Source organism: Pedobacter sp. 05T44 (assembly GCF_056395985.1).
On record NZ_JBFTKO010000001.1, the window covers coordinates 387,584 to 445,254 of the forward strand.

The following is a 57,671-nucleotide window of genomic DNA, read 5'->3' on the forward strand; positions in this document are numbered from 1 at the left end:
GCCCATCCAGCTTCCCCGTGATTCGTAAATACATAACTGGCAATTGCCGTTCCTGCCAAGATCAGAAAAGGACTCAGTAAGGTGATCAATGCTGCAATCTTAACCTCTCTGGCTTCTACCTTATGCCCAAGGAATTCCGGTGTTCTTCCCACCATCAATCCGGAAATAAATACAGCAATGATCAGGTAAATAAAATAATTCAATACACCAACACCGCAACCTCCATAAAAAGAGTTGATCATCATACCCAGTAATTGCCATGCGCCTGTTAGTGGCATGGTACTGTCATGCATCCCGTTAACGGAACCGGTAGAGATAATGGTGGTTACTGTGCTCCAATAGCCGGTTATGGCTGGGCCAAAACGAACTTCCTTGCCTTCCATAGCCCCGGTAGCCTGCGAAATGCCCATTTTTGCAATGGCAGGATTTCCTCCAAGCTCGGAACTTACAGTAGGGATCAGCAGGAGTAGCATACCAATCGTCATGACCCCAAAGATCATCCAGGCAAGTCTCCTACGTCTGATGAAAATGCCAAATGCGATGACCATTGCAATAGGAATAATTACCTGTGCAACCAATTCAACGGTATTGGTGATGTAATTCGGATTTTCCAAAGGGTGGGTAGAGTTTGCACCAAACCATCCACCACCATTAGTACCCAAGTGCTTAATGGCAATAAAAGCAGCTGCAGGGCCTCTTGAAACATTTACTGTATCTCCCTGAACAGAAATAAACTGATCTTTAGCTTCATAGCTTGTTGGAGAACCGTTAAAGGCAAGAATAATTGCCATTACCAATGATAACGGAAGTAATAACCTGGTAATAGATTTCACAAAGAATTCCCAGAAGTTACCAAGTTTAGTGCTTGTTTTATCCCTGAAAGCTTTAAAGAAAACTACAGCAGCAGCAAGGCCTGTAGCCGCACTAACAAACTGGAGAAACATCAGTACAAAATGCTGGGTAAGATAAGTTACACCCGATTCTCCTGAATAGTGCTGCAGGTTACAGTTTACCACGAAACTGATGATTGTATTAAAAGAAAGATCGGGTGTCATTCCTGGGTTTCCGTCAGGATTCAACGGAAGCTTGTCCTGATACATCAGAACAAAAAATCCATAAACAAGCCATACAAGATTGATGGTTAACAGCGCCTTCATGTGCTGCTTCCAATTCATCTCTTCTTTGGGGTTAATACCAGAAAGCTTATAGATTGCGGATTCAATAGGTTTTAAAAAGTCTGTCCAAACTTTTTCTCCGGCAAATACCTTTGCCAGGTACTTGCCTAGCGGAATAGCGATGACCAGTGTAAGCAGGTAGGTCGCAACAATTCCAAGTAATTCTGTGTTCATAATGTACAATTAAAATTTTTCAGGTTTAATCAACACGTAAATCATATAGATAAATACGGCGATTGCGATAATAAATAATGCAGTCATAATTTTAGATTTTTTCGAACCAGTCGATTGATTTGTAAACTACCCAGCAGAGGATCAGCAGGGCTAAAAAAAGCAGGATTGTAAGCATGATATTTTTATTTTGTGAGAAGCATAAGCCAATTCATATACCACACTTAGATATAAACACATAAAATCCTGATTTACAGATACATAAAACACAAAAATATTTTAACATCTTATTATTGAACAGAAAAACCCTTCCATTATGGAAGGGTTTTTATCAAAATGAAAAAGTCTGTTTTGTATCAATTAGAATGGCACTTTTCATCATGCGGAGGTGTATAATTGCTGATCCAGACTAGAATCATTAACAAGATATGGGAAAATAGATTCTAAAAGATTGATATAAATGGTGATCCCATCACTTATTTCTGCAAGATAAATGTATTCATCAGCTGAATGAGAGCGGGCAGAATCTCCAGGGCCTATTTTAACAGATGGCATTTCAAGCCAGCCCTGATCGGAGCTGGTTGGGGAGATGTATGTTTTTCTGCCAATGGCAATACCAGTTCTGACAAGGGGGTGCAAAAGATCAATTGCTGATGGTGTGAGTACGTTAGGACGAAGCGTGGTATCACAAAAGGTATGATTTTTAATTGTATTGAGTATTTCCTTTTCTGTATAACTATGATCAAATCTGATATCAATGGTAAAGCTGCATTCGCCCGGAACAATGTTATGCTGTATACCCGCATTGATCTGAGTAACAGTCATTTTTACTGGATTTGGAAGATTAGAGTCAATAGGAAAAACATAGCTTGAAAACCAATGAATGTCTTTCAGCGCTTTGTAAATGGCATTATCTCCTTCTTCTCTTGCCGCATGCCCGGGCCTACCAGTCGAAACGCAGTCCAATACCATAGAGCCTTTTTCGGCAACCGCCATATGCATATTCGTAGGTTCCCCAACAATCGCAAATGAAATAGGCATTAAATCATCCAGAATAGACTTAATCCCTTTTCTGCCAGAATTCTCTTCTTCTGCAGTTGCGGCCAGGCATAAATTAAAAGGAAGGTCTTTCCTTTCATAGAAAAAAAGAAACGCAGAAATCAGTGAAACCAAAGGTCCGCCTGCATCGTTACTACCCAAGCCATAAAGTTTTCCATCTTTAATCAGCGGCACAAAGGGATCGTTATTATATTGATCATTTGGTTTCACTGTATCATGATGGGAATTCAATAAAATGATGGGTTTTAAGGGATCAAAGTATTTATTGTAACACCAGATGTTATTGTATTTACGGATAGTAAATACTTCATGGTCATTTAAGAAGGATTCAATACAATCTGCAGTTAGCTTTTCCTCTGTACTAAATGAAGGGATTTTAATTAGTTTTTCCAGTAGTTCAACCGCCTGGTCATATAATTTGTTCATATTGATGATGTTTATGATTAAATGTTGAACACGGCAATTCAAAAGGAATGCCCCAGTCATAAATCATCAAAAAAATGCAGTTAATTAGCTTAAATAAGCGATAAAATATTTTTCAGGTCTTGAATGAATAAAATTTACCATATCAAAATGGTATGATTAATTTCATTTTGAAGAACTGGGAGTTTCTAAATTTTATATTCTTCAATTTTTCGATATAATGTAGTAAGTCCTATCCCCAATAAGCGGGCAGTCTCTGTCTTATTTCCTTTGGTATATGTTAGTACTTTAAGAATATGCTGTTTCTCAACCTGCTCCATTTTCATTGGATCTGTCTCCCCTACCTGTTGCTCTAAAGCGTGAAACTCATAAGGTAGCAGATTCGCTGTAACTGAGTTCCCGTCGGCAAGAATAACGACACGCTCAATTACGTTTTTTAGCTCTCTGATGTTCCCCTTCCAGTTGTGCTTAAGGAGTAGTTCAGCAAAATCATCCCCCATTAAAAGCTCCTGCTTGTTTACTTTATTCGCAAATTCTTTTAAATAATGTTTGGCGATTAGTAAAATATCTGATTTCCGTTGAGATAAAGGTGGAAGTTCAATAGAAAATACGGAAAGGCGGTAATAAAGATCTAATCTGAACTTCCCACTTTCTGCTTCCGTTTTTAAGTCTCTGTTGGTGGCAGCAATAATGCGGACATTCACTTTACTTGTTTGGGTATCTCCTACCTTTATAAAGGTTTGATTTTCCAATACGCGAAGCAATTTTGCTTGCAAATCCAGGTTCATCTCTCCAATCTCATCCAGAAACAAAGTTCCTTCATTTGCTTCTTCCAGCAAACCTTTTTTATCTCTTACTGCTCCAGTAAATGCACCTTCTTTATGCCCAAACAATTCACTTTCTAAAAGTTCATGATTAAATCCGCTACAGTTTACGGCAACGAAAGGCTTCATTTTCCTTAAACTTTCGTAATGTATCGCTTGTGCGAACACCTCTTTCCCCGTACCCGTCTCGCCAAGTAAAAGAACAGTAGTATCTGTACCGGCAACCTTTTCAGATAGCGCTATCGCTTCTTTAATAGCCTTAGACTGACCAAGTATGCCCGTAAAATCATATTTTCTGGCTACTTTATTTTCCAGTTCACTAATCCTAAACTGGAGTTTGGCTTTATCTAATGCTTTATAAACAAGGGGGATGATTTTGTCATTATCATCCCCCTTAGTAATATAATCAAAAGCGCCATTGCGCATTGCCATTACACCATCTTGTATTGTACCAAAAGCAGTCAGATTGATCACCTCGGTATAAGGTTTTATTTTCTTGATCTCTTTTACGAGTTCAACTCCATTAATATCCGGAAGTTTTACATCACTAATTACTACATATACATCCTGGGCAGCTAGAATTTTCAGGCCTTCTTTGCCTGTATTTGCCTGAAAAACCTTGAAGCCTTCCAATTCAATGATGCGCGCCAGCAGGCTGCAGATCTTTTTCTCGTCGTCTATTATTAAAACGGTGTTTTGCATCGCTGATAATTTCAACAATATTAGCAATTATTCAAGACAAGTTGCTGTTCGTAGACGGAATCGTCTATAATAGAAACATTAAAAACATCCTGCCTTACTGTAAATTTACATCTTGTATGATTTCTAATTGTATTTAAAATCTCCTTTTCAGTATAATTATGATCGTAAACAATTTCAACGGTGAACCGACACTCTTTTGAGCTGCAGTTTTGTCCACCGTCCATATTTACATTTGTAACGGTCATTTTAACTGGATCTGGAAGGTCTGATTCAATTGGATATATATATTCAGAAAACCATAAAATATCTGTTAAAGCGCTGCAAATAGCATTAGTGCCTTCTGCTCCTGCGGCAAGGCTTAATTTTGGACAGGCAATACAATCAAGAGTCATCTCACACTTTTCAGTGGCTTGTGTTAAAGCATAACTGCTAAAACTTTCTTTGTGAGGATCAAATAACATAGCTGTACATAAGCAATTGCATCTTTTTTTACCCTCAAGAACATTGTAATTAATACAGCTTTTACAGCCCTCCCAAAAATGTTCATCATGCGTAATTTGGTCAAATGTTACCGGTTCAAAACCCAGTTGATAATTCATTTTCATAATTGCCGCTCCAGATGTAATGCTAAATATCTTGGCCTCTGGATATATTCTTCTTGAAATTTTAAATATCCTTTCCTTAATTGCCTTAGCCACACCAGCATTTCTGAATTTGGGAGCTACAATTAAACCAGAGTTAGACACAAAGGAGCTGTTTTCCCAAACTTCAAAATAAGAGAACCCAACCCATTCACCACCCCCGGTTACTGCAATAACAGCTTTTCCTTCTTTTATCTTTTGGGCGATAGATTCGGGACTGCGCTTTGCGATCCCAGATCCTCTGGCAATTGCCGAAGATTCAGTTTCTTTAACGATTTCATCAACATGTTTTATATCAGCGACGGTAGCGATACGAACAAATATCATTTGATTTTCCATTTTTTTAAAAGATTAATGAACGGCTTTATCAAATGAGATGCCCATATAAAGCTTACAAGCAAGAAATGCCCTTTGTAATTAAATAAAGCCGTTTACCACCTATTTCTTGCCTTTTAGCCAATAAAAATAGTCTTCCAATATGGTATGGTTTATTCCGTTTTGGTTGGGCTCATGGATAAAAAAATAAAGTTTGAAAAAAAATATAAATAAAGTCTACAGTTTTAGTAGACTTTATTTATATTTGTCCCATAGTCATGTGGCCGAGTGGTTAGGTGAGGGTCTGCAAAACCTTTGACGGCGGTTCGAATCCGCCCTTGACGTCCAGTTCAATTTCTACATTGTCTGAATCATTAGATGTTTGGTTAGATCTAAGTTTTGTTTAAAAAGCAGCCAGGTTGGATGACCTGGCTTTGCTATTTAACAGCAGAAATGTATTTCCAGATCAGAAAGAAAAACTATTGCGAAAAGAAACGGGGATACAGCAATCCGCCGTATCCCCGCTATCTAAATTAACGCTCTCATATACATAGACGCCTAAATATTCTATTTATTGTATCAGAGGTAAAAAAAATATTATTTTTCATAAAATTCAATCGGGAGTTGGTCGGGATCAGAAATAAAAGTAAAACGTTTATCAGTAAACTCATCAACACGGATCGGTTCAGCTTCTACACCTTTACTATTAAGCACACTAATCACCTTATCAAGATCATCTACTTCAAAAGCAAGATGTCTTAATCCTGCAGCTTCTGGTCTTGAAKGACGTTTAACCGGATCAGGGAAAGAGAAAAGTTCTATAATGTAAATGCCATTTAATGCCAGATCTAGCTTGTACGATAACCTTTCGGCTCTATATACTTCTCTAATTATTGTAAGTCCTAAAACATCAGTATAAAATGCTTTCGAAACTTCATAGTCACTACATATTATCGCAATGTGATGGACTTTATTTATCATATTCTCAGTTCGTGTTACTTGGCTGCAATTGTAAGTTTATAAATCTCTCCCTTGTTTCCCGCTAAAAGAATAAGCTTACCCTTTTTTGCTTTTTGGACCACATTGAAGCTTGAGGTGGAAATATTATGCCAATTCAACCCTCCATCTTTAGATACATCAGTGCCGGATGTGCCGGTTGCCAGCAAAACCTTTGAATTAACATAAGCAACTCCCGAACGGAAACCGCTTACAGGCTTTAGAGGTTTTTTCCAGCTCTGTCCTCCGTCATTGGTCAACAATACATTATTGGTATTCTCTTTATCTTTTAAATAATTCCCACCAACAACAACCCCTTTGTTCTTGTCAAAAAATGCGATAGAGAACGGACCGGTGCTACTTTCTCCCTGTAAAATAGGACATTTAAAAACCTTCCAGGTGTATCCGTAATTGTTCGAAAAGTAAATATTAGATACCGCACCACCGGTTGCAATCCATACTTTACCCTTACCGATTGTTTTAATAGTAGATCCACTAGCAGCAAAGCTGGCTTCACCCGGGGCCATATTTGTTTTCAAATTATCCGAAACATCTGTCCATGAGGTTCCACCGTCTCTTGTTCTAAGAAGCTGCATCTTGTTCTTGATCGGATCACCAAAAGTCATTCCTGTTTGCCCATCCCAAAAGTCCATACCATCCAGAAAAATTGCAGAATCAACATTCTTATAATGCTCTGTCCATGTTTTACCACCATCTTTCGTGAGTAAAATAAACGCAGGAGCACCCGCATTTACAACTACCGCCCTATCCGCATCAAAGGCTTCAATATCTCTAAAATCAAGGGTTTCATACCCAGCAGGCATTATCCATTCCCAGGTTACACCTCCATCAATAGTTTTCCCAATACTGCCATTACTACCACTTACCCAGGCAACATGATCAGAAACAATAGACATACCCCTTAAGCTTGTATTTGTACCTCCTGTTAAGGGTATTAACTCATAGGTTTGTCCGAACCCTAATAAGGGCAAAAAAACCAGGCACCAGATTAGTTTTTTCATTATTTAACTCTTTTCCAAACTTCTGATCTGCCAATCAGAGAGATACCTACATATCCTCTCATGTTTAGCTGACCGTTATCTTTAAGTGTCATATTGCAGCTATAGGTCTTACCCGACTTAGGATCATATATCGTCCCATCAGTCCATTTACTACCTGCAAAAACAAAATCTTTAAGTATTTCTAATCCTAGTATGGGTCTTGATTTCAAGCTTKCATCAGGGTTTTTCAAATCCGTTTTAACAATTCCTTTGTCGTCTTTTGTTTCTTTGAGCCAAACTATTTTACCAAAGTATTTATCACCTTTTTTGGCTATTTCTACGTGAGCCTCACCGGTTGAATTGATCCATTTTCCAAGGATGGCATCCTTGTTTTGCGTAAAGCCAGAGAAAGATATTGCAGTGAAAAGCAACAGCAGTGAAAAATATTTCATAATCATAAGTTAGTGTTTTTTAAAGTTAACAAATCAGCCATAGAATAAGAAAAAAACTTACTCTGCCAGCTCCTTTAAAAGAACGGAAGAAATCGCTGAATAATCATCATTAAAATGATGAGTACCGGGAATACTGGTTACTTTGATGCCATTTCTCACAAATTTATCCTTAACATCAGCATCTTCTTCTGTCCCAAAAACACACAGGGGTTTTAATGATTTGATCTTTTTCATTTCTGCAATTACATCATATTTATCATTCGAGCTTCCAATGCTAAGCATGTCTGCAATGTGAATTTCAAAATCAGCGGTCACATCAGGAGAAAGTGAAAAAACTGCCTTTAAGTCGCCCTTCAACTCAGCTGACAACCTGCTTGCCAGAAACGGAACAACTGAAGCGCCAAAAGAGTATCCGGCAAGTACAAAGTTTTCTTTTCCAAACTCCTGTTTGTAATATGCGATGGCCTTGCTTAAATCTGCAGTTACACCCTCCGGAGTTTTAACATTCCAAAAATATTTTTGTGCATCAAGGCCAATTACTGAGAGTCCTTTTGATGCCATTGATTCGGCCAGAGATTGATCAAAACTAGTCCAGCCACCATCACCAGAGATCATAAAAACCAATGGCAGGTTATTCTTTTTACCAGATGGAACCAGTGTTAATGGCATCCCACCGGAATAAGCCTTAGGTTGCGAAGTTTTAAAGAAATCATAAGCAGATTTTTGCTCATTAAAGGATGGAGCAGCCAATACTTTTTTATATGCCGTATTAAAATCAGGAAGCCAATTATTAGCGATAGAAAATCCATGACCTACTTTTGTTAAGGTTACAAGTTCAGTCATTGGCATCCCCTTTAAAAAAGCTGCAGTAGCATCAAATGGGCAGGTCTGATCTTTCACCCCATTTAAAACAATAAATGGGGCAGTTAAGCTTTTTGTAGCCTCCAGATAGTAAGAAACCCCCGGCTTTAAAACATGCTGTGTGAGTCCGGCACCTTTACACATAGGTTTTTTAATATTAATATCTGGGCAAAAGCCTAAAGCTATAGCCCCCTTAAATGTATTTGCAGGTGCCTGCGCCAATATTCCGTATATCAGAACAGCCCCATATGAATACCCCAGAAGTACTGGCTTATGATAGTTGGTCAGTTTGTATTTCTTTTGGATAAAAAGACTCAGTTCTTCAAAATCCGCTGCTGGATATAAACATTGAGCAGATTCTTTTGATAAATAATTGCCATAACGTTTGCCATCAATACCTAACACCAATGCCCCCTGATTGGCAATATTCTTTGCCATATTAATAACTCCATTCTTCCAGCCGCCATCTCCTGAAACGAATAAGGCAACAGAAGTTGGAGTTCCGGTGGGATGATATACCGTTATTAAACCAAACTTCTTATACGTTACAGAATCAATTTCGCCGGCTACACTCTTTGTTATCCACAAGCAGATTAGCATAAAACATAAGGCAACGCATCTTTTCATATACTCTTATTAAGGTTTAATTACTTTAGTTAATACATTTGGAACCTGCAAAAGATCATAATCCTGATCATATATCAAATACTTATTGTGCCATACCGGCGAGAACTTCTCTTTTGATGCGCGCAGTCCCTTATAATGAGAAAATGACCGGATCTTTTCGTAGGCAAATCTCATAGATCGCTCGGTAAAATTGTGCGGTGTTGTAAGGCCCGACAAAGGGGCAAAACCCAGGTTAACTGCAGTATAATTTTGTTCCTTAAGGTGATTAAATAAGGCTACCATAATAAAATCAATAACACCGTTAGGCGCATCGGCAGTTTTTCTGATCAAATCGTAAGTTCCTTCGCCCTTTACATAATCAGGTATTACATTTAAAAAAGCAACAATCTTTTCTTCTGTGTTTTCTACCGTGATGATAGTTTGATTTTTCAATTCATCCCATATAAATATACCTTGCGAAAACACGATTTCTTCGCGCTCTGTTTCTTTAAGCCACTCGTCAGATACAGATTTAAGTTTTTGAAGCAAACCATCTTTAATGGGACCATTATAGATCTTTGTATGAAATCCCTGATCCGATACTTTTTTAAGCGCATTCCTGATAGATTTTCGGCTTCCCCCTTCCAAAGAAAAAGTAGTCAGATCAACCACGCCCTCTTGTCCTAGAAAAAGTCGCTTTTTTCCCAAAGAAACAAAATCGTCCAGGCTTTCTTCCGACACCCTGTAATAAAGGCTTTTCATCCCGCTTTCGATGCAATATCTGTCGAACGATTTGATAAAACCCTGTCTGTTTTCTGGCAGTGTAACCGGAAGCTCTAATACCACAGCAAAATTACCGGCTATTCGATAGGCAATAAATCCTTCCAGTTCGTCTGTGGTATAAATCAGCTTATCTCTATAAGTTTTGAAATAATCAATTGCTGAATTACCATATTTTTCCAGATCAGCTTTAGCCGCTTCAAATTCCTCTTCTGAAGTGTCCATTTTCAAAATATATGGCCTGATCAGTGTATAAATCAAGAAGGCTATAGATAAGAATCCGCTAATATTAATTGAAAAAAGGAAGCCTCTGGCAAACGCATCCTGAGGCACCAAATCAGAGCTACCCACCAATAAAAAATTTTGTAAAGTATACCTGATGGATTGCAACCAACTGAAGTCAATATCAAAATGTTTTTGATCAAGGAAATAGAATCCAATAACACCATAAAGCAAAACGGCCAGGATGCTTAATAACGTAGTTTGAATGCCAATAAACCTTAATCTTGAATTGTGTTTTATATAATACTCTTTTCTTGATCCTATTAAAATAACCAGCACAATTATCGAAAACCCGGCTTCTTCATAATCTATTGCTTTAGTTAAATGCCCTACCAGCGAAAGTATACACAAAGCAACTGCAAAGTACCATGCCATTCGCAGTCCTTTAAGCATAAATGCAGCTGTAACCAGCAGAAACAATCCCGMAAGCAATACAAAGTAATTGGACACTCTAATTGCTTCTATAGGAAGAAAATCTTTAAGAAATGCAAGCCTCGAGTGGATTGCAGGAGTAAGTACGGACACAATATTAATAATACCCAGCAGCAATAACAGCAAGGCAGGTACAATTCTCATTAATAATTTGTTAATTTTAAGAAGGAAGCTTAAGGCACCGAGAACCAGTGGAATCCAAAATTCCATAAAACGGTACAGCAATGTAATTGAAACTGCTGCTGCATTTGAGTAACCCAATCTAATTAAAATGAAAGCCATAGAGGCTTCTACCGCACCCAGTCCTCTTAAAAAAGGAGAAATAATTAAAAACACAACGGCAACTACGTAACTAATGGTAGCAAAAATTAAAGAGGGGTTCATGTCTAATGCAATCATCGCAATATAGATGTGAACTATGCCAACAACTTCTATCAGCATGCTGTAAACGAATGTTGAAAGAAAATGCTTACGTTCAATTTTATTGGCCCTAAACTCCGCTGCAAATACTTCAACAGAAGGAAGATATTTAACAACGAGCTTATAAACTACTCCTTTTTTTATAACCGACCTGTACAACAAATATATACCGGCAATTAACAGCAAGGCTGCCAACAAACCAAACCACTCTCCCTGACCTAAAGTTCCTTCTAAAACGCCATAAACAAATACAGGTATGGCAATTACCAATACCGATAAGATACCCACAAAACCATATATAGACGAGGCAAAATTAATTTGTGATCTGCTTACCCCCTTCTTTTCTATTGGCACACTAAAAAAAGCCAACGATGAGACCCCACCAGCCGGCAAGAAAACACTCACAAAGTTTCGCTTTAAAAAAAGAATGGTGCCATCTGCTATTGATATTTTGCTCGATACCGCAGCAAATGACGATCGGTACATCATTCCATGAATAAATACATAAACTACGCTCAATAACATCCCTGCACTTAACCACCACCATTTTGCTGTTATTAGCAACTGCTTTACATGATGTATTTCGCCCCGCTCCTGTTTAATAAACCAAATAGCAAGACCAATAAAAAAAAKAGTAAAAATATAACTGGAAATAATCTTTCCGTTCTCGCGGATAAAAGGCACAAAAAATTTGAAGCGCTTCATTAATTGGGATAATTAGAGTAGCAAAGAAAGTTTTTTTACTTTATAAATATAAGAAAAACATCTGTGTTATATTTCAATAACAAAAGGATGATCACTGGTTTTAAGTTTAACTGATTTTATATTCCTTAAAACCTGAACTGCTTCTGTGCCCTTTGTAGGATCATAAACTTTTACCAGAGGATATGCCTTGCTTAGTTTTATTTCTATTTCTTCAGTGCCCTTTGCTTTTTCTCCCCAAATTACCAATTCAAACCTGCCATTACTTTTTTGGAGCAATAGCGTATGCACAGTTTCAGGTTGACCAATAATTTGGAAAGCTAATTTCCCTAAGCTAAACTTTAATGGTTTGTCGGCCAGAATTGTAGTTAAGTTGTGTAAATATATGGCTGATTTTCTTGGGCTATAATCTGGCTTATAAAAACCAAAAGTTTGATTACCTGCCTCATCTACCCTGTCTCGCAATAAATAAACAGCAGTATACCTCCAGTTCCTCTTGAATTGCGACAGGTATAAGTTCAGGTAAAGTCGGGCTTGCTTCTCTTCAGTTATTTCATCAGTTAGCGTTCCCCCTGTTTCAGTTGTAACCCGCGGTAATGTTAAAAGTTCGTTTTCGGTATATCCCTTATGTTTTCCTCTCCAGGTTTTTCCATAATTGCCATAGAGCCCGTCAACCTTACACAGTGGCCCCGGATCGGCAGCATTCCATGTTTGGTTATCGTACAGTCCCGGATGGGAAGGATGTGAGAAATAATTATGACATGTTGCAAAATCAGCATATTTAGTTCCATCAGGCATTGATGTGCCAGCCCCTTTTGGTATTTTAAGAAATTGTAATCCTACATTATCAGTTTGTGCTCCATTTTCACAAAGATCCCATACCGGATACTTTTTCAATGTTTTGTCACTTTTAACTGCATCATATAAATCCTTTTGTAATTGAGCAACCGGCAACCAGGTTAAGTTCTTTCCGCCCTCTGCCCCTTTATATTTAAACCCCCAGTTGTTTGGTTCGTTAGAACCTTCAAAAGCCAGCAGGGCTCCTACTGCATCGAGCTTTCTGGCTCCCGCTAACAACCTTTTAATGTCAGTTCCGCCACTTAACAGACCGTAGCTAAATCTAACACCTGTCTCTTTATGGAGTTTAATGAAATCTGCCTCAGGAATATCTCCTTCATAACCTGCACGAATCCATCTGATGCCTGTATACTTCATTAGCTCGATAGTCTTGTCCAAAGATTCTCCCCGCTTCGAGATCGCTGAGTTTACGCCAATGCTATTGAGAAAATCAACTGATTTAACAGCCGTTTGAGCAATTATTGGATTTTGCGTTGAAGGCGTTTTTACACCTGTTAAAGACACAAATAATGCTATACCAACAAAACCAATTGTTAATTTTAATAAAAGCCCGGAATTCGTCTTTTGTTTGCTCATTAAAACAAATTTATAATATCTCAAATAAAGTAAAAGGTATGCTTAACAGCTTAATAAAGATGCAATAAAACCAGATACAATTCAAATTGTAGCATAATTCACTTTTAAAGGGTGGAAAAAAGACAAAGGTGCATTTGCTCTGCTTCTGGGCTAACCTTAAGCATTCCTGAGCCATAGGTAAAGCATAGCCCTACTAACTACATAAAAATACCGGTAATTAAATTATTTTTGTATATGGAGCGACGTCAGTTTATATCTCTTTCCTGTTTTGCAGGTTTTATCAGTTTATATCCGAGTTTTCTAGCGCTTGCAGCAGAATCATCTGGAGCTGAAAAAGGTTTTGTAATGACTGTGAATGGCAAAATTGAGACAAATTCAATGGGCCTTACCTTATCACATGAACACATTATTACCGATTTTAAAGGCGCAGAACCTGATACGCGTCCCGAATACGATAATGAAGTAACAGCAAACCTGTTGCTTCCCTATTTAAAAGCTGCTAAAAAATCTGGCGTCACCACCATTATTGAGTGTACTCCTGCACATATCGGCAGAAATGTAGAATTACTAAGATTACTTTCAAAAGCCAGTGGCATTAACATTATAACMAATACAGGCTATTACGCAGCAGTAGGACATAAATATCTACCCAACCACGCCTTTACAGAAACCAGTGAAGAGTTAGCTACCAGATGGCTAAAAGAATGGGAGAATGGAATCGATGGAACCGATATCCGCCCTGGTTTTATAAAACTTGGAGTAGATAGTGCACCACTGAAACCTATTGAAGAAAAATTAATTAAAGCCGCAGCAATTGCCCATCTAAAAAGTGGTTTAAAAATAGCCATACATACAGGAAATGGTGCCGCTGCGCGCCAGGAAGTCGAAATCCTTATTAAAGCAGGGGTAAGTCCGGAAGCTCTAATCTGGGTACATGCACAAAATGATCCAACAGGATTTTTCCACGTTGAACTGGCAAAAAAAGGTTGCTGGATTAGTTTAGATGGCATTAATGAAGACAGGGACTCGATTGTTCAATATCGAAATCATATTTACAGATTAAAAGGTGAAGGCCTGCTACATAAAGTATTGATTTCTCATGACGATGGTTTTGCCGTTACAGAAGAAGGCGGCAAAGCTGCTTTCAACGCTTTTAAAAATGGCAACTCAATACCTTATAACACCATTTTTGGAGTATTAAAACCTTCCTTATTTGAATTGGGGATTACACGGGATGAGTTTAAAATGATGACAGTAGGTAATCCGGCAAATGCTTTTCAGATAAAGGTTTGCCGTCAGGGTTAAACTTTAAGCGCCAATTATCATTATTAAGTTTCATAAATCGAAAATTTAATGTAAATTTTTAAAACTTTATTAGCCTGGAGAGAGTTGATAGATAAGATCAACTTTATTCAACACGTAAGCCATGTAAAGTTTAAAGTTATAGTACTCATTAACCTGGATCGATGAGAAACAAACCAACAAACCATCTTAAGTGGTACTTACTACTCATGATACTGGCAATTTTTGTTGTTACAGCAAACGGCCAAACGACCTCTCTTGAAACATGTTTTAATCTCGCCCGGGATCATAACATGACGCTCAGACAAGCAAAATCTGCACTGCTATCCAGTCAGTATAATTTGCAGGCCGAGAAGAAAAGCTACTTGCCCAAAGTAGACCTGCTATCTAGCTATACTTACCTTAGCAGCCCATTAACGGTAAATTTGCAGACAGTAAAAGATGGTATTGTAGAGGGTTCTTCAAAGCAAAGTGTTAATGCTGCAAATGAAGTATTTAAAGAGGTTACCGGCAATGATTTGTCGCAAGCCGCACAAGACCGGATATATAATGCTTCCAAAAATATTATCGGGAGCGTTTATCCCAACTATAATCCGAGTTTAAGTAAGCAATCTTATTTTGTAGCCGGCTTAGGTGTAAGGCAACCCATTTTTCTGGGAAACAAACTTGATGCTGCCAGTAACCTGGCTCAATCCCTTGTAAATTCTGCAGATATCAACGTTGATCTGGTAAATAAAGAAGTCGATTTTTTGATTGCAGCACAATACCTGCGCATTTTATATTTAAATACCCTGTTCAATAAGCAGCAGATAATGGTTGATGCGCTAACCAAAAACAACAATTATGCCCAGGAACTGGTGAAAAACCAAATCCTTGCGCCTTATCAGAAAAGCTGGACAAATGTAATACTAACACAGGCCGAAAGCCATTTCAATAACATCAAGCTGGAGCAGCAAAATGCCTATATTGAACTTAACAAGCTACTTGGCGTCCCGTTAGACTCTGCAATAATAATTACAGATACGCTGACATATGCAGTTATTGAGCCATTTAAACCTGAGGGCGATTTTTGGGAATCAAATCCTGTATATAAAATGGCCGGCAGTAAGATCTCGTATGCTAAAACAGCCGAAAAGATCAGCAGTTCATTTTCTTTACCCAACATTTTTGCCATTGGGAATTATAATTTATATCAAAGAGACCTGCCCCTACTTATGCCCGACTGGTTTGTTGGTGTAGAATTACAATGGACGCTTTTTAATGGACAAACAAGAAAAAGAACACTGGCAGCCAGACAATTGATTGAAGAAGCAAAACTTGCTGAGAAGAATGCAAGTCTGGGAATACAGGTCTTATCTACAGTTGCCAGAAACAAGATGAAATCTCTTCAAAATGAGGTGGCATCACTAGATAATGCAAGAAAGGATGCCCATACCACGAGCCGCCTGATCACAGAACGGATGAGAAACCAACTCTCCTCTCCAAAAGATGTAAATGATGCTTTATTAATAGAAACAGAAATTGAAAAAGGCTACCATACCGCAGTGTTTGGATACTATTTAGCCGCAGCAGAATATTTCAACAGTCTAGGTAAACCACAGCAAATAACTCAATACATTAAGTGATGAAAAACATTCTAAAAAACTATTGGGCACTGCTCATTCCTATAGTGGTAGTAATTATTGCTTTATTTTTCTTTCTGGCGGGAAACAAGGAAGATGAAAACAACTTTGTTGGGATGGTTGACGCATCTAGTGTTGACGTAGCAGCAGAATTTCCGGGCAGATTGGATTCACTGCTTGTTGAGCAGGGAGATACGGTAAAAAGCGGACAGTTAGTTGCCATATTACGTTCAAACGAAATAGATGCCATTAAGGCCCAAGCACTTTCAGCTATTGATGCAGCTAAAGGTCAACAAGAGTTATTAACCCACGGCGCCAGACCAGAGCTAATTGAAGCAACTTCTAAGCTGTATCAGATCAGTCAGGAACAGTACAACCTTTTTAACACCACTTATCAGCGTATGGAACGTTTATACAATGCTGATGTGATATCAGGGCAAGAGAAAGATGTATTCTATTTCAGATATCAGGCAGCTAAAAAAGAAATGGAAACTGCAGAGCTGAACTTAAAAATGCTGAAAGAAGGGACAAGGCCCGAGCTGCTTAAAACCGCTAATGCTATTGTAAAACAGGCAGAGCAGGCATACGAGCTTACAAAGGCTCTTGGAGATAACACCAAAGTTTATGCTCCTGCAGATGGAGTTATTTCGAGTTTGGTTACCCATCAGGGTGAGATCGTATCAATAGGCTATCCTATGATGACCATTGAAAAAAAGAATTCGACACTTTTACGGTTCAACATCAGGCAGGACAAAGCCAACTTATTGAAATTAGGAGCGGTTGCATCTGTAAAAGTACCGGGATGCGAACCTGAAATCTTCCCTGTAAAAGTAACCTCAATATCGCCAACACTGGAATTTGCCAATTGGGTACCATCAAAAGATAAGGGGCAGTTTGAACTTAGAACCTTTACCATAGAGCTTAAGCCCGAAAACCAATCACGGGTAAAAGGACTACGTTCCGGTATGACTGCATCATTAATTCTGCCTTAATGAATCGTTTTGGCCATATCATCATTAGGGAATGGAAGCGAATTCTCAGCTTAAAGGTATTTTACCTGGTTATGCTGGTTGTTCCCGTGCTTCTGTTTTCATTCTATGCGGTGATTTACCAAAAAGAAGAAGCTAAACATTTATCATTTGCCATATGGGATGACGACCAAAGTCCAGTTAGCCGACAGCTTACTTTTTTACTGGAACAAAGAGAAGCGTTAAACATTACAAGAAGAGTTAGCAGTGAGGCCGAGGTTGAAAGACTAATACAGCAGGGCAAAATACTTGGAGCCATACATTTCCCTGTAAACATGCAGAAAGACATTTACAGCAGACACCCGGTTAATGTAACGCTGTATACCAATGCAGCGTCTCTGGTACCAGCAAAAATGGTATATAAGGCCGTGGCCGAAGTTGTAATTACCGGGAGTTCGGGTGTAATTTTAAAGAAGCTGATAAAAACAGGAATGAAAGCCGATCAGGCGATGGCGCTCGCCAATCCAATTAAACTGAATTCTTATCAGCTCTATAATGCAAGTTACAATTACCAGGAGTATCTGGTGCCCGGATTAATAACCGTGGGCATACAAATGATACTAATCGTAAGCAGTATGCTTGCCCTGAATTATGAATGGAAAACTGAAACAATGCAGGAGCTGTATGAATTGTCAAAGGGTTCGGCCTTGACCGTAATTACAGCTAAAACCATTGCCCACCTTGTAATAAGCTGGGTTAATTTTATACTTATTGCTTTTGTTGTATTTCCCTTTTTCGATATTGGAATTTCAGCTGCCACTGGCAAATTCTTTGTTATTTATACACTACTCTCATTAGCATGCATTGGAATTGGTCTCTTTATTTCAGCTTTATTTAAAGATGTAATGCTCTCGGGTGATACCGCTTTATTTTATACTTCTCCGGCTTTTGTTTTTAGTGGATTTACATTTCCAAGATGGGCCATGCCATGGTACGATCAATACTATGCTACCATTATGCCTTACACACCATTTCTGGATGCCTTTTTTAAGGTTTATTATATGAATTTACCATTGCATTATGCACAGGCAGATTTAAATAAGCTTTTATTGTTTTGCGCAGTGATGTTCCCAACTGCAATTCTTTTATTTCAACGTCAGTTTAATACCAGTAAAGATGAAAAAGCAATCAGGGCAGTCCATAATTAAGCTCTTTTTAAGAGAGGCCGCCCTTGTGGCGAAGGACCATAGCTTGCTCCTGACCCTCTTGATTGCGCCGTTGCTTTATGCGTTTTTTTATGGAAGCATCTACATTAATAAAGAAGAGCAAAATGTAAAGCTTGCTGTTGTTGATGATGATCATTCAAGGCTATCAAGGTTGCTCCAACAAAATATTGATAACTCTCCTATTGTTGAATTAATTCATTTCCCTAATCTTGAAGAGGCCAAAGAGCAAATGTACCGTGGAAACTGTCAGGGGTATTTTTATATTCCAAAAGGTACAGAATCAAATTTACTAACCTTAAAGCAGAGCAATGTGGTACTTGCCGTAAATGCAGCCCGGTTCCTGCCCTCAAGCGATATCCTAATGAACGTGCAGCAAATATGCCTTACCATTGGTGCAGGTGTACGCTTACAGTATTTCCAAAAAAGCGAAGGCATGAGCTCCACCATAGCCATGCAAAACGTACTGCCCGTGAATTTAGATTACAGGCCAATGTTTAACGAAAGATCAAGCTATGGTGCATTCCTGCTCCCTGGACTACTGGCATTAATTTTACAACAAACCTTACTGATAGGTTTATCTGAAAGTGTGGCCGGAGAGCGACAACATTCACGTATTGGGGAGTGGCTAAGGGGAGGAATATCTACCGGTATCTGGGGGAAAGGATTATTTTATCTGTTTCTATTTTCAGCTTATGCTTTTTTCTTTTTGAATGTAAACTATAACCTGCTCAATTTACCGATGCGCGGCAATGGTTTCGAATTGAGTGTCTTATTGATACTGTTTATTCTTACGCTTATTCCTATGGCTCAATTTATTGGATCGCTGTTTAAATCGCAATTGCTCTGCCTGCAAATGATGGCTTTTTCTACTTATCCGATTTTTCTGATCACGGGATACTCATGGCCATTCGAATCCTTACCCTTAGCTGTTCAATGGCTATCAAAACTATTACCTACAACACCATTTATTCAAATCTATTCCTCAATAGTTCAGTCGGGAGCGAGTTTATCAGCAAATCCTTCAGCATTAATACATTTAATTTTGCTTTGGTGTTTTTATAGTGTTATTGCCTACATCAGGTTGAATATGTTAAAAAAGAATCTTTTATCAGCTTAACTTGCTTTTTGATTCATCAGCCGCAATTACAATAAAGCAAACGATCAATATTGCGCTGTATTCGATCCCCCCTGATCCATGTTCGCCAACAAACCAACCATTTTCTGCATGTATGATTATAATGCCAATTGCAAGCATTATGATAAATCCTATTGAAATCCATTTTCTGAAATACCCGGCAAGGAGCAATAGTCCTCCTATGATTTCAAATGCAGTAATTCCCCAAACAAAAGCGGTTCCGTATACAAAGCCTTTGCCGTTAAGAAAGCCACCGAACCGCTCAATAGTTCCACCGGTTATACGAACTACGGCATGTGCAAGGAACAACAAACAAGTAAATACCCGTAAGAGCCCCAGACTTTGATTTAAAGAGATGAAAGGAAATGATTTCATTTTGATGATTGGTTTCTATAAATATATAGAAACCAATCTCAATTATTGTATAGTTTCTTTCACTTCGCCACAGGCCAGCATGTTTTCGCCAAAATAAGGGTTTTTTATTTCTTTTTGGTTGCTTAACCACGATGCTCCTTTGTCATTTAAAGCCATTGGGCAATAATCTACATATACTTCTCCGGAACTTAAACCAGATGCTTTTACTCTTTCTATAAAGTTTGTACTCAATTCAGCATATGCAATTCTTTGCGCATCAATATCAGTTGCTGATCCTATTTTCGCTACTAATGAGGCTAAAGAAGTGCCATTAGCTAAATCTTTAGCGCCTAGTTCAATTGCATTAGCTGCCACTTTTGCCTCAGCCACATCGCCTTTAACAAGTGCATTGGTTAAATGAACATAATGTTGATAAACTGCATTTAATTTATCGTCTTTTAAATTTACGGCAGCAGCAGTACCCTTTTCTGTAGTTTCGGCATGCGTTTCTCCTGCCGCGTGACTGTGGCCTTCGTGTGCATCTGTTTCTGTTGTTTTTTGTGGGTTGCTACATGCAGCAAATAAGGTTACTGCTGCCAAAGTAATAATGAAATTAGTTACTGTTCTCATCTTCTTCTTTTTTATTAATTAATAATCTAAGTTTTATTCAATTTTAGTTTGTCACCTAGGGTTTTGTTCGTCATCACGGCACTCGTCCGTCGTCAGCTCAATGATGCCCAACAGGATTTTTACCTTTTTTAAGAATATACTCGCTATATAAAAGATAAGCTCCTGTTACTACGACCTGATCTCCATTTTTAAGTCCTTCAGAAATTTCAACTTCATTGTTATTCTCCTGTCCTGTTTTTACCGATCTGGGTTCAAAGCTGTCTTTACCCTTTTTAATCCATACATGCATACCTTTACCATCTCTAATTACCGCATCAACCGGCAAAGTCAATACATTACTCTTATTTGCTGATGGTAAAAAAACATTTGCCTGCAGGCCTGGTTGCCATTGATTTTGAGGATTAGCAATACTTCCCCTGATCTGTGTAAGCTGGGTTCCAGATTGAAGTGACGGGGTAATGAAGCTAATGGTCATTTCCTGTGGCTGATCTTCCCATCCGGCAATAACAACCTTAACTTTCTGACCCATCTTTATATTTTTTGCCTCGCTTGGATAAACATCGGCTTCAACCCATAACTGCCCATATCCTTCCAATCTTAAAATCGGACTCCCTTCTGTTACATACTGACCCTGAGTCACTGACAACTCAGCAACTACACCACCTTCGGGCGCGTAGAAAACCACATACGGATCTTTCTTTTGAGTTTTAACAAGCTGCTGTACCTGACTTTCGGATTGCCCGTACAACAGTAATTTCTGTTTTGCAGCGGCAACAATCTGCCGCTCTATTTTATCTCCCTTGAATTCTTTTTCCTGCGCCATCGCCATCAGATATTCTTGCTGGAGTGTGGCCAATTGTTCTGAATAAAGCTTGTATAAAGGCTGTCCTTTACCAACCTTAACACCAGTTTCTCGTATATATAATTGCTCTATTCTACCGGCAATTCTGCTGGAAACATAACTGCTTTGCTCTGGGTTAACAGTAAGCCTTCCATTAAGCTGTTTCGCTCCTGAAAGACTACCTTCACCTACCAATACCGTGGTAATATTTGCTAAAGCTTGTCGCTTTTCATCTATTTTCAGCGCCTTTTCATTACTGTTTTTTTCAAATGGAACCAGATCCATTCCACAGATGGGGCAAGTGCCCATCTCATTTTTTATCACCTGCGGGTGCATCGGACAAGTAAACGTTTGCTGTTTTGCGACAATCATTTTACCTTTTGATTTATCCTCACTACTGCAGGCAGCAATGAATATTGATGGAACCAACGCCAACAAGGCAATCTTTTTTATAAATAATTTCCGTTCCATAACTTAATTTCCTTTGTTCTCAGTCATTTTTATGAAGCTTTCGCTATCTACCAGATAAGCCGCTTTTTTACTTACCTCCCAGCTGCCGATGTCTTCTTTAATCTGTATCATTCCGGCAATGGTAATCCCCGACTTTACCACTTTAGGGATAACAACATTCCCTTCCTTTTTAAAAACCACTGTTTTATTACCCAGCGATATCGCAGTCGATTCTGGCAGCCACCATGAGGCATGAAGCAATACAGGAATTCTGGCAGTTAGCAGCTCACCTACCCTAAAGTTTGGTTTATTAAGGTAAGTGCGGGCAATAGTAAAGTTTACCCCATCTTTAAAAACAGGCTGTATCATACCTATGCTAGCATTCTGAATAGTACTTTTATCAGCCGTTTTATAGAATAAAAAATGATCGCCCTTTTTTATAAGCGATGCCAGAGCAGGCTTTAAGGAGAATTCAGCGATCAGCTGATTAGCATTATAGATGGTAAAAAGCGATTGTCCGGCACTCACATATTGTCCTGCACGTAATAACACAGGGGAATTTACAGGCGCGGCACTTACAGGAGTAGCCGCAGATGAGCTTCCTCCGCCTCCCATATTGTCCATTTCATCTCCACCAGATGATGGCACAGCTACACTTGGTGCTGCAACTGGCGCCGTAGATTTTTCAAGTATGTACCCATCAGCATTGCTATACACAGGAATGCGGTAGTTTACCTTTCCTGTTTTTATTAGCTGATTAATACTGGCAGCACTCATTCCCAACAACATCAATCGTTGTTTTGCCCCCTGGAGCATCGTCTGATCAGTCCCTGTACCTTTCAGGAATAGTAATTCCTGTTGTGCGGCTGCCAAATCCGGTGAATAGACCTCCATTATCAATTGTCCTTTTTTAACAGGTTGGTAATTGTATTTAATCAGCAAACGTTCTATTCTTCCACTCACTCTGCTGGCAATGCTGTTCTGATTTCTTGTATCGTAATTGATTATGCCCTGAACCTCTTCTGTAAATATTTTGGTTCCATATTCAGCCTTAATTACCGGGAGCGTAGATACCACCTGCTCATTTGAAGGTTTCAGCAAATGAGAAAGGTTACTGTCAATTTTTACAACACCAGGATCATCATGATTCATGTGCTTATTGTCTTTCCCCCTGTTGCAAGAGCTGATTACCAACGCGCCGATCAGGACCATTGCAAGCCATACGTAGGTATGCCGCTTAGCGATATAATTCTTTCTCATAATCGGCTATCATTAAATAAAGTTTCAATTTCTCATCCAAAACGCTGGTTTGCATCATAGTAAGGGCCTCCCATGAATCAATTACCTCAGGCAGTTCCATTTTATTTTCACGGTAATTCAAAAAGTTAACATCCAGTGATTTTTGCAGTGCGGGAATAATCTTGCTTTCCATAGCATCGATACGCTTTTGCATAGATTGGATTTCGAATTGCATACCATACAGCATCCCTTGGGTTTCCTGTAACATGGCAGCCTTTTCTTTATCCATCGCCTGCACTTCGTATTCCATTCCTTTTACTTCCGATTTATACATTTTTGAAGACCACGGGGCAATCGGGATGCTTACCATCCCCATTACACTAAAAGCCTTCGGCATCATCTTGGTTAAAGGCGACATATGATCGAACCGCAGCTTAAAATCGGGTCTGCTTTGTTTTTTCATTGCTTCAATATTCAGCTGCATAGATTGGATATTGTAATCCATCTTCTTAATATCATTTCTGGCCAACGCCAAACTCCCGGTATCAATAGCATCTGCCTGTACAAACTTTGGCTGATAATTGGTATCAATAGCTATATCTGCATTTCCCGGCTGGTTCATTAAACTATTTAACCAGGCTCTGGATTTAGCAATATCGCCTTCCTGCATGCGGATCATGTTTTTGTTTTCCTCCAGTTTTGCAGTGGTTTTATATACGCTACCTAATTTCGATTGATTAAAAGGATACCTGATCTCTTCAATCTTCTTCATGGTCTGCATAATTTTCTCATTCTGTTTCAGCACTTCTATTTTTTGTACTGCAACCAGCCAACCGAAATACAGCCTTTTTGCCTGCGTTTTATATTCATTTAAGGTAATGCCGCGGGTTTCATTCTCTGCCTTACCCTTAGATTCGATATAGCGTTTGTTGGCATTTAATTTAGATAGGTTTGGGATATCCTGTTCCAGCTGTATCATTACAGATCCTTTATCCCTGTCGTCCATAAGTTCCTGACCGGGATAAGGGGTCATAAATGTACCTACACCAATCATTGGTGCCATCCAGGCAGTTGCCGCTTTAGCGGTATGTTTATAGCTCTCGGCCTTTAAACCATACGACTGCAGCAACAGGTTGTTTTTATCTATACGGTGCAAAATCGTATCCAAGGAAAGCACCTGTTTTTGTTGTGCTGTTGTGTAAAATGGCAGCAGCAACAATATCCATGTTAATTTTTTAATGATGTACATCGTGAACCTCCAGTTTTCCATATTTCCTCAATTCATACTCTTTGGACATTAAAAAGATAAGCGGTGTAACCAACAGAATGTGTGTGGAAGAAGTTAGTACCCCACCTATCATTGGCAGCACTATTGGTTGCATTACATCTACCCCAACACCACTGGCCCATAACACGGGTACCAATCCGAATAGCGACACACAAACTGTCATAAGCTTGGGTCTCAACCTTTTTGCTGCACCATGAATTACATATTCTCTAAGGTCTTCCTTGGTAATGGTCTCGCTCGAATTCCCTTTTAATTTGATCAGCTGCTGCATGGCATCATTCAGGTAAATTACCATCACAATCCCTGTTTCCACAGCAATCCCGAACAGGGCTATAAAACCAACGGCTACACCAACAGACAAATTCACTCCCCAGAAATAGATCATGTAAGCCCCCCCAATTAAGGCAAAAGGAACCGTAATCAGACTTAAAAAAGCTTCTCTAATAGAGCGAAATGCAAAATACAGAGAGAAGAAAATGATCACCAAAACCACCGGAGCAATCCACATCAGTGTTTGCTTACCCCTTATCAGGTTTTCATACTGTCCACTCCATTCCAGAAAATACCCCTCGGGAAGAACCCCCTTCTCTTTATTCAGCTTCTCCATTGCATCCTTAACCGTGCTGCCCAAATCTCTATCGCGAACGTTAAACATTACAGCACCACGCAGAATAGCATTATCAGAGCTGATCATTGGCGGCCCATCTTCAAACTTCACATCGGCAACTGCCGATAAAGGAACTTCACCAAAGGAAGCTGATTGAATAGGGATTCTTTTAATGCGTTCTACACTGTTGCGGTATTCCTGAGCAAGGCGTACGCTTATAGAAAAGCGCTGTCTGCCTTCAATAGTATTGCCAATAGTTGCTCCACCAAGTGCACTTTCAACAACCTGATTAACGTCATCTACGTTTAAGCCATACCTGGCCAACTCTTCTCTTTTTACATCAATAGACAGGTATTTACCCCCTGTAATAGGTTCTACAAATAAATCGCTTACCCCAGGGGTACCTACTAATGCTGCTTTTACCTTTTCTGACACCGAAGCAATTGTATCCAGATTTTGTCCGAACACTTTTATTCCTACATCGGTACGGATACCGGTAGCCAGCATATTGATCCTGTTGATGATTGGCTGTGTCCACCCGTTTACCACACCCGGAATTTGAAGCTTGGCATCCAATTCTGTCACAATATCTTTTTTAGTGACGCCCTTTCTCCATTCGCTTTTCGGTTTCAAAGTAATGATTGTTTCGATCATACTAATCGGCGAATTATCTGTAGCGGTATTTGCCCTTCCTGCTTTTCCAAGAACCTTATCTACCTCCGGTACCGATTTAATAATCTTATCCTGCACCTGTAATATCCGCTTTGCTTCTGCATTTGAAACATCAGGCAGGGTTACCGGCATAAACAAAATACTTTGTTCATCTAATGGCGGTATAAACTCTGTGCCTAAATTTTTAAGCAAAKGAATTGTAATTAGCAAAGCGATGATATTAATGGCAATAGTTGTTTTTCTCCATTTCAATACCGTTCTGATAATTGGCTCATACACCTTTTCTAAAACTCTATTTACCGGGTTTGCATGATCAGGTCTGAATTTCCCTTTCATAAAGAAAGAGATCAGTACAGGAGCCAGCGTAATCACCAAAAAAGCATCAACAATCATGATAAATGTTTTGGTGTAAGCCAGCGGGTGAAACAACTTACCCTCCTGTCCGGTTAGCATAAATACCGGTAAAAAAGAGGTTATAATAATTACCGTAGCAAAGAATACACCTCTGGATACCTGCTTGCTGGATTTAGTGATCACCGCGAGGCGATCTTCTTCGCTAATCCAATCCGGAGATTTGCGAAACATATTTTTAAACCAGTTCATCATGATGCTGTCGTTTTATTTTGATCCTTTTCCCACTGTTCGTATCGTTCTGCCAAATGCTTATAAGCATTTTCACTCATGATAATTCCATTGTCTACAATTACCCCAATGGCCAGTGCAATACCGGTTAGCGACATAATGTTGGACGAAATATCAAAGGCATTGAGCAGGATAAAACTTGCGGCAATAGTAATAGGAATTTGTATAATGATACTTAGTGCACTGCGCCAATGAAACAGGAATACAAATACGATTAGGGATACTACGATCATCTCTTCGATCAGCGTATTTTTTATAGAGTCTACAGATTCTTTAATCAGTTCACCTCTATCATACACGATATCAAATTTTACACCTTTAGGCAAGCCTTTTGACACTTCCTTCATCTTTTCTTTCACCCGATCAATTACCTCTGCAGCGTTTTCGCCATAACGCATTACTACAATACCGCCTGCACGCTCGCCCTTGCCATCCTGATCAAATATGCCTAATCGGGTTTCTCCAGTCATCTGAACCGTAGCCAGATCAGACACCTTTATTGGCGTACCATTCTGATTCTTTACCGGGATATTCGAAATTTCTTCAATGGATTTGAGGTAGCCCGATGTTTTGATGATATAGCCCATGTCGCTCATTTCAAACTTTCGTCCGCCCGACTCGTTATTATTGCTCCTAACTGCGGCTATTACCTGAGGCACAGTAAGTTTATAATACAGCAATTTGTTTGGATCTATCGAGATTTGATATTGTTTCTGAAAGCCACCAAATGAGGCTATTTCACTTACTCCGGGAACGGTTTGCAAAGCGAACTTTACATACCAATCCTGTATTGCCCGTTGCTCGCCCAAGTCCATTTCAGGAGCATCTAAGGTATACCATAATACATGACCCACTCCTGTTCCATCAGGACCAAGTTGCGGAGATACGCCTTCTGGCAAGGTTCGGGATATGGTACTGATCCGTTCCAAAACCCGCTCTCTGGCCCAATAAACATCAACATCATCTTCAAAAATCACGTAGATAAAGCTCATCCCGAACATGGAGGAACCTCTTACATACTTAATTTTAGGAATCCCCTGCAAATTGGTTACCAGCGGGTAAGTCACCTGATCTTCAATTAACTGTGGCGATCTGCCCATCCACTCTGTAAATACGATTACCTGATTTTCTGAAAGATCAGGAATCGCATCTATTGGATTTTTTTGTACGGAGAAAACTCCCCATATAAACAACCCTGCGGAAAGTACCAGCACAATAAATCTATTGCGCATCGACCATTCTATAATTTTATGTACCATTTATAATAACCCTCTTTCTTTTAGTTATTTTTTGTCTGTACTTTTTCTATCGTATTGGCAGCATGAAGGTAGTTTGCTATAATTTTCTTGTTTGGCAGTAACCTTTTGCGTGTCGTGCCCAACTGCGGCAATTTTTTGTTGAATACCTTCAGTTGTAATCTTGGCACTATCGTAGCTTACCGTTAATATTTTAGATTTTACATCCCATACAGCTGTGTCAACACCTTCAGTTTTAAGGGCAGTTTCAATGCGTTTTTTACACATTCCACAGTTTCCAGATACATTGATTTTTTCGGTTTTAGATTGTGCAAATACAGCACTACCAAGGAAAGTCAAGCCGACTACCAAAAGAGATCTTAATGAGTTCATCTTAATAAGTTTTAAAGAAAATGGTATAAAAAAATTTGGGGTTACAGTAATGCTGCAACCAGGGCACGAATGTGCCAGGCATTAGAAAAGAAAGAGGGTATTATATTCTGTAGGTACAGTTTTTTAGGTAGACAGGAACTTGCTGTCTATTAGGTGGTGCATTGCTTAATGCTTCCCTTATAATTTTAACAGGCACCGGGGCCTGATAATTAACAAATAATTCGGGTAATATAATGGCTACAGATGGCTGATCGAATTTATAAACCGCTTGGTTTACTTTTTGAGAACTCTCAACCTTTACTTCGTGCTTAACATCTTTACAGCATGATTTCTTTTTAGATTCTGCCAAAGGCATTTTACAGAAATCACATAATTTGCCGGATTTTTTTGTCATGCTCCAGCTTACCAGCTTGTCCATGCAATAATGAAAGTGCACAGCTGCTCCACTGGAAACACCCAAATAGAAAATGGCAAGTATGGTAAGCAGTGTTCTTTTCATTACGGATCAAAGATTGGAAAAAGAACGGAAAAATATTTATATAATTCCGTTCTTTTTTTATATCATGGTTTATTTAGCACATGCTTAGGCTTTATCCAGTACAGATAATTGCTCAATACACTTAATCAAACTGTCTCTCCAATAAGGTACTTCGATTCCAAAAGTTGCTTTTATCTTCGTTTTGTCCATTACAGAGAACTTAGGTCGGCTAGCTCTTGTCGGATAAGCAGAAGTAGGAATCGGGCTAACTTTTACCTGTGTATTGCTGATATCAAAAATACCTTTAGCAAAATCAAACCACGAGATTGATCCTTCATTGCTATAATGATACACCCCATATTCCGTTTTGCCAGAAGCAATAACATCCAAAATTGCACCGGCCAAATCAATAGCATAAGTTGGCGAGCCAATCTGATCCGCAATGATATTTAACTCATCGCGGTCCGCTCCTAGTTTCAACATTGTTTTCACAAAATTATTTGCATACTCAGAATATAGCCAGCTGGTGCGAATAATGTAATGTTCTTTAAGATTATCTATAATATCTGTTTCGCCTTCAAGCTTAGTTAAGCCATATATGCTAATGGGTTCTGCTAAATCATCTTCCTTTAGTAATTCTGGAATGGCTCCTTCAAAAACAAAGTCTGTTGAAACGTGAACTAATTTAGCACCAAACTCTTTACAAAGCAAAGCGATATTTAATGCCCCCTGCTTGTTTATTAATCTGCACAGATCTACATCATCTTCAGCTTTATCAACAGCCGTATAAGCAGCACAATTGATTACGTATGCTGGTTTTTTCTCGGCAAACAAAGCCTTTAGTTTCTCAACATCAAGGATGTTTGCGACACTTTCGTCCGGGAAATCTAATGTGTCGATATTTCTATTTGAGGCAACTGCCTTAAGGCATTGCCCTAGTTGTCCTGAGGCTCCTAATACTAGTGTTTTCAATATAAAATTGAGTTATGTGGTTAGCTATTACTTTTTTCAAAAATAACATTATAATGGAAAACTCACGCTTAAATCATTTATTAGGCATCCATCTTCCATTCGTGATGGAGCATGGAATATAAAACCAGGTCTAAGAATTTACCATTCACCTTTTCGGATTGCCTTAAAACCCCTTCTTGCTGAAAACCCAGTTTGCGTGGAATTGCCTGACTTTTCAAATTCAAAGTAGCTGCTTTAATCTCAATACGATGTAATGCCAGTTCCTTAAAACCATAATCAATTAATGCTTTACAAGACCGGATCATAATACCTCGGCCTTGTGCACTTTCTGCCAGCCAGTAGCCAATTGCTCCACTTTGATTAAAAACATTCAAATAATGCAAACCAATTCTGCCTACTGGTTGATTATCAAGCATAATCACAAAGCTAACTTCAAGACCCTGTTCATAAAGCTGCTCACATTTCCTGATGTACGCTATAAGATCTCCTACAGACTGCATGTTGGGTACCCAAGGTAAAAACTCAGATAGTTGCGCCCGACTGCTGTTTATCGCTTCCAATAAACCTTCTGCATGCTTCACGGCTGTTTGTTCCAGTGTGATATTTTGATCAATCGTTATTATCATTTCTTCTAACCTTATTTATTTTTCATATGCGCCACTGATTGATCTATCATCTTGGTTAATACTTGTATATTAACATCTGCCAGTTTTTTAATATAAATACAGCCTTTCCCTGTTTTATGTTTACCCAATTGCAGCAGCAAGTTTTCTTTATCTTCAAAATCACAAGCAACATACAAAACAATAGCAGTACTTCTCGGAGAAAATCCGATTAGAGGGGCATCTCCCTCATGACCACTGGCATATTTATAATGATAGCTACCAAAGCCTACGATTGAGGTTCCCCACATCGAAGGTTCATATCCTGTCTGTTTTTCCATCAATGCGGCGATCAGATAACAATCTTTTCGCTTTAAAGGGTCTGCCACTTTTTCCAGGAAATCACGGACATCCAGATTTGTGGCAACAGTTTTATTCTTAGCCATAGATGAAATTAATAAATATTATGAAAACCAGGTGAACTTTAAATTTGTTTCCATACAAGATCATCATTGGAATTATTTTAAATCAACAAATATGAAAAAGATAAGACCCTGTTTGTGGTTAGACCATAATGTTAAAGAGGCAATTGACTTTTACACCTCAGTATTTAAAAACTCAAAAGTACTTAATGCCAGCTATTATCCAAAAGACGCACCTGGTTTTGGCGGTGAAATACTGGCTGTCGATATGGAAATAGAAGATCAACAGTTTATACTATTAAATGGAGGTCCACAGTTCAAATTTAACGAGTCAGTCTCTTTTTCTATTGAGGCCAATACACAGGAAGAAATTGACTACTACTGGAAAAGCCTTGTAGCTGGAGGTGGTGAAACATCGCAGTGTGGATGGTTAAAAGATAAATTTGGTTTGTCGTGGCAGGTATCGCCTGCTATACTAGGGGAATTATTACAAGATAAAGATGTAGAAAAGGCCCAACGCGTAATGCAAGTTATGATGAAGATGACCAAGATCATTATCAAAGATTTGGAAGACGCCGCAAAGGGGTAATTTATCTAATTATCTAACTATCCACATCTGGCATACTAAGGACCAGATGTGGGTAGTTCAAGATTAGATTTTGGCTTTTGCCTCCGATGCCGTAACAGTTTTTCCCAATGCACCGAATTCGTGAAGATCACCGAATACCTCGATACGAATTGACTGATTGATTGCCCCTACCCGAACCGGATCAAATCCATTGTCTTTAATTAATTCTTCTACATCAGCATCGATGTTTGTATCATCTGTTGCATAAAACAATACTGATTTTTCTGGAGATTGATAAGCGGCTCCGCTAAGCGAAGCAGCACCCAATGTTCCTAACGCTTTCGCCAATTTTGCATTTTTAGGTAGCGCTATTGCATTAATTTCGCCGGCAGATTGGTTCTGATCAATGATTTTATTAAACCCACCGTTTCCATCTGGCGCAATAGGATTGGATGGATCAACAATGATTTTGCCTTCCAGGTCACCTGAATATTCTGAGATAAATGGCTTAATCGCGCCAAATGGAATAGCCAAAACCACAATATTGGCGTCTTTTACAGCCGATGCAATATCACTTGGCACAGCAGACTTACCTAATTTAGCAGCTAATTCTTCTGCTTTCTCTACATTTCTGTCGGCTACAATGAAAGCTTTGTTTGCTTTTGAAAGGTTGGCAGCAACTGCCTGGCCAATGTTTCCTAAGCCGATTACGGCTACTTTTGATGTATTTGTCATTGTTATTTCTTTTAAAGTTTATATTAAATTGATAACACAAAATTGCATCAGAAAGAGCTCACATGCCAATGAACTGCATCAAGAAATAGTATTGATCTGGTTTAAGATTTTGGCTTTACAAGCTTGTTACGGAGTCTGCTTAAAAATTCAGGAGTAATCCCTATAAATGATGCGATTTGCACCTGAGGTAGGCGATTATTTAAGTGGGAATAATCTTGCATAAACGACAGATAACGTTCTTCGGCAGTAGAACTGATGTTTTGTAATAGTCGCTTTTGCAGTGAAACAAAGCTGTTTTCGATCAGCACTCTGAATATCAGATTGAATTTTGGCCCCTTTGTATATAAGTTGATGAGGTCATTATAACTTATATGAAGTACCATTGTATCCTCAATTGCGTCTATATTAAGTTCTGACGGTTCTTTTCCATGGAAACTACCAATATCCATTAGCCACCAATTTTCTGTCGCAAACTGTATAATGTGAGTATTTCCTTTATCGTCAATTTTATACATCCGCAAACACCCCCGTACTACAAAGTTAAAAATAGAGCAAACATCCCCCTCCTGTAAAACGTACTGTCTTTTTCTGTATAACCGAGGTTTAAATAGTTCAGCTACAAGTTGTTTTTCTTCTCTGCTTAAAGGGATTAACCGATTAAAGTATTCAAGTAATGGAGCTACGGAGGTGTACAAAATGTTTTCTTTCATCGGATTTTCCAGTCTAGTAAGCCTATGGTGTCAATCCACCTTCATCAATCGTGATCAGTCTGCGGAATTTTGCGGGCGTATTAACCGGCGCGTCGGCAGGGTAGCTAGTGTAATTCAGTTTAAGGATGTCGCCAGTAATACTAAAGGTGGCATTTTCGTAGAGTGTGTAATTCGTAGGGGTTCGTTGAACTGGTTTTCCTTGTTCCTGCTCCAGCTTTTCGGTAGTAGTTATCTTTAATCTGTCGCCTTGGATCTGGTAAGATCCGATGAACTGACTGCTACTTCCATCATTAAGGACAATATTAAGAAAAAAGCTATTGTCTTTGGTAAAATTGAGAGATCGCTTCAATCCGTTCAGGTCCATTTCCTCCCAGTTTCCCTTAATAAGATTTTCGGGATTTACATTCCTGTCTTTTTTACAAGAGAAAAAGCTAAGGGAAAATAAAAGTAATACTGAAATTGCGGATGTAGGGTTTTTCATAATCAAAAGTTTCTGGTTTGTATTAGAGTTTACGAATACATTAGCCGAAACGCTACAATATTAATTTAATCCTCATAAACCATCACGCTACTCATTAGCTTCAATATCATGATCAAGTAAGGCATTTTTATAACCAAGTGAATAATTAATGGCACCCCATGCGGTTAGCATGGTAATAATATCTTCTTCCTTTAATGGGCCTGTAATTTGGTTTTTACAAAACTCCAGGTATTCTGTTTCAGTCATAATCTCTACAGTTCTCTATACAAATTAAAATAGAAAAACTTCCCATATGGGAAGTTTTTCTTAGTACTCACAAATGTACTATTATCGAGGAAATTTAATGAGTTAGTATTCTAATATTTCGTTTATTCAGACCAAACTGCCAACTCATTACCATCCGGATCAATAAATTGAAAACGTCTACCGCCTGGGAAACTGAAAATATCTTGTGATATTATACCGCCGGCCTTAATAATTTTTTCTCTGGTCGTTTCAATATCCTTTGAATAAAGGATAACTAATATGCTTCCTTTTACAGGCCTGCCCGAAGTAAAGCCACCATCAATATAATCGCCTTCAAAAGCGGTGTAATTGGCACCAAAGTCGGTAAAAGTCCAATTGAAACATTCTGTATAAAACCTTTTAACAAGTTGAATATCTTTAGAGAGAAACTCTATGTATTGGATTTGTTCATGCTTAAGTTTGTTCTGTACTGATCTATTGCCCATAATGTCTGTAGATTTCTTTAGATTATAGATGCAAATGTAGTTGACAATACTGATCCATACTTTGGAAAAATGCGACAAATTTTATAGTTCGTTAGGTGTAACGCCCGTGTAACTCTTTATAGCATTGGCCAAATGTGCATGATCGTAATAACCGTGTTCAAAAGCAATCTCCGACATGCTTTTCTTTGATGATTTTTTCTGGATAGCTGCGTGCACAAACTGAAAGCGGGTTATATTAATAAATTCTTTTGGACTGATCCCCACATGCTGCTTGAAATGACGTTCCAGCTGTCTTACAGTAGTAAAATGCCGATTTGTCAATTCAACCACACTGATGATGCCTTTCTGTTTTTTAATGTCAGCTATAACAGGCATCAGTATAGGTGCTGGATGTGGTTTAAGCTTTTTAATAAAAAACTGATTAAGATATCCAATAGATTCCGTTATAACCCGATTGAAGTCGGGCGAAAGTTCTTTGTCAAGTGTTATAGTACTGTCGGTTGCCTCGTGCAGCGAGCCGAATTTATAGAAAGCAGAAAAGGCAGAAGGTTTGAAGCGTACTCCTAAAAGTTTTGTTTCCGTTTTCAGCTCAGTCATTTTGAAATGTCTCATAGTCCCCACCAAACAGATTTCTCCATTTTTAATATTGAATTGTCCATTGTCAGTCTTACAATCCTCGCCCAGATTTAAGATGATATCAACACACCCATCAGGTAAGATCTTTTCGAACACCGCGCTTCTTTCGTCGTTTGTTGTAGTCCAAAACGCATCAATATAATCAGCTATTGCCGGATGGGGCTTAGTTTCCTTATAGTTCATCACTTAATTGATTAATCAAATTTGGAGAAAATATCTTAAAAAAATTAGTATCCATAGGAACACTTGTCGCATTCTGCCCTTATTTAGTCGTATAGACACCACCAAAAATTAATTTTTCTAGCGAAATTTGTATTATAAAAAGAGATCGGCAGGCATATAAATTAACTCAAGACCTTAAAAACCAATTGAAAATGAATCTAAATATGAGTAAAGTAAAAGTTGCATGTTTTTCTATTTCCCTGGATGGATTTGGTGCAGGCGCCAAACAAGATCTAACTAATCCTTTGGGACTAAGAGGTGAGGAACTTCACAACTGGATTTTTCCAACAAAAGTGTTTCGGAAGATGGGAGGTAAAAATGACGGAACTGAAGGCACAGATAATGAATTCGTAGAGAAGTCATTCGAGAACATGGGAGCTTGGATACTGGGGCGGAATATGTTCGGACCCGTTCGTGGAGCATGGCCAGATGATGAATGGAAGGGTTGGTGGGGCGAGGAACCACCTTACCATGTTCCAGTATTTGTTTTAACGCATCATGCTAGAAAACCAGTGACCATGAAAGGAGGAACAACGTTTTATTTTATTACCGATGGCATCGAATCTGCGTTGAAAGAGGCAAAAAAAGTAGCGAACGGAAAAGACATTCGTATTGGTGGTGGGGTTTCAACGATAAGGCAATATCTGCAAGCGGGCCATATTGATGAACTTCATTTAGCAATTTCACCTGTCTTCTTAGGTTCAGGGGAACACTTATTCTCAGGAATGGATATGGCAGCGCTGGGCTATAATCAAGTGCAAAAAGTGGCTGGAGAGAACGCGACACACATTATTATAAAGAAAGGATAGCCAGACAGGTGCTCCATTATTAGATGGAACACCTGTACTGAATAATAGGACGATCAACGTTTTTTTATTCTCTTAGCTTCATCTGAAACTCTAGCAAAATATTTATCTCTTTTGCGTTTTTCATGTTCAGAAGTAGAAAAATACCAAGATTCTTTTCGCAATTTGAGGTAACTGTTGTACACTTCAAATTTTAAAAGACCGTTGTTTACAGCTTCAACAACTGCACAGCCAGGTTCATCGACGTGCGTACAGTTCTCAAAACGACAGGATTCCGCGAAATCAGAAATATCGAATATATCTGCGAGTGCCTCAGGATTATCTGACGCTAAACCAAATTCTCTTACGCCCGGCGTATCTATTAGAATACCACTATCATCCATCAGAACCATTTCTCTTCTAGTTGAGGTATGCCGACCTTTACCTGAAGATTTGCTTATTTCAGATGTGGGAAGTACTGTCCGTTCACATAATACATTGATTAAAGAACTTTTCCCAACCCCTGATGATCCTACAAATACAATCGATTCTCCTTGCCTGATAAATTTTCGCACAGGGAGTATTGTCTCGGGAGAAAGAATACTTGTGAAAAATATTGGTATTTGCCGGGCAATATGTTTCAGCGACTCATCTACTTGATGGCGACTAAACTCCAAGTCAGATTTAGTGAGTATCAATACTGGTTGAATATTTTCTTCTAATACCTGAACCATAAAACGCTCCGTTCGGCGAACACTGAAATTGGCATCAAGGCTTTGTACAATAAATGCCTTATCAACATGGGATGCGATAGCTTGCCTGTCGGATATTGTACCACTCTTTTTCCGAAACAGCGTATGTTTACGCGGTAAAACATCAACGATTATTCCTTTATTATCGTCAAAAGGTTGAAAAATAATCCAATCGCCTGTACACGGAAGTTCAAATAATGACCTTCCATAAAGCAAATTGCCGGTTAGTTCGCACAACAGCAGACCACCTTCGGTAATAACCTCATAATTTGTTTTGTTTACTGCAGAAACACGACCATGAAAAAGATGTTTGTATTGTGATGTTTGTTTGAGTTGGAACAGACTGTCGTTCCAACCATATAATGATAAGTTATTCACTACTTATAATTTAAAATGATGAAATAAAATTGCTTAATTATCTATCATCCGAATGCTTTGCCCCATACAAAACACCTTTGGTAATACAGAAACTACCAAACATGCAATTTTAGAAACAAGACACCCGGAATCAGGCAGTCATTCCAATCGCTAAACTATAATATGTGAATAGTTGTCTTTGCATAAGACACGAAGGTACAAAAAACTAATTCAATGCCTTAATTCTAATTGTAAAACTAAAAATTTTATGATTTCAAGCCCCCTCTGTTGTGACTAGTGTAAAAAACACGTTGTATTCAAACATTAAGCTCATAAGGTTGTAACTTACCTGACATTAATCCAAATTGCATTATGTTTTCGAAAATTTATAAACCATTAACCCTGGGCGTTGCCCTTCTATCGTTAAATGCATCCAGCATGGCACAAACCGGTAAGCCGGTTGAAAAAAACAAGGCTAATAGCGAGTATAAACCTGCTTTCGCAGGGCAAACCCGTATCGGCAGCGTTAAAACCAAAACTCCGTATACCGCAAAAGTCATAAGCACTGAGCTAAAGGGCCCCTGGGGCATGCATGCTTTACCCGACGGCCGTTTACTGATAAGCAGTAAGCCGGGGACTATGCAAATATTGACAACTGCCGGTAAAATTGATAAAACCATTACCGGTTTCCCGGAAGTGCAATTTCAGGGACAAGGTGGTTTGCTTGATGTGAACATTGATCCTGATTTTACTAAAAACCGCATGATTTACTGGACCTATGCGCAACCGGGCGAGGGGGCTACCTTAGCCGTAGCTAAAGGAAAATTATCGGCCGATGAAACAAAGCTGGAAAACGTGAGCGTGATATTTGAAGCCAGTCCGCGTTTTAAAGGTGCCGGTCAGTTTGGTTCACGTTTGGTGTTTGATAAACAAGGCAATATTTTCATCAGCTCTGGTGACCGTCAATCTAATGATATTCGCGCTAAGGCGCAGGACCTAAGCGCAACCACCGGTAAAATTATCCATATTACTAAAGACGGCAAACCTGTTGCCAGTAACCCGTTTATAGGCCAGGCGAATGCCAAGCCAGAGATATATGCCTATGGCTTTCGTAACCCAGATGGTTTGTCCATTAACCCCGTTAATGGTGACCTATGGGAGACAGAATTTGGACCACGTGGTGGCGACGAGATTAACTTAATTAAACCAGGCGGCAACTACGGCTGGCCTTACGTAACTTACGGCATTGAATACAGTGGTGAAAAGGTCTATGATGGTATACAACAAAAAGAAGGTACGGTACAGCCAGTTTACTATTGGGATCCCGTTATCTCGCCAGGCTGCATGATGTTTTACACTGGTAACATCGCTGAGTGGAAAAATAACCTATTTGTAGGGGCACTCAGTGGACAACACATCATTCGTTTGGTGATAAAAAACAACAAAGTTGTGGGTGAAGAACGTTTGCTTTCCGATAAAAATGAACGCTGGCGCTGCATAGCCACCGGTAAAGATGGTGCTATTTATGCAGCAACGGACAGTGGTAAATTATACAAGCTAGCTAAGCAATAATTGTATCAACATCAGTCATACGAAAATTTCACCAGGGGTACCTGAGGTTAACCTGGGTGACATTTAACTAAAATGCCTGTAAATATTGATTTACAGGCGTTTTATTATTATCCCAGCACTTTTACTCCAATATTTATTTATTTTTTTCCGAGACTCTGGATTTTCTTGTATGGATAAGACTTTATAAGTTCATACCCCCGTGCCGTTTATCATATTTTCAGATGGGGAAACCTTATAACCAAACCGTTTTGAAACTTCCTAATAACCTTCTAATGACGTTTATCGAATTTATTTACTAAATCTATCGTAGGATCTGTAAAGTCTCTAAAAGAAATTTAAAAAACTATAGCCGGAGCAGATTTAGAGAAACTTCCTGAAGCATCAGCCACTGCATCAATTGGTACTCCTACCTGACTGCCTCCTCTCTTGACTACAATTGTTACTTTTTGACCGGCTACTCCTCCATTTCCTGATATTGCGACAATGGCTGCAGCTACATTTGTAGCGTAAGTAATTTCTTTTGTCCATGGAAGCGATGCGACCGGATCATTTGCCGTACCACCTGTAGCAGTCGTATATGACACCATCAGTGTTGGTCCCGAAAAAGCTCCTGTGATCTCATAACGCACTGTGCGCGAGTTATTATCAGGCTTTTTATCTGAATTCTTCTTGCAGGCAACAAAAACTGCCACTACCATTAGTAGTGTAAAAATTGACTTTTTCATAAAGTATGTTTTTAATTAAAATTTAAGTGCTATTCCAATTCTGGCATTGGTACTGCCTATAGCGCCAAGCTCAGTGAATGCGCCAAGGTTATTGCTGAAGAAGTATTTGCCTCCTACGTATGCGCCCAGAAACAGTCCGCTTCCGTAACTATCGCCCAGGTCTTCACCATTGTCTTTCCAGGAAAAACTTCTGTAGCCAAGGGTTGGCCCTCCGTATAAATCTATCTTGTTACTGTTAATTTTTAATAATTGATTAACATGATAAGACGCTCTTAAGCCAAAGTAAATGGCCGTAAATTTGAGGGACAGGTATTCATTTGAGAGGTAGTCTGCATTTGCACCAATGCTGATACTACCTGTAATTCCCTGCTCATAAGAAAGACCGACAGGTATGCCTCCGTCATAAGAGGAGTTTACGCCAATACCGATATTGAGTAATTTATTTCCTTTTTTAAAGGCACCATTCTCTTGGGCGAACAATGTTGTGGTCGTAAAAAATACCAGGATAAGGATGTTAGCAATTTTCATTTTTATCATTTTTAATAGTTCTATGCAAACATAAAAATGATAAAAGCCTAAACTCGTTACCTTAAGTTAAGAAACGATTTGGTGTCGTAAATTTAAGAGGCTTTTCTAACCAGTCTCTTTCTCATTCTACTTAAAGATTGCGGAGTGATACCCAAATAACTCGCTAAATGGTACTGAGGAATTCTTTGAGCCAAATCCGGCCTTATTTCTAGCAAATTCAAATAGCGTTGTTCTGGTGTAGAAATCTTAAAATTATCAAACGCTATTTGACTTTTTGAGTGTAAATCTTCGGAAACAAGACGACACAGTTTTTCTAAGACAGGGTATTTTACAAAAAGTTCTTCATCTGTTTCTGAACTCGCTACAATCAAAATAGAGTCCTCAAGACAATCAACATAATATTCAGATGGGGTATGGTTTAATGCGCCTGGGGGGTTAAGGGTTTCAGACTCGGTATAAAAAGCAGTAGTCTTTTCTTCAGTATCAACTATATAATAGCACCTAATGCATCCTTGAAGCACAAAATAGGCATCCTTTGAGAGTTGACCCTCTTTCAATAAAATTGTTCCTTTCCTAAAACTTTTAAAAATGGCTAACTCTAAAATAACATTTTGCTCCTCTTCAGACAGGATTACATATCTCGCTAAAAAATTTAACAGGATTTGATCCATTTTATCATTATTCAACTGCATATTTCTAATATTTAGGCGATAGGTATCAAATTTAATATTTCTTGTTGGTTTATTATTAGCCGTAAAAAATTGTTTCACATAAAAAACTATGAGAGTGTTAAATCTTCAAGAACTAAATACCCTAAGTAAGGTTCATTTCTTAACTTAAGTGAACGAGTTATGCCAACTCGCCAATCTACCTTTGCTTATCGTTTAAAAACTAATATACTTATGCAAAAGAAAATTTTATGTTTCGCCCTGACTTTAATGACGGCAAGCGCCCTACAAGTAAAAGCCCAATATTCCAAACAAGACAGCACTTATAGAAAGTATTTCATAGGCAGCACCTTATTTATGATAGCTAATGTAGTAGCTGATAATAATCCACCTGGTATGGCTTATCTGAACTTAGGTTACCGCATTACAGGAAAGGATGTAATTTCACTAGAGCTAAAAACTTGGAAATATGGCTGGCCAATTGGCATTCCTTACGGAAAATCATTTGAAGCAGAAGGAGAAAGGTTTCCAGGTCATATTCGTGAATACGGGGTTTCACTTAATTATCAAAGGTTTTTATGGAATCGTCTTTTCGCTCAAGTTGACGTGATGCCAGCTTGGCAAAGCTTTGTAAATGATAACGGTAATAAGATTGACAATGGCTTTCAAATATTTAACACCTATTCCATTGGTTATCACATTAAACTTTTCAAGGACAGGCTTTTTTTTCAACCTTCAATAGCAATAACTCACCGCCCTTATCAATCAAAAATGCCTGATTCGTTTAAAAAGGTTGACGATAGATGGTCAAAATTCTTCTTCGGGCAGCCGGGATTGCATTTTGGATATAATTTCAATTGAAGTACCATAATGAACTCCAGATTCAACTGCCTCCTTCCGATGCCATTAAACAGTTAACAATAAAATTAACAGAAAAAACGCTGCCGCAACGCCTAGTAAGAGCTCTCTATTTTTAGTTGATCACATACAAGATCATTGACGATTAAGCCTGTTTTGGTTCATGTAAATTTAGGTATTTAGACCTGAAGCTAGATGGCGGTTCACCGGTCTTGATAAAAAATAGTCTACTGAAATAGGCAGGATCTTCATAACCCAGCGCGTAGGCAATCTCCTTTGCAGTTCTGTCGGTATGTACAAGTAATCTTTTTGCTTCTAGAATAATCCTGTTCTTGATGATTTCGTTCGGCTGTGGAAGGTTAAGTCGCTTGAATCTATGGGTAAGGGTTTTTGGGGCTATCATCAGCAGGTCGGCGTAGTCGGCAACATTATGCTTTTCCTTAAAGTTCACTTCGACTAATTGGGTAAATTTCCTAAAGAACTCAAGGTCATTGTTCGATCTGGCGGCCATCGCTCCTTCTAGGTGTTGCACCTTCCATAATCGGGTAGACTTGATCAAAAGCTGCTTAAGATAAGTCCTGATCATTTCCTCCAGCGATCCATCCTTGAGTTCAAATTCATCCTCGATCCGAGAAAACAGGTACTCAATAAATGTGGCATCCTGCTCGGGTATCACCGTCATCGGCATATTGCTAATGTTATTGAACAAGAATCCATCGCAGGCAACTTCCTCATCATGTAACTGTATGCAATAAAAGTCGCGGTTATAGAACACAAAAAGGCCGGGTTGCTCACCCAATTTCTCAATGCTCAGTACCTGATTTGGACTGATAAAGAAAAGCGTTGAACCAGTAGTAATGTAAACATTGAAGTCCACTTTTATCTCAAATCCTTCATTAAGATAAAGCACCTTGATATAGGATTTGTAAGTGTCGGAATTGATGGTTTCAATATTTTCTAGATCAACATTTACCATGCCGATGGTTTTAAGATTCGCATCAAAAATGCTCTGTTTCATAATTGGGCTAATCAAATGGATTAAAAAATAAAATTACCATTCTTGATGATGATTTCAAGATTGGTTAAAACGAAAATTACCTGCAAGTATTTAAACCAACAGGCAACTTTCATTATTATTTTTTCGCAAACTGCTCAAGCTCCGAGTTAAATTTGTCCATCTCTTCTACAAAAAGTGCATGCCCGCTGTTCTCGAATTTTACGAYATAGGAGTTTTTTAAGCCTTTATTTAATTGCTCAGCCAGCGTAAAATCAATTAGTTGATCTTTTGTGCCCTGAAATATGGCTACAGGGATCGTGATGTTCTTAAGCACCGGACGCAAATCAAGATCACCAAGTGCACTGATAGATTCAGTAACAACATAAGGACTTGCAGACAGATTGATATTCTCCAACCATTTATCTACATTTTTTGGAAGAGTAGTGCCTTTTGCCGCGAATGCTGCTCCTAATCCTGCTATCAGGTCTTCTCTGCTTGTCATGGTTTGTTTAATCAGTCCCGCAGCGCCTTCCTCGGATATTCCGTAGTTGTAATCTGCACGTTGCTTCCAAGATGGAGCCGCTGCCGCAAACAGCGCCAGTTTGCTTACATGTGCTGATTTATATTTGTTCACATAGTGGATAGTAACTGCTCCGCCCATAGAAAAACCACCCAGCACAGCCTTCTCTATTTTTAAGGTATGAAGAACGGCATAAATGTCATCTGAAAAAACATCGAAATTGTACTTTCCATAAGGTTTATCAGATTTACCGAAACCACGCAATGAAATGCCGATCACCCTGAAACCCTTCCTTACCAAATACTGATATTGATATTGGTACATTTCATCGCTAAGTGGCCATCCGTGAATCAATACAATTGGTTGTCCTTCGCCAAGATCAGTTACGTGAAGTTTTACACCTGGCTCAACTTCGATATATTCCGTCCTTCCGGCTGAAGCTGGGATTCTTTTGCTTTGTGAAAAAGCGAACTGGCTTGTTAATAAAGTCATGATTAGACTTGCGGTTAAGATTAGATTTTTCATTGCTATTTTTTTAAATTAATGTTTGAAATATTTGTTGTTTGTTTACATTACAAAGATGGGGAGAATGCCAGCCTCATGAAATGGACAAACGGACAACAGTCTTGTACATTTTTCCCATAGTATAGATTTATAGAGCCCATACTAAATCATCATCAAGAAGCAATTGGACTTTTAGCCCACATACCATCTAGCACAAAACCATTCCTCGCACTACATAAGGTAAATATATAGGGTACATTTAATCATCGCAATTACGGAAATGCGAATTGCATAGGGATAAATTTTACGCTATCCGAATCGTAATACCATACTTGTAGGAAACTGTAGTATACCTGAATTTTGTATAAAATAAATATACAATGGAAAAGGAATTTAATTTCAATAGCGAACTATCCGGCAAGATTGCCATGGTAACAGGTGGAACCAAAGGCACCGGAAAAGCAATTGCCGAAAGGCTACTGGCAGCCGGGGCAAATGTAATCATCACCGCAAGAAACAGGACTGAAGAGCCCAATGAAAAGCTGTATTATATTTCGGCAGACCTCAGCAGTCCCGATGGAGCGGCAAAAGTAGTAACAGAGGTATTATCAAAGTTTGGCGGGCTCGATATCCTGATCAATAACCTTGGTGGTTCGGAAACTCCGGCGGGTGGTTTCGCTAATTTAACAGATGAACACTGGGAAGAAACATTGCAGACCAATCTTTTAGCACCAGTAAGATTAGACAGGGCATTTTTGCCGCAAATGATTAAACAAAAAACCGGTGTGATTATTCACATCGCATCCATTCAGGGGAAACTTCCGTTATATGAAAGCACACTACCCTATGCGGCTGCCAAGGCCGGACTGATCAATTACAGTAAGGGACTTTCTAAAGAGGTTACCCCAAAAGGAGTTCGAATTCTAACAGTTTCTCCGGGCTGGATCATGACTGACGGCTCAAAGAGAATGATGGAACGCATATCGAAGAGCGAAGCAATTTCGATAGAACAGGCCACACAAAGTGTAATGAATGCACTTGGTGGCATTCCATACGGCAGACCAGCAATGCCTGAAGAAGTTGCTGAATTTGTCGGGTTTCTTGTTTCACCAAGGGCAAGTTATCTTACCGGAACCGAATTTGTTATTGATGGAGGCACCATCCCAACCGTTTAAAAAATTACAACAATACCAGCCTGGGTTGCATTTAGGATGAATTTAAAATGCTGACCGAAATCAACTTGGGCTTAATTCAGCTAATCCTCGCTCTGAAAAAATCAGGCCAACTGTGGATATCCTTTCAAAATCACACGTTTCAAACTGTCCTGATACTCATCTCCCCAATTCCCAATAGCGGCGATTACCGGTATCAAGGTTTTGCCAAACTCAGTAAGTGAATACTCTACCTTTGGTGGCATCACCGGATAGATTGTTCTGATAACCAATTCATGTTCCTCGAGTTCCTTTAGCTGAATATTGATTACCCTACGACTTGCATCCGGTATTTTGCGTTGCAGCTCGCTCGGACGCAAGTAACCCTCGTTGATAAACCACAACAACCGCATTTTCCATTTGCCATAAAGTACCTCTCCAACTAAATCGAGGCCACAGTTTAAATTGGGAAAAGTTTTTTTCTCGTACATCTAACAAAGATACATGTAGGTCATTAATGAAACAATACGGATAAATTTTTCCCTATTCGAATCGTAATCCCCTACTTGTGCGTGCCGCTAGTACCACCGAAATTTGTACAACAATAAGTAATTTAAAATAAATATCATGAACTTACCAAAATTAATAACAGACCTAGTTGAAGCGCAAAACAGCCATGATGCTGCAGCTTATTCCTCACTTTTTTCAGAAAACGCCGAAGTATTCGACGAAGGAAAAAACCATATTGGAAGAACAGCAATTCAAAAATGGATTGAAAATTCGAACCAACAGTATCAAGCTACTTTAAAACCGATTAGTTATAAGGAAGCTGAAAAGGGGTCGGTATTTACAGCAGAGATTTCCGGAACATTTCCAGGTAGCCCGGTCATTCTTAACTTTAACCTCGTTCTTCAGCAGGGTTTAATTCAATCGCTTAAGATTACTGGCTAATGCCAAACATCCAGCGACCATAAAATCGTAGGGATTCTGTTGCAACTCCAGGAGAAGGTATGGAACGAACCGTTATTAATCCGTTGGAATTTCCGGGTTTCCCAAACTAATCTGCTATTCCGAATCACCAGACTGAACCATTAGCAAGAATATTTAGAACAAGGATGACATAGAAAAAAAACAATGATTTTTTCATAAGAAACCGTACTTTGATTTGTTCAAAGTACGGTTGTACTCCAAAACATATCGTTAACTAAGGCTTTCAAAGAGGACATAAAAAAATGTGCCCGTCTATATGATTTCCCAACCGATTTTTAAAATCAAAAACAGATTGTGTCGAACTAAAAATCGTCTCGCAACTTTCGTATTTGTTCAAGTGCCGCTACGTCAATCTGATCTTTTGGGCGATTAACAATCTTCTTATTCTCAATTAATTGATTAATATGCAAAAAAGGAACATTTACGTTATCAATATCCGCAATAGAGGCCATTTCCAAACATTCGTCAAAGGTATATCCTTCAAGCCCCTTCATTTCAATGAGTATATCTAAACGGAGACCATTGTTAAGGTGAAAATCTGTCCAGCCAAGTATAAATTGCATAGTTTCGATCAGTGGATAATCCCCCATATCACATTTTACAAATGCTTTTCTCAGTTGCTTTCTATTTTCTAAGGTGTCTTTTAGCCAAATATCTAAGTCACCTGTAAAACGCTGGTAGCCGTGTAAATTGGTGGCATAACCACCGACCATAATATATTGCACATTATACTCTTGAAGTGCTCTCCAAAAATTTAGTATCTCTTCATCAAAGATGTCCACGAATTATTTACTGATAAATGGTTTATGTGATATAGAAGCCTTACTCATGGTCTGTTGTATTTTATACAAACGCGTAGCCATTTCAAAACGTTCTTTATAGCTTCGTTTCAGACCCTCTTTTAAAAGTTCCAATTCGGCCTGATCAAATGTTTGTTTCCTTTTGTCCATGAAATGTTGACCTTAAAACTATATCAAATTTACATAAAATGCTTGTCATTAACAAGAGGGGCTGCAGACATTAATCTACAGCCCCTTTAATAATTTTCCTAAGAAACTTTAACACTACACTAACACAGTGTTAAAAAAATGTACTCCTAAATTCTTATTTACCGAACAGCTTCATGGAGGACATGAAGAGAATCCGAGATATTCATAACTCCCAAAACTATTTACAATACGAAAGTAAATGATAATGAACTATTCCTTGACGTTTATTCTGCAACAATTTGTAAAAAATCTTTATTCTTCGGCCCGTGTAATCTGCGATATTACGTTGGACTAAGCACTTCAATAGTCGTACTATTTACTCGCACTGCAATTTGAGATGTCTCTCTGTTAAAGCAAATCTGAGGTGGTTTTTCAATATCTCCATAAATAATTGAAGATGTTTGAAGTCCAGAATCAATTTCTTCTAATTTACTTTCTATTTCACCTGTTTGAATATTTATGATTTTCGGAAACTTAAACATATCCCAGGCTTGTCTTTCATTTATTGCGAATAAATTTCCGAATTCCCCGTTGACTTTTATTGGTGATGTAATTTCATTTTTAATAAAGTTCCAAATTGCAAGATGCTTTTGTGGTAAAAGTGGCGGCACTTCATCATCGAAAGGCTCTTCATCTGTTGAAGCAATAAGTATTCTGTCGTTGTCTATAAAGCTAGCTGAATTTATTTCTGTTCCAAAGTTTGGATATAAAAAACTTTTGTCCAATAGCTGTGGATTTTTTAAACATTCTTCTATCTCAAATAATTCAACTGTATCAACGGGATGCCATGCCCAACCACATACCATTAAATACTTGTTATCCGGACTAATTGAAAGTCTTGAGTGAAAAATATCTGATGGATTTCTTCCTGGAATATTTGAAACAACTTCACCTGTTTCTACATTTTCAAAGTCAAGTCGACAATAATCAATTGGACAATGAACTAAATACGTCTCATTGTCAACAGTTACAAATGCCGCCGGAAATTCATAGGTCTCTGCATTATAATGGGTGCGATTAATCTCCCGTATTATTTCGCCATCTTTCAATAAAATACCTTTTGTTCCTAGACGTTTATAAATAAAAGCATATTGCCCATTTTGAGAAGTAATCGAAGCGTCGAAACCAAAAGCATAATGATACTTTGCAATTTGTCTTTGTTGCCCATCAGAAGAATATAATTGCCCTGCAGAAACCCAATCTACAATATCGCCGTTAAGCCAATCAATTGTTTTTAAGTAATTTGTTTTAAATGTTTGTCGTGTCATAATTGCAGTTTACCTATCAAACAATTCCTCTAATTTAAACTATTGATTAACGCCCTTTCACCTTATATAAAGAATTTTCAGATACTCCAATCGAAAAACAAAGCTAATGCTAGACTAACTATTAAATAGATTGAGTTTTACTTTCTCACGTTCAATTTCCGCTATGAGCTCCTCTTCCGTAGGTAAATAAGGCATATATTTGGTAGCGAAAAGTCTTGGGTTATCATTAATCACAGAATATTTCACTACTGTTTCACTTTTTTCCGTGCACAGGATAATACCTATTGTTGGATTATCACCTTCTGGTTTCTTTAAATCGTCAAACATTCGTCTTTACATGTCCATTTGACCAACATGCTGATGAGTAAGTTTCCCAGCTTTTAGATCAATCAAAACGAAACATTTAAGTAAATAATTATAAAAGACCAGATCAATAAAAAAATGATCGATCTCCGTACTTATCCTAAACTGTCTGCCAACAAAGGAGAAGCCTTTTCCCAGCTCCAATAAAAACTGCTGCAAATTTTCAATTAATGCTGTTTCAATTTCAGACTCATTTGCAGTCGCAGGTTGCTGAATATTTAGAAATTCAAAAATATATGGATCTTTAATAAAGTCTTCAGGTCTCTGTTTCTGTAATACCTTACTATCTTTTTGATTTATAGTTTTATCATTCGAAGATAGAAGCCTATGATAATAGAAGGTGTTAATGTTCCGCTCCAGAGTTCGAACACTCCAGTTCTCTTCAGCCGCTTCGTTTAAATAAAATCCTCGCGCAGCCTCATTTTCAACCCTCATAATTAACCGGTTATGGCTCCATGTCAATTTGCTACACAGTGTGTAGCAAATCTCATTATCGCGGTAGGTGAGATAAAATTGGCGAAAATTACGCAAATTAGAATAAGAAAAACCTTTCCCAAATTCAGTTGTCAAAGCTTTAGAAAGTTCTTTTAAAATACCTTCTCCATAAACAGCTCTTTCTTCACCATGTTGTTCTTGCTCAACAATACGTTTTCCGATCAGCCAATATGCCTCCACCATAGCCGCATTCACAGCAGTGTAAGCATTTTGTCTGGCTGCAGTTAGTATACCCCTGATTTCATCAATATAATTGGTCATACTTCAAATTTAAAGAAAACAATCGATGAGGAGCAAACATCTGTGATATAATAGACCAGACGTGATCCAAACTAAAAAGGTTACAGATATTAATCTGCAACCCCTTTAATAATTTTCCTAAGAAATTTTAACACTATACTACCGCAGTGTTAAAAACTGTACCGTAAAGGAGGATTACTTTGAACATCTGGAGCGCTTCTGCATGATTCTGGATCCAATTATTCAGGACTTAAAAAGTAAAGGTTTTATATAAATTGTGAGCATGGAATTTATAAATTTAGTTTATGCGCACCCCTATATCCCATAATATAGAACTAGAAAATTTGCGTATTTGTAAGCAAATACTTTTGAAAAACAATAATCGGCCTTTTGCTTTTAGCAGTCAATGATTTCTACGCATGCGTAATCCAATATTGGATAAGATGATTACCTACCTTTGATGATTTATAAATAAGTTAGCACTAAATTTAATATATGACTGAGGATCAAATTATTATTTATCAATCGTCAAATGGCGAAACTGCAATAGATGTAAAGCTCCAAGATGAGACTGTTTGGCTCACACAGGCGCAAATGCAGTTACTTTTTGACCAGACAAAGCAGAATATAAGTCTACATATAAACAATATATTTAAAGAAAATGAATTAACCAAAGATGCAGTTGTCAAGGAATCCTTGACAACTGCCAAAGACGGGAAGAGATATAAAGTCAGGTACTACTCTTTGGATGTAATCATATCTATTGGTTATCGAATTAAATCAAAAAAGGGTACACAGTTTCGAATATGGGCTAATAACGTATTGAAAGAATATCTCATTAAAGGATACGCCATTAATCAAAAACGGCTCAAAGAGCAGGAAAAGCTGGGTATTTCGCTTAAAGTGGCTCATTCATTTCGGGTCAAACTGGCCACACAAACGATTGCTGGGCGTCCCCGAAAATTATCAAGACTGAATTACAAATATAGCAGACGAACTTTATCTATATCTAAACACTCGTCAGCATGACATTTTCGTCGGATTTAAATTAAGCTCCTATAAGCCACCAAAATGTGCTTCTGGAGTTCCCACCCAGCCCACCTCTAGATCAGCATCCTGAGGCCCTAATACGGCAATACGAACCAAAAGCTCATGAACAGAGGAGGAGGCAAATACTGGCTAACGATGCCGAAAAGGCCATTTTATCCCGAAAGATGGTGATCAAGTTCGGGCGAAAGCAATTGTCAGTTTAAATGCGGAAAGCGTGGCCATTATCGCCGAAACATGCAGTTACAATTCAATCTAAAAAAAGCGAGTATAAAAACACTATTAGTACTTTCATCCAGAAACAATACAGTAAATGATTTGAATAACAGAACACAACATATAGTACTGAGAAGAGCACTGAGAAAATCGATGCACGAAGAGATAAAAATCAAATGTCAAAAAGACGAGAAGTTCATCAAATTCATAACTCAAATCATAGCCGAAATTGTAAAAAGTAGAGGCAAAACTGAAAAAAATGTTCTAAGCTAATCTGCTAATGGAATTGAAGCTCGATTTATTTTAATGAAAAACAGGCCAAATCTTAATGAATTGGTAGTCAAAATGATGCAAAAACAGGTGAAAAATATCTCCAAAATCTGCGATTTTGAAGTGTTTGAGAATCAAAAAATTGCAAAATCAAATTCTATAAAAATGCAGCAAAAAGAGCTTTAAAAAGAGCAATTTTTAAAACATAAATAGCTAACAATCAAATTGTTAGCTATTAAAAAAGTGTACCCATCAGCAGGAATACTTTGAACATTTAAATCGCTTTTTATTGCTTATAGAACCCATAATCGAAGATTTGGAAAGTAAAAAATTCATTTAAAAATTAAAGTGTTTTAGATCTTCTCAAGACAGGACTAACCTTGAGAAGATTACTTTAGAACTAAAAAGTTGGCAATTATGAAAAATTGTAGTTTTGGTTTTTAGATTGGAAACTACAAGCTATTGATCCCTTTTCGCCAAAAAACAATTTACCGATCACCTTCTCATAATTAATCAATTTTGAGATATTTCAAAATTGGCTGAACGGGGTCAATCAAATTGGTTTGTCCAACTTACGCTTATAATCATCCATTCTTTGGAATTGCGGGATGATGTATATTTTTAAGAAATACCTCTTAGATACTAAAACATATGGGGGGGGGTAGTGTCAGAATTAGCTAGACCCGCTAATAATACTATCGATGATGCTATTTGACAGTTCGTTCAGCTTGCCTTGAGAATCTGCTGTCACCACGTTAGTTACGATGAATATTCCAACTTTTTGATTGGGGTAAAGCGCTATCCACGAAGAATGCCCAAAGCTGCTTCCATTATGATATAGCATTTTCTTTTTCTTGTCATAGTCATAGGTATTCCAGGCATAGGCCCTTCCGTACTGCATGCTCCCCGCTAATCTATCCATGGCTTGTTTAACTACTTTGTCATTACTTTCCAAATACATCCTCATGTAATTAAGCATAGAATTTGTTGAAGACTTCATGCCTCCGGCATACTTGTAAAATCCATTTATTAGGGGCACAGGCACTCCATCACTGTTTTTCCCAAGAGATATGTTCGAATTTTGACCGTATTTTAACTCCGAAAAAGTCTGTTGCTCACCAGAACGCGAAAAGACATATTTTTTGAACAGCTCTTGGAAAGACAATTGGTAAACATGTTCTAAAATATAACGGACCAACTGAATTCCCACACCAGAATAATGGTAATTGCCCGAATTGTCGATTGGTTTTATAGTTTTTAATGCCTTAAAAAAGTCGGCCTCCTTAAAGTGATCAAAACACACGGCCTGTTCAGCTGTTGTTTGTCCTTTTTCGTCACAATTCATCACCAAAGGAAGCCCAGAGGTATGGGTAATCAAATGCCTAAAAGTGATGGGCTTGCCGTTGCTTAGAACCAGGTTTGGATATTTGCCGTCCAGGTAATTCCTTACATCGTCGTCGAGCTTAATTTTATGGTCATTAACCGCCTGAGCTAACAACAATCCGGTATAGGTTTTTGTAATCGAACCTATTTCATATACGGTATTTCCATTTGGTTTTTTTCCATTGCTTAATTTACCATAATGAAATTGGCGGGCTGTGCCTTTGATATAGATCACGCCAGAAAAAGCAGTATAACCTGGCAGTTTCATCAACTTGGCAACTTCTTTAGCCACGATCCTTTCGATCGAATCTTGGGCAAGGGCTTGCTGTTCGGAAATGAGGTAATGTGTTCTTCCAAACACACTGGATATGAAAAACAAAAGACAAGCTAAAAAAAGGAAGTTTTTAGCCTTTTTAACGGGCCTGAATAATCTTTCGCTACTCATAAATCACATAATTTACTTTATCAACACCTGTATTACCTGTTTTTTTATCATAGGCATATAAAGTCAGTTCGTAGTTTCCGCCAACATTAATTTGGGTATCTCCCTCAAAAAGGTTGGTCGAAATAAATGACATTTTAACGTCTCTAATGTATTTTCCGTCCTTTTTAAGCATTCCTTTCACCTCGAACTCTTCGGCATTCCAAACACCTCCTTTTTCTATTACACAGCCACACATCATGACCACATTTGCCTGAAATTGGAATGGCTTGTCTTTAATTGAATTTAACGAGAGGTATTGATGGGTTCGGGGCTTTAATATGTCGATGATAAATCCTGGGATTTCTAAGATAATGCCATCACCTAAAATATCTTTTCCGGGAATCAGCCATAATTCGGTACTTACCTTCGCCTGTGCCTGTTTGCTATTGAAGGGAGAAACGACTTCTATGCTCACAAATGTAGGTTCGTTAATATCAATTGCGGCCAGAAAGCCTGCTGTTTGACCATCAACAATTGAACTTTCCCTTGTTTTTGGAGTTTTCATAATCAGATCTGTATTTCCAGTGCTTCCGGTGGTTTTTCCTTCAGCTAAAATTTGTTGGTTTGTCTTGTTTCYAATGATCACGTAGGCACCGCCGAGCGAGCTTCCTATAAATTTTGCATCTCTTGCTTTTGCTCTTATTACTATTTTTGTTTCAGTGGCAGAAACACAGATATAAGAGAAAAGAAATGCTGTAACAAACATTAGTACCTTCATGAGCTATTTGATTTTAAGATTTCTTGTTTGAACCTATTATGAAAAGGGTGTTTTTCAATTCCAGATCTATGTTGTCTAATAGTATTGACTTGTAGATATTCCGCTGTAGTACGCCTCGATTCCACTACAAAATGGTTCTCCGTCACTTTTACTGAAATATACAAAAAAACTATAAAGCTACAAGTCAACCAGAAACAAAGAAAAAAGAACCTGACCATGATTTATGATACAGGCTCTTTTAATCGATGAACTGGCTTAATCAATTAGACTTATTTATTTGATCCATATGTGAATCTTTTATTTTGAGATTGGTCTACTGCAATCACCATATTTTCATTCGTTTCCACCTTGCCATCAACTTCAGTTTTATAGCTGGCGGTGATCGGGCCACCCTCTAAATTAACAACACTAATGCTCATTTCCCCAAAATCAAATGGTTTTACGGTTTCGAATACATATGTTTTTGTGGTGCCTATAAAGCTTTTCTCGTCTATTAGTATACTTTGCTGATTACCCTGCGACGTGCCATTCATTTTCCAAACAGGGGCTCCGTACTGGCTGGCATCATGGTTTCCGGCACTTACCTGAACATCTACCTGATCGTTTTGATCTGCGCCTGTTACTGTAACTGTCATTTTCATTGAAATTTTATTCCCGTTATCCGGGTTATCGCCAGGTTTCTTTTTGCATGATGCTAAAGACAAAACACCTAGTGATATGACCATAACTGTTAATAAAGATTTTTTTGAGATTGATTTCATAATTGTTTTTTAAGATTTGTTATTATTTGATTGTTTTTCATGTGTAGTAGAAGTATTGCTAACCTATTTATCTAAAGCGTCTGTAAAACAGCAATAATACTAAGGCCAAAATGCCTAAAGTAGACTCTATGACCAGCCATTGCGAACCAAATTCGCCCAAAGGCCCATCAACCAAGATTGTTATCAATCTAGAGATAGAATAGGCTAGCCAAAACAGTGAAAGAAAAATGAGTGCCTTTTTTACATCCTTTAACAAAAGGTGAACCAGAGAAAAGCAAATAACTAAACCAACGCCACCATATATGCCTCTTATGGAACTTATTGCATCTGTATTAGATAATTGCGTAGCTACCAAATCCATAGTTCCCTGTGGATTATAAATTGATAAAACACTAACATAAGCTATACTGAAGATTGAAAAACCAATATAAATTTGACTACTGATTTTGGTGATTTTCTGTGTATTCATTGTTGTTTCAACTACTGGTTCCTTTTAAAAAGTCCTGCACTTTCATTCGTGTAAATGATGTCTAAACCGCTAGGGGTGCCAGAAGCTAGGGTACATTTATACTCAATGCTCGCATTTTTTAGGTAAAACTTAGCAGGGTCGTCAGCCTCGTTTTTTTTTTGCGGGATACATTGTTAACATCATTGTAGTAAATAAAATAAGTTTTGTTTCATGGATTATTAATTTAAAACTCCAGGGTTTTGAATGCAAAAATGAAACACTGAGAAATGTCAATCGCCCCACGAGGCTTCGTGGCACCTCTTATTGATTAGAATAATGCGTTATTTAAAGTGGTGAAATACTTTAAATACTTAACCATAAATAATATAATTCGCTTTTCAAATAAGCCTATTATAGCGAAGAAATGACTGAGCAATAATAAGAAAACGGCGGACCTACAACGCCTTGTGGTATGTTAGATCGGTTGGTTTTCTGAAAAAATCTGAAGGAGATTTACCCGTGAATTTGCGAAAATTGCGATTGAATGAAGATTTAGAATTGAAGCCACAATCAAAAGCTATCGATAGCAGCGTGTAGTTATGGTTTTTTTCATCAGCAATCATTTTTACACATTCATCTACCCTAAGTGAATTGACATAGTCGTAAAAACTCTTGTTAAATTTAGAATTGATCACTTGCGATAGCACAGCATCTTTTAGCTCTAAGGATTCAGCTAACTTGCTTAGTGTAAGTTCCGCATTTTTATATAGTTTTTCTTGTGCCATTATCCTGTTAAGTTGCTGGAAAATACGTTCAGCTTCGGCATCCGTAAGTGAAGACCAGTCGTATTTTATTTTATTGGGCATTAATGCCACGTTAGCAGGCTCTTCTGAAAGGTTTTCTTTTTGAGTAGAAAAGTTGGGATTCTCAGTAGCAGAGCGGGATGAGGTATTGGCGGTTTTGAATATTTGCTGTTGGCGTACACCTAAAAAACCGATGAAGCATATGTACAACGAGGCACTGAAATAGATACTCTCTGCTTTGGGATAAAAAATAACAAAAACCCAAATTCCAGCGATGCCTACAATCAGGTAACGTAGCCAATTCAAGCTGATTTTATCTGTAGTTGAAAATTCTTCGCTTATTTTTTTCTTATATCGATGCAGTAAAACAATTGCGGCTAATACATAAATAATTCCCGAAATGATGATGCAAATATTGGTGATGATTCCAATGGTTTTATAGTAAGGTGAGGAAAAGCCCTGGTCATAAAGCAACAGCTTTTGCGCTGGGTTTTGTAGCAAAAAAGACATCCATAGAAGATAGGCAAAAGCAACAGGTAAAAAATGAAGTAGCTTTTTCTTGCTAAATTTTATTGGTGTGGTTAGATGAAGGATATATAGATACAAAAAAGGCCCATGCACAAGTGCCAATAAATCTCCCCAGCCTATTAAATTGGGGAATTGGCGATAATTTTCTGAAACCTGCAAATATAAACTGGCTAAGTGAAGCGTTGCTATCAGCTGCCAAATCATGAGTAGCTTATCTGCAGTTATTTTGTTAGGCTTAACTGCTAATAGTACGAACAAGTATAAAGAAATTGCAATGCTGGTGAAGTATAACATGCTGTTATTTTGTATGGATGGCTAGATGTTATTGGTCAACTCAAAAATATGAAATATATTCAAGTTCTTGACCATTGGTTGCAAACAGTAGCTTAAAACCAGTTTTTTGCCAAAAAACAATTTGCCGATTACCTTCTGATAATCAATCGATTTTGAGATATTTCAAAATTGGCGAAACCGGGTCAATCGAATTAGTTTGTCCATGTGTATTCATTATTAATTTCAACTACTGGTTCTTTTTAAAAAGTCCTGCCTTTATGTTCGAACCGGTCGAACCTTCCGCTAATTGCAGGTAATTGCGTTTACTCTGATCTTTTTCGATTTTTACAGTTCCGGTAGTTTGCACGTTTTTCATTTCCAGAAAATCTGTTGAAGTTGCATCATTGCCGCTTAACGGGCCGCTTCCATATCCTGCCAGATTGGTATTGTCAGCAAAAATGCAATCAGAAGCTTTGTATCGGCGTGTACTTCCTTTTTCCCTTATCCATACTGTACTACTGTTTGCTATGATGTTGTTGTGAAAATCGAAATTGTCTCCATTGGTACTTTCTGTAGTCCAAACGCCACTGAAATAACAGCCATATACCAGCGAATAACGCATGGCATTACGGCTACCAGTTCCTCCATCAGTTTGCCAAAAAACGACTGGATTTTTGCAATTAAAAAAAACACAATGGTCGATAACCAGGCCATAACCATTGGCTATAACCCCCACATGCAACGGTAATACATCGACATCTCCAGCAAACAGACATTGTGTTACAACTAGATCGTCCAATCTTTTTCCATCACGCCATATTGGATAGGAACGACGTAGATTGGTTCCATCTATATAAGAGTAATCTGGACTGCCAGTAAATCTTAGGCCTTCAATGGTCACATGGCTAATCTCCGGTTGTATACCTTTTGCTTCTTCTCCGCCTATACCTGGTACAAGCGGCACTGCTGTTACTACAACCGGCATTTTTTGAGGAGTCCAGTCTTCATCGTCAGGCATAACGTCCGCACGAATGACAAGACGGTTTTTAAGGGTATACTTGTCATTGGTGAATACAACGGTTTGTGTTAGCAGGTGTATACCTTCTGATAGGAAGATTGTGGTTGCTCCCTGTTCTTTGTTTAAGTTTACGCGCTTAGCTGCCTCAATAATTGTCTTTAACGGACGTGCCTTATTTCCGGAATTTGTGTCATTACCAGTCTGAGGATTAACATATAATTGTTCTGCCTGTACGACCAGTATGCTCATCATGAGCAGGAGAAGACTAAATGTGTATTTTATCATGTTCTTTTTTTTGTAAAATTAGAACATGCTTATCCTATTAAAATGGTCATTTTGTCTTTAAAATGGTCATTTAAATCTTTTTTCGGTATTGCTGAGGTGTGGTACCTGTAAATTTTTTAAAGAAACGGTTAAAATTAGACGGATCTGAAAAGCCAAACTCGTAGGAAATCTCTTTTGAGGATTTATTTTGACAAAGTTGTTTCTTTATTTCTGAAATCAACTTGTAATGGATCATTTGTTGGGCTGATAATCCGCTAAACTGCCTGCAAATTTTATTCAGGAATCCAGAGCTGACATTCAGCATTTTTGTATAGGCCTCAACACTTTGGTCATTCACAAATTTCTTTTCCAGCAAGGATCGAAACCTATAAAAATCTGGATGGACAAAGGTGTCTCTTTGAACATTGTAGGCACCTGCATAATATCGATTGAGAAGTACGAGCAATTGATATAAAAGGGATCTGATCAAATGATTACTATCATTCTGAAGCTGCCTAAACTCTTCTTCTATTGCATATAAAAGCTCCAGACATTTTACAAATGGCACCTCGGATAGCTGCATGTCGTTTGGACGTGAATATTGATGGAAATATTGAAACCGATATAGGAATAGTTCGTCCGAAAAGAAAAGATGGAGAAAGTCTTTTTCAAAGAACAATACATAGCCCCTTACATCTTGCTCAATTTCCCAACAACGCACCTGTCCTGGACTTGTGAAAATGATCGTTCCTGGGCTTATTAAGGTCTTATTTTCATCTAATGTAAAAATGCCAGCTCCCTCTTCAATGAAAATAACTTCGTAAAAACTAAGTTGATGTAACGTACTATCTAATACATAATGATTCAATGTTTCGATACGTCCAATATCCAACAACAGTTCCGAACCATATTTATATGGGAGAAAATGATAAGTTTTAATTTTAGGGACTACAGCCATTTCTTTTTACAATTTCTTCTCGCCCTAAAGTTAAGGCAGACGACGTAGAAAACCTAGACAGCTGGGAAATCTGCAGACAAGCACTGGGGTAATTTAAAAGAAGCATGTGCTGATTGGCTCAAATACGGAGAACTCTAGCTTTTTAAGGATGAATCTCCAAAACAGTTCAAAAATTGAAATTCACAAGCATTTGCAAATCAAAAAGTGAATAAACTGACCAGATTGGTTTGAACTGAGCGATTCTAAAAAACAAACATAGCTAACAATCAACATGTTAGCTATGTTTCAGTGTACTCATGGA

At 38.2% G+C, this 57,671-nt stretch carries 59 protein-coding genes, 1 tRNA gene and 1 pseudogene (2 of these 61 running past the window's edge); 14 read left to right on the top strand and 47 right to left on the bottom strand.

Annotation, left to right across the window (positions count from 1 at the left end):
- The 5 genes from kdpA to AC1DDK_RS01575 all read right to left on the bottom strand — a co-directional run.
- Positions 1 to 1,349: the 5' portion of a potassium-transporting ATPase subunit KdpA gene (gene kdpA / locus AC1DDK_RS01555; protein ID WP_172660524.1), read on the bottom strand. 370 nt of this gene lie to the left of the window's left edge; 1,349 of the gene's 1,719 nt are visible here — the first part of the coding sequence; its start codon is at positions 1,347 to 1,349; its stop codon lies off the left edge, out of view.
- Between the two features lie 9 nt (positions 1,350 to 1,358).
- The gene (locus AC1DDK_RS01560) at positions 1,359 to 1,436 is read right to left on the bottom strand and encodes a potassium-transporting ATPase subunit F (RefSeq protein WP_084498241.1); all 78 of its coding nucleotides are present in this window, start codon (positions 1,434 to 1,436) and stop codon (positions 1,359 to 1,361) included.
- Between the two features lie 288 nt (positions 1,437 to 1,724).
- Positions 1,725 to 2,831: a M20/M25/M40 family metallo-hydrolase gene (locus tag AC1DDK_RS01565; protein ID WP_172660525.1), complete on the bottom strand. Its 1,107-nt coding sequence runs from the start codon at positions 2,829 to 2,831 to the stop codon at positions 1,725 to 1,727.
- A 185-nt stretch (positions 2,832 to 3,016) separates the two neighbouring features.
- A complete protein-coding gene (locus AC1DDK_RS01570) occupies positions 3,017 to 4,354 on the bottom strand; it encodes a sigma-54-dependent transcriptional regulator (protein ID WP_172660526.1) in 1,338 nt (445 codons plus the stop codon).
- Positions 4,355 to 4,374: 20 nt separating this feature from the next.
- A complete protein-coding gene (locus AC1DDK_RS01575) occupies positions 4,375 to 5,334 on the bottom strand; it encodes a zinc-binding metallopeptidase family protein (RefSeq protein WP_216854362.1) in 960 nt (319 codons plus the stop codon).
- A 250-nt stretch (positions 5,335 to 5,584) separates the two neighbouring features.
- On the opposite strand from AC1DDK_RS01575, the gene AC1DDK_RS01580 reads away from it, so the two are divergent.
- Positions 5,585 to 5,658 (top strand) — tRNA-Cys (locus AC1DDK_RS01580).
- 249 nt (positions 5,659 to 5,907) lie between these two features.
- Here the strand turns inward: AC1DDK_RS01580 and gloA2 are convergent.
- From gloA2 to AC1DDK_RS01610, 6 genes are all read right to left on the bottom strand, one after another.
- Complete coding sequence (gloA2, locus tag AC1DDK_RS01585) at positions 5,908 to 6,291, bottom strand: SMU1112c/YaeR family gloxylase I-like metalloprotein (RefSeq protein WP_477633776.1); 384 nt, start codon at positions 6,289 to 6,291, stop codon at positions 5,908 to 5,910.
- 14 nt (positions 6,292 to 6,305) lie between these two features.
- Positions 6,306 to 7,328 (bottom strand): WD40/YVTN/BNR-like repeat-containing protein, encoded by a 1,023-nt coding sequence (locus AC1DDK_RS01590; protein ID WP_477611740.1) that lies wholly within the window; start codon positions 7,326 to 7,328, stop codon positions 6,306 to 6,308.
- On the bottom strand, positions 7,328 to 7,759 hold the full coding sequence (locus tag AC1DDK_RS01595; protein ID WP_477633777.1) for a DUF2147 domain-containing protein: 432 nt from the start codon (positions 7,757 to 7,759) through the stop codon (positions 7,328 to 7,330). The genes AC1DDK_RS01590 and AC1DDK_RS01595 overlap by 1 nt, the downstream gene beginning before the upstream one ends.
- Positions 7,760 to 7,816: 57 nt before the next feature.
- A complete protein-coding gene (locus tag AC1DDK_RS01600; RefSeq protein ID WP_288880882.1) occupies positions 7,817 to 9,247 on the bottom strand; it encodes an AcvB/VirJ family lysyl-phosphatidylglycerol hydrolase in 1,431 nt (476 codons plus the stop codon).
- A gap of 9 nt (positions 9,248 to 9,256) precedes the next feature.
- Positions 9,257 to 11,845 carry a phosphatidylglycerol lysyltransferase domain-containing protein gene (locus tag AC1DDK_RS01605; RefSeq protein ID WP_477633778.1) on the bottom strand — a complete coding sequence of 863 codons (2,589 nt, stop codon included), beginning with the start codon at positions 11,843 to 11,845 and terminating at the stop codon, positions 9,257 to 9,259.
- 66 nt (positions 11,846 to 11,911) lie between these two features.
- The gene (locus AC1DDK_RS01610; RefSeq protein WP_288880878.1) at positions 11,912 to 13,276 is read right to left on the bottom strand and encodes a hypothetical protein; all 1,365 of its coding nucleotides are present in this window, start codon (positions 13,274 to 13,276) and stop codon (positions 11,912 to 11,914) included.
- 234 nt (positions 13,277 to 13,510) lie between these two features.
- On the opposite strand from AC1DDK_RS01610, the gene AC1DDK_RS01615 reads away from it, so the two are divergent.
- From AC1DDK_RS01615 to AC1DDK_RS01635, 5 genes are all read left to right on the top strand, one after another.
- Entirely contained in the window at positions 13,511 to 14,581 is a 1,071-nt protein-coding gene (locus AC1DDK_RS01615; protein ID WP_288880876.1) for a phosphotriesterase family protein, read from the top strand.
- A gap of 161 nt (positions 14,582 to 14,742) precedes the next feature.
- Complete coding sequence (locus tag AC1DDK_RS01620) at positions 14,743 to 16,203, top strand: TolC family protein (RefSeq protein WP_337715226.1); 1,461 nt, start codon at positions 14,743 to 14,745, stop codon at positions 16,201 to 16,203.
- Entirely contained in the window at positions 16,203 to 17,192 is a 990-nt protein-coding gene (locus AC1DDK_RS01625) for an HlyD family secretion protein (RefSeq protein ID WP_337715228.1), read from the top strand. Before AC1DDK_RS01620 ends, AC1DDK_RS01625 begins: the two co-directional genes overlap by 1 nt.
- Complete coding sequence (locus AC1DDK_RS01630; RefSeq protein ID WP_337715230.1) at positions 17,192 to 18,376, top strand: ABC transporter permease; 1,185 nt, start codon at positions 17,192 to 17,194, stop codon at positions 18,374 to 18,376. The genes AC1DDK_RS01625 and AC1DDK_RS01630 overlap by 1 nt, the downstream gene beginning before the upstream one ends.
- A complete protein-coding gene (locus AC1DDK_RS01635) occupies positions 18,345 to 19,511 on the top strand; it encodes an ABC transporter permease (protein WP_337715231.1) in 1,167 nt (388 codons plus the stop codon). The genes AC1DDK_RS01630 and AC1DDK_RS01635 overlap by 32 nt, the downstream gene beginning before the upstream one ends.
- Here AC1DDK_RS01635 and AC1DDK_RS01640 read toward each other — a convergent pair.
- From AC1DDK_RS01640 to AC1DDK_RS01695, 12 genes are all read right to left on the bottom strand, one after another.
- Positions 19,503 to 19,904, bottom strand: coding sequence for a DoxX family protein (locus tag AC1DDK_RS01640; RefSeq protein WP_172660538.1), 402 nt, complete (start codon positions 19,902 to 19,904; stop codon positions 19,503 to 19,505). The genes AC1DDK_RS01635 and AC1DDK_RS01640 overlap by 9 nt on opposite strands.
- Positions 19,905 to 19,946: 42 nt before the next feature.
- On the bottom strand, positions 19,947 to 20,513 hold the full coding sequence (locus tag AC1DDK_RS01645) for a DUF3347 domain-containing protein (RefSeq protein ID WP_172660539.1): 567 nt from the start codon (positions 20,511 to 20,513) through the stop codon (positions 19,947 to 19,949).
- Between the two features lie 97 nt (positions 20,514 to 20,610).
- On the bottom strand, positions 20,611 to 21,825 hold the full coding sequence (locus AC1DDK_RS01650; RefSeq protein ID WP_337715233.1) for an efflux RND transporter periplasmic adaptor subunit: 1,215 nt from the start codon (positions 21,823 to 21,825) through the stop codon (positions 20,611 to 20,613).
- A gap of 3 nt (positions 21,826 to 21,828) precedes the next feature.
- Positions 21,829 to 23,064: an efflux RND transporter periplasmic adaptor subunit gene (locus AC1DDK_RS01655; protein ID WP_337715235.1), complete on the bottom strand. Its 1,236-nt coding sequence runs from the start codon at positions 23,062 to 23,064 to the stop codon at positions 21,829 to 21,831.
- Positions 23,042 to 24,313 carry a TolC family protein gene (locus AC1DDK_RS01660; protein WP_246269514.1) on the bottom strand — a complete coding sequence of 424 codons (1,272 nt, stop codon included), beginning with the start codon at positions 24,311 to 24,313 and terminating at the stop codon, positions 23,042 to 23,044. Before AC1DDK_RS01660 ends, AC1DDK_RS01655 begins: the two co-directional genes overlap by 23 nt.
- The gene (locus tag AC1DDK_RS01665; protein ID WP_477633779.1) at positions 24,279 to 26,216 is read right to left on the bottom strand and encodes an efflux RND transporter permease subunit; all 1,938 of its coding nucleotides are present in this window, start codon (positions 26,214 to 26,216) and stop codon (positions 24,279 to 24,281) included. Before AC1DDK_RS01665 ends, AC1DDK_RS01660 begins: the two co-directional genes overlap by 35 nt.
- Positions 26,213 to 27,511, bottom strand: coding sequence for an efflux RND transporter permease subunit (locus AC1DDK_RS01670; protein ID WP_172660543.1), 1,299 nt, complete (start codon positions 27,509 to 27,511; stop codon positions 26,213 to 26,215). Before AC1DDK_RS01670 ends, AC1DDK_RS01665 begins: the two co-directional genes overlap by 4 nt.
- Before the next feature lie 24 nt (positions 27,512 to 27,535).
- Positions 27,536 to 27,880 (bottom strand): heavy-metal-associated domain-containing protein, encoded by a 345-nt coding sequence (locus tag AC1DDK_RS01675; RefSeq protein ID WP_337715236.1) that lies wholly within the window; start codon positions 27,878 to 27,880, stop codon positions 27,536 to 27,538.
- Between the two features lie 100 nt (positions 27,881 to 27,980).
- A complete protein-coding gene (locus tag AC1DDK_RS01680; protein ID WP_172660545.1) occupies positions 27,981 to 28,379 on the bottom strand; it encodes an HYC_CC_PP family protein in 399 nt (132 codons plus the stop codon).
- An 84-nt stretch (positions 28,380 to 28,463) separates the two neighbouring features.
- Positions 28,464 to 29,330, bottom strand: coding sequence for a dTDP-4-dehydrorhamnose reductase (gene rfbD, locus AC1DDK_RS01685; protein ID WP_172660546.1), 867 nt, complete (start codon positions 29,328 to 29,330; stop codon positions 28,464 to 28,466).
- A gap of 80 nt (positions 29,331 to 29,410) precedes the next feature.
- The gene (locus AC1DDK_RS01690; protein ID WP_172660547.1) at positions 29,411 to 29,956 is read right to left on the bottom strand and encodes a GNAT family N-acetyltransferase; all 546 of its coding nucleotides are present in this window, start codon (positions 29,954 to 29,956) and stop codon (positions 29,411 to 29,413) included.
- Positions 29,957 to 29,967: 11 nt separating this feature from the next.
- Positions 29,968 to 30,378 carry a DUF1801 domain-containing protein gene (locus AC1DDK_RS01695; protein ID WP_172660548.1) on the bottom strand — a complete coding sequence of 137 codons (411 nt, stop codon included), beginning with the start codon at positions 30,376 to 30,378 and terminating at the stop codon, positions 29,968 to 29,970.
- Positions 30,379 to 30,469: 91 nt separating this feature from the next.
- Here AC1DDK_RS01695 and AC1DDK_RS01700 point away from each other — a divergent pair, with 91 nt between their 5' ends.
- A complete protein-coding gene (locus AC1DDK_RS01700; RefSeq protein WP_172660549.1) occupies positions 30,470 to 30,943 on the top strand; it encodes a VOC family protein in 474 nt (157 codons plus the stop codon).
- A 63-nt stretch (positions 30,944 to 31,006) separates the two neighbouring features.
- Here AC1DDK_RS01700 and AC1DDK_RS01705 read toward each other — a convergent pair whose 3' ends face one another.
- The 6 genes from AC1DDK_RS01705 to AC1DDK_RS01730 all read right to left on the bottom strand — a co-directional run bounded on the left by AC1DDK_RS01705 (position 31,007) and on the right by AC1DDK_RS01730 (position 34,398).
- Positions 31,007 to 31,657: an NADPH-dependent F420 reductase gene (locus AC1DDK_RS01705; RefSeq protein ID WP_172660550.1), complete on the bottom strand. Its 651-nt coding sequence runs from the start codon at positions 31,655 to 31,657 to the stop codon at positions 31,007 to 31,009.
- 101 nt (positions 31,658 to 31,758) lie between these two features.
- Positions 31,759 to 32,367 (bottom strand): Crp/Fnr family transcriptional regulator, encoded by a 609-nt coding sequence (locus AC1DDK_RS01710; RefSeq protein WP_337715238.1) that lies wholly within the window; start codon positions 32,365 to 32,367, stop codon positions 31,759 to 31,761.
- A gap of 22 nt (positions 32,368 to 32,389) precedes the next feature.
- Positions 32,390 to 32,848, bottom strand: coding sequence for a hypothetical protein (locus AC1DDK_RS01715; RefSeq protein WP_172660552.1), 459 nt, complete (start codon positions 32,846 to 32,848; stop codon positions 32,390 to 32,392).
- 87 nt (positions 32,849 to 32,935) lie between these two features.
- Positions 32,936 to 33,094, bottom strand: a complete 159-nt coding sequence (locus tag AC1DDK_RS01720; RefSeq protein WP_161662271.1) for a hypothetical protein — start codon at positions 33,092 to 33,094, stop codon at positions 32,936 to 32,938.
- A gap of 122 nt (positions 33,095 to 33,216) precedes the next feature.
- Positions 33,217 to 33,579 carry a VOC family protein gene (locus AC1DDK_RS01725; protein WP_337715240.1) on the bottom strand — a complete coding sequence of 121 codons (363 nt, stop codon included), beginning with the start codon at positions 33,577 to 33,579 and terminating at the stop codon, positions 33,217 to 33,219.
- Between the two features lie 81 nt (positions 33,580 to 33,660).
- Positions 33,661 to 34,398 (bottom strand): helix-turn-helix transcriptional regulator, encoded by a 738-nt coding sequence (locus AC1DDK_RS01730; protein WP_288880848.1) that lies wholly within the window; start codon positions 34,396 to 34,398, stop codon positions 33,661 to 33,663.
- A 203-nt stretch (positions 34,399 to 34,601) separates the two neighbouring features.
- Between AC1DDK_RS01730 and AC1DDK_RS01735 the strand changes: the two genes are divergently transcribed.
- Positions 34,602 to 35,246 (top strand): dihydrofolate reductase family protein, encoded by a 645-nt coding sequence (locus AC1DDK_RS01735; RefSeq protein WP_172660555.1) that lies wholly within the window; start codon positions 34,602 to 34,604, stop codon positions 35,244 to 35,246.
- A 53-nt stretch (positions 35,247 to 35,299) separates the two neighbouring features.
- Here the strand turns inward: AC1DDK_RS01735 and rsgA are convergent, their stop codons facing one another.
- Entirely contained in the window at positions 35,300 to 36,352 is a 1,053-nt protein-coding gene (gene rsgA, locus AC1DDK_RS01740; RefSeq protein WP_288880843.1) for a ribosome small subunit-dependent GTPase A, read from the bottom strand.
- Positions 36,353 to 36,703: 351 nt separating this feature from the next.
- On the opposite strand from rsgA, the gene AC1DDK_RS01745 reads away from it, so the two are divergent.
- Positions 36,704 to 37,903, top strand: a complete 1,200-nt coding sequence (locus tag AC1DDK_RS01745) for a PQQ-dependent sugar dehydrogenase (RefSeq protein WP_246269517.1) — start codon at positions 36,704 to 36,706, stop codon at positions 37,901 to 37,903.
- Between the two features lie 335 nt (positions 37,904 to 38,238).
- Here the strand turns inward: AC1DDK_RS01745 and AC1DDK_RS01750 are convergent, their stop codons facing one another.
- From AC1DDK_RS01750 to AC1DDK_RS01760, 3 genes are all read right to left on the bottom strand, one after another.
- The gene (locus tag AC1DDK_RS01750; RefSeq protein WP_172660557.1) at positions 38,239 to 38,628 is read right to left on the bottom strand and encodes a hypothetical protein; all 390 of its coding nucleotides are present in this window, start codon (positions 38,626 to 38,628) and stop codon (positions 38,239 to 38,241) included.
- A gap of 15 nt (positions 38,629 to 38,643) precedes the next feature.
- Positions 38,644 to 39,156: a hypothetical protein gene (locus tag AC1DDK_RS01755; RefSeq protein WP_288880838.1), complete on the bottom strand. Its 513-nt coding sequence runs from the start codon at positions 39,154 to 39,156 to the stop codon at positions 38,644 to 38,646.
- 92 nt (positions 39,157 to 39,248) lie between these two features.
- A complete protein-coding gene (locus AC1DDK_RS01760; RefSeq protein WP_337715243.1) occupies positions 39,249 to 39,926 on the bottom strand; it encodes a Crp/Fnr family transcriptional regulator in 678 nt (225 codons plus the stop codon).
- A gap of 81 nt (positions 39,927 to 40,007) precedes the next feature.
- Between AC1DDK_RS01760 and AC1DDK_RS01765 the strand changes: the two genes are divergently transcribed.
- Positions 40,008 to 40,685 (top strand): hypothetical protein, encoded by a 678-nt coding sequence (locus tag AC1DDK_RS01765; RefSeq protein ID WP_337715246.1) that lies wholly within the window; start codon positions 40,008 to 40,010, stop codon positions 40,683 to 40,685.
- Positions 40,686 to 40,827: 142 nt separating this feature from the next.
- Here AC1DDK_RS01765 and AC1DDK_RS01770 read toward each other — a convergent pair whose 3' ends face one another.
- A complete protein-coding gene (locus tag AC1DDK_RS01770) occupies positions 40,828 to 41,700 on the bottom strand; it encodes a helix-turn-helix domain-containing protein (protein ID WP_337715248.1) in 873 nt (290 codons plus the stop codon).
- A gap of 115 nt (positions 41,701 to 41,815) precedes the next feature.
- Positions 41,816 to 42,724 carry an alpha/beta fold hydrolase gene (locus tag AC1DDK_RS01775; RefSeq protein ID WP_477633780.1) on the bottom strand — a complete coding sequence of 303 codons (909 nt, stop codon included), beginning with the start codon at positions 42,722 to 42,724 and terminating at the stop codon, positions 41,816 to 41,818.
- Positions 42,725 to 43,083: 359 nt separating this feature from the next.
- Between AC1DDK_RS01775 and AC1DDK_RS01780 the strand changes: the two genes are divergently transcribed.
- A complete protein-coding gene (locus AC1DDK_RS01780) occupies positions 43,084 to 43,878 on the top strand; it encodes an SDR family oxidoreductase (protein WP_337715251.1) in 795 nt (264 codons plus the stop codon).
- Positions 43,879 to 43,979: 101 nt separating this feature from the next.
- On the opposite strand, the gene AC1DDK_RS01785 is transcribed toward AC1DDK_RS01780, so the two are convergent.
- Positions 43,980 to 44,345: a winged helix-turn-helix transcriptional regulator gene (locus AC1DDK_RS01785; protein ID WP_090779212.1), complete on the bottom strand. Its 366-nt coding sequence runs from the start codon at positions 44,343 to 44,345 to the stop codon at positions 43,980 to 43,982.
- Between the two features lie 136 nt (positions 44,346 to 44,481).
- On the opposite strand from AC1DDK_RS01785, the gene AC1DDK_RS01790 reads away from it, so the two are divergent.
- A complete protein-coding gene (locus AC1DDK_RS01790) occupies positions 44,482 to 44,805 on the top strand; it encodes a nuclear transport factor 2 family protein (RefSeq protein WP_172660562.1) in 324 nt (107 codons plus the stop codon).
- A 341-nt stretch (positions 44,806 to 45,146) separates the two neighbouring features.
- Here the strand turns inward: AC1DDK_RS01790 and AC1DDK_RS01795 are convergent, their stop codons facing one another.
- From AC1DDK_RS01795 to AC1DDK_RS01810, 4 genes and pseudogenes are all read right to left on the bottom strand, one after another.
- The gene (locus AC1DDK_RS01795; RefSeq protein WP_172660563.1) at positions 45,147 to 45,626 is read right to left on the bottom strand and encodes a hypothetical protein; all 480 of its coding nucleotides are present in this window, start codon (positions 45,624 to 45,626) and stop codon (positions 45,147 to 45,149) included.
- A 3-nt stretch (positions 45,627 to 45,629) separates the two neighbouring features.
- Positions 45,630 to 45,794, bottom strand: coding sequence for a hypothetical protein (locus AC1DDK_RS01800; protein ID WP_157247259.1), 165 nt, complete (start codon positions 45,792 to 45,794; stop codon positions 45,630 to 45,632).
- Between the two features lie 320 nt (positions 45,795 to 46,114).
- Positions 46,115 to 47,101, bottom strand: coding sequence for a hypothetical protein (locus AC1DDK_RS01805; RefSeq protein ID WP_337715253.1), 987 nt, complete (start codon positions 47,099 to 47,101; stop codon positions 46,115 to 46,117).
- Between the two features lie 114 nt (positions 47,102 to 47,215).
- Positions 47,216 to 48,220 (bottom strand): annotated as a pseudogene (locus AC1DDK_RS01810) (PDDEXK nuclease domain-containing protein).
- 474 nt (positions 48,221 to 48,694) lie between these two features.
- Here AC1DDK_RS01810 and AC1DDK_RS01815 point away from each other — a divergent pair.
- Entirely contained in the window at positions 48,695 to 49,228 is a 534-nt protein-coding gene (locus tag AC1DDK_RS01815; RefSeq protein ID WP_337715255.1) for a virulence RhuM family protein, read from the top strand.
- 1,177 nt (positions 49,229 to 50,405) lie between these two features.
- Here AC1DDK_RS01815 and AC1DDK_RS01820 read toward each other — a convergent pair.
- The 7 genes from AC1DDK_RS01820 to AC1DDK_RS01850 all read right to left on the bottom strand — a co-directional run bounded on the left by AC1DDK_RS01820 (position 50,406) and on the right by AC1DDK_RS01850 (position 57,370).
- On the bottom strand, positions 50,406 to 51,560 hold the full coding sequence (locus AC1DDK_RS01820) for a serine hydrolase domain-containing protein (protein WP_337715258.1): 1,155 nt from the start codon (positions 51,558 to 51,560) through the stop codon (positions 50,406 to 50,408).
- Positions 51,553 to 52,317, bottom strand: a complete 765-nt coding sequence (locus AC1DDK_RS01825) for a hypothetical protein (protein ID WP_477633781.1) — start codon at positions 52,315 to 52,317, stop codon at positions 51,553 to 51,555. Before AC1DDK_RS01825 ends, AC1DDK_RS01820 begins: the two co-directional genes overlap by 8 nt.
- A 269-nt stretch (positions 52,318 to 52,586) precedes the next feature.
- A complete protein-coding gene (locus AC1DDK_RS01830) occupies positions 52,587 to 53,078 on the bottom strand; it encodes a hypothetical protein (protein WP_337715262.1) in 492 nt (163 codons plus the stop codon).
- A 67-nt stretch (positions 53,079 to 53,145) separates the two neighbouring features.
- Positions 53,146 to 53,547: a DUF4345 domain-containing protein gene (locus AC1DDK_RS01835; RefSeq protein WP_337715263.1), complete on the bottom strand. Its 402-nt coding sequence runs from the start codon at positions 53,545 to 53,547 to the stop codon at positions 53,146 to 53,148.
- Positions 53,548 to 53,981: 434 nt separating this feature from the next.
- Positions 53,982 to 55,151: a helix-turn-helix domain-containing protein gene (locus AC1DDK_RS01840; RefSeq protein ID WP_337715264.1), complete on the bottom strand. Its 1,170-nt coding sequence runs from the start codon at positions 55,149 to 55,151 to the stop codon at positions 53,982 to 53,984.
- Between the two features lie 226 nt (positions 55,152 to 55,377).
- Positions 55,378 to 56,433: a hypothetical protein gene (locus AC1DDK_RS01845; protein WP_337715266.1), complete on the bottom strand. Its 1,056-nt coding sequence runs from the start codon at positions 56,431 to 56,433 to the stop codon at positions 55,378 to 55,380.
- Between the two features lie 70 nt (positions 56,434 to 56,503).
- Positions 56,504 to 57,370, bottom strand: a complete 867-nt coding sequence (locus AC1DDK_RS01850) for an AraC family transcriptional regulator (RefSeq protein ID WP_337715268.1) — start codon at positions 57,368 to 57,370, stop codon at positions 56,504 to 56,506.
- Positions 57,371 to 57,666: 296 nt separating this feature from the next.
- Here AC1DDK_RS01850 and AC1DDK_RS01855 point away from each other — a divergent pair, with 296 nt between their 5' ends.
- A protein-coding gene (locus AC1DDK_RS01855; protein ID WP_337715269.1) for a hypothetical protein crosses the window boundary here: on the top strand, positions 57,667 to 57,671 show its 5' end (the start). It continues 205 nt past the right edge of the window; 5 of the gene's 210 nt are visible here — the first part of the coding sequence; its start codon is at positions 57,667 to 57,669; its stop codon lies beyond the right edge, outside the window.

Excerpts from the sequence above, each read along its gene's own strand:
- AC1DDK_RS01805 (WP_337715253.1), bottom strand. The coding sequence starts at position 47,101 with ATGACACGACAAACATTTAAAACAAATTACTTAAAAACAATTGATTGG.
- AC1DDK_RS01635 (WP_337715231.1), top strand. The coding sequence starts at position 18,345 with ATGAAAAAGCAATCAGGGCAGTCCATAATTAAGCTCTTTTTAAGAGAG.
- AC1DDK_RS01610 (WP_288880878.1), bottom strand. The coding sequence starts at position 13,276 with ATGAGCAAACAAAAGACGAATTCCGGGCTTTTATTAAAATTAACAATT.
- AC1DDK_RS01600 (WP_288880882.1), bottom strand. The coding sequence starts at position 9,247 with ATGAAAAGATGCGTTGCCTTATGTTTTATGCTAATCTGCTTGTGGATA.
- AC1DDK_RS01735 (WP_172660555.1), top strand. The coding sequence starts at position 34,602 with ATGAGTAAAGTAAAAGTTGCATGTTTTTCTATTTCCCTGGATGGATTT.
- AC1DDK_RS01785 (WP_090779212.1), bottom strand. The coding sequence starts at position 44,345 with ATGTACGAGAAAAAAACTTTTCCCAATTTAAACTGTGGCCTCGATTTA.
- AC1DDK_RS01690 (WP_172660547.1), bottom strand. The coding sequence starts at position 29,956 with ATGATAATAACGATTGATCAAAATATCACACTGGAACAAACAGCCGTG.
- AC1DDK_RS01710 (WP_337715238.1), bottom strand. The coding sequence starts at position 32,367 with ATGAAAGAAAACATTTTGTACACCTCCGTAGCTCCATTACTTGAATAC.
- AC1DDK_RS01725 (WP_337715240.1), bottom strand. The coding sequence starts at position 33,579 with ATGGGCAATAGATCAGTACAGAACAAACTTAAGCATGAACAAATCCAA.
- AC1DDK_RS01720 (WP_161662271.1), bottom strand. The coding sequence starts at position 33,094 with ATGACTGAAACAGAATACCTGGAGTTTTGTAAAAACCAAATTACAGGC.
- AC1DDK_RS01755 (WP_288880838.1), bottom strand. The coding sequence starts at position 39,156 with ATGAAAATTGCTAACATCCTTATCCTGGTATTTTTTACGACCACAACA.
- AC1DDK_RS01790 (WP_172660562.1), top strand. The coding sequence starts at position 44,482 with ATGAACTTACCAAAATTAATAACAGACCTAGTTGAAGCGCAAAACAGC.
- AC1DDK_RS01660 (WP_246269514.1), bottom strand. The coding sequence starts at position 24,313 with ATGGAAAACTGGAGGTTCACGATGTACATCATTAAAAAATTAACATGG.
- AC1DDK_RS01715 (WP_172660552.1), bottom strand. The coding sequence starts at position 32,848 with ATGAAAAACCCTACATCCGCAATTTCAGTATTACTTTTATTTTCCCTT.
- AC1DDK_RS01675 (WP_337715236.1), bottom strand. The coding sequence starts at position 27,880 with ATGAACTCATTAAGATCTCTTTTGGTAGTCGGCTTGACTTTCCTTGGT.
- AC1DDK_RS01625 (WP_337715228.1), top strand. The coding sequence starts at position 16,203 with ATGAAAAACATTCTAAAAAACTATTGGGCACTGCTCATTCCTATAGTG.
- AC1DDK_RS01770 (WP_337715248.1), bottom strand. The coding sequence starts at position 41,700 with ATGAAACAGAGCATTTTTGATGCGAATCTTAAAACCATCGGCATGGTA.
- AC1DDK_RS01620 (WP_337715226.1), top strand. The coding sequence starts at position 14,743 with ATGAGAAACAAACCAACAAACCATCTTAAGTGGTACTTACTACTCATG.
- AC1DDK_RS01840 (WP_337715264.1), bottom strand. The coding sequence starts at position 55,151 with ATGTTATACTTCACCAGCATTGCAATTTCTTTATACTTGTTCGTACTA.
- AC1DDK_RS01850 (WP_337715268.1), bottom strand. The coding sequence starts at position 57,370 with ATGGCTGTAGTCCCTAAAATTAAAACTTATCATTTTCTCCCATATAAA.
- AC1DDK_RS01560 (WP_084498241.1), bottom strand. The coding sequence starts at position 1,436 with ATGACTGCATTATTTATTATCGCAATCGCCGTATTTATCTATATGATT.
- AC1DDK_RS01845 (WP_337715266.1), bottom strand. The coding sequence starts at position 56,433 with ATGATAAAATACACATTTAGTCTTCTCCTGCTCATGATGAGCATACTG.
- AC1DDK_RS01830 (WP_337715262.1), bottom strand. The coding sequence starts at position 53,078 with ATGAAATCAATCTCAAAAAAATCTTTATTAACAGTTATGGTCATATCA.
- AC1DDK_RS01655 (WP_337715235.1), bottom strand. The coding sequence starts at position 23,064 with ATGAGAAAGAATTATATCGCTAAGCGGCATACCTACGTATGGCTTGCA.
- AC1DDK_RS01680 (WP_172660545.1), bottom strand. The coding sequence starts at position 28,379 with ATGAAAAGAACACTGCTTACCATACTTGCCATTTTCTATTTGGGTGTT.
- AC1DDK_RS01630 (WP_337715230.1), top strand. The coding sequence starts at position 17,192 with ATGAATCGTTTTGGCCATATCATCATTAGGGAATGGAAGCGAATTCTC.
- AC1DDK_RS01800 (WP_157247259.1), bottom strand. The coding sequence starts at position 45,794 with ATGGACAAAAGGAAACAAACATTTGATCAGGCCGAATTGGAACTTTTA.
- AC1DDK_RS01745 (WP_246269517.1), top strand. The coding sequence starts at position 36,704 with ATGTTTTCGAAAATTTATAAACCATTAACCCTGGGCGTTGCCCTTCTA.
- AC1DDK_RS01640 (WP_172660538.1), bottom strand. The coding sequence starts at position 19,904 with ATGAAATCATTTCCTTTCATCTCTTTAAATCAAAGTCTGGGGCTCTTA.
- AC1DDK_RS01750 (WP_172660557.1), bottom strand. The coding sequence starts at position 38,628 with ATGAAAAAGTCAATTTTTACACTACTAATGGTAGTGGCAGTTTTTGTT.
- AC1DDK_RS01765 (WP_337715246.1), top strand. The coding sequence starts at position 40,008 with ATGCCAACTCGCCAATCTACCTTTGCTTATCGTTTAAAAACTAATATA.
- AC1DDK_RS01570 (WP_172660526.1), bottom strand. The coding sequence starts at position 4,354 with ATGCAAAACACCGTTTTAATAATAGACGACGAGAAAAAGATCTGCAGC.
- AC1DDK_RS01650 (WP_337715233.1), bottom strand. The coding sequence starts at position 21,825 with ATGGAACGGAAATTATTTATAAAAAAGATTGCCTTGTTGGCGTTGGTT.
- AC1DDK_RS01730 (WP_288880848.1), bottom strand. The coding sequence starts at position 34,398 with ATGAACTATAAGGAAACTAAGCCCCATCCGGCAATAGCTGATTATATT.
- AC1DDK_RS01645 (WP_172660539.1), bottom strand. The coding sequence starts at position 20,513 with ATGAGAACAGTAACTAATTTCATTATTACTTTGGCAGCAGTAACCTTA.
- AC1DDK_RS01565 (WP_172660525.1), bottom strand. The coding sequence starts at position 2,831 with ATGAACAAATTATATGACCAGGCGGTTGAACTACTGGAAAAACTAATT.
- AC1DDK_RS01700 (WP_172660549.1), top strand. The coding sequence starts at position 30,470 with ATGAAAAAGATAAGACCCTGTTTGTGGTTAGACCATAATGTTAAAGAG.
- AC1DDK_RS01780 (WP_337715251.1), top strand. The coding sequence starts at position 43,084 with ATGGAAAAGGAATTTAATTTCAATAGCGAACTATCCGGCAAGATTGCC.
- AC1DDK_RS01590 (WP_477611740.1), bottom strand. The coding sequence starts at position 7,328 with ATGAAAAAACTAATCTGGTGCCTGGTTTTTTTGCCCTTATTAGGGTTC.
- AC1DDK_RS01670 (WP_172660543.1), bottom strand. The coding sequence starts at position 27,511 with ATGGTACATAAAATTATAGAATGGTCGATGCGCAATAGATTTATTGTG.
- AC1DDK_RS01835 (WP_337715263.1), bottom strand. The coding sequence starts at position 53,547 with ATGAATACACAGAAAATCACCAAAATCAGTAGTCAAATTTATATTGGT.
- AC1DDK_RS01820 (WP_337715258.1), bottom strand. The coding sequence starts at position 51,560 with ATGAGTAGCGAAAGATTATTCAGGCCCGTTAAAAAGGCTAAAAACTTC.
- AC1DDK_RS01815 (WP_337715255.1), top strand. The coding sequence starts at position 48,695 with ATGACTGAGGATCAAATTATTATTTATCAATCGTCAAATGGCGAAACT.
- AC1DDK_RS01575 (WP_216854362.1), bottom strand. The coding sequence starts at position 5,334 with ATGGAAAATCAAATGATATTTGTTCGTATCGCTACCGTCGCTGATATA.
- AC1DDK_RS01695 (WP_172660548.1), bottom strand. The coding sequence starts at position 30,378 with ATGGCTAAGAATAAAACTGTTGCCACAAATCTGGATGTCCGTGATTTC.
- AC1DDK_RS01705 (WP_172660550.1), bottom strand. The coding sequence starts at position 31,657 with ATGACAAATACATCAAAAGTAGCCGTAATCGGCTTAGGAAACATTGGC.